Annotated in this window: 71 protein-coding genes; 48 read left to right on the top strand and 23 right to left on the bottom strand. The window is 71.1% G+C overall.

Annotation, left to right across the window (positions count from 1 at the left end; translation table 11 throughout):
- The first annotated feature begins 74 nt into the window (after positions 1 to 74).
- The 25 genes from VEA62_RS04735 to VEA62_RS04615 all read left to right on the top strand — a co-directional run bounded on the left by VEA62_RS04735 (position 75) and on the right by VEA62_RS04615 (position 22,076).
- The gene (locus tag VEA62_RS04735) at positions 75 to 659 is read left to right on the top strand and encodes a hypothetical protein (protein WP_324819081.1); all 585 of its coding nucleotides are present in this window, start codon (positions 75 to 77) and stop codon (positions 657 to 659) included.
- A 6-nt stretch (positions 660 to 665) separates the two neighbouring features.
- Positions 666 to 2,756: a terminase gpA endonuclease subunit gene (locus tag VEA62_RS04730; protein ID WP_324819078.1), complete on the top strand. Its 2,091-nt coding sequence runs from the start codon at positions 666 to 668 to the stop codon at positions 2,754 to 2,756.
- Complete coding sequence (gene gpW, locus VEA62_RS04725; RefSeq protein WP_324819074.1) at positions 2,756 to 2,983, top strand: gpW family head-tail joining protein; 228 nt, start codon at positions 2,756 to 2,758, stop codon at positions 2,981 to 2,983. Before VEA62_RS04730 ends, gpW begins: the two co-directional genes overlap by 1 nt.
- A gap of 19 nt (positions 2,984 to 3,002) precedes the next feature.
- Positions 3,003 to 3,287: a hypothetical protein gene (locus VEA62_RS04720; protein ID WP_324819071.1), complete on the top strand. Its 285-nt coding sequence runs from the start codon at positions 3,003 to 3,005 to the stop codon at positions 3,285 to 3,287.
- 111 nt (positions 3,288 to 3,398) lie between these two features.
- A complete protein-coding gene (locus VEA62_RS04715) occupies positions 3,399 to 5,039 on the top strand; it encodes a phage portal protein (protein ID WP_324819069.1) in 1,641 nt (546 codons plus the stop codon).
- A gap of 11 nt (positions 5,040 to 5,050) precedes the next feature.
- A complete protein-coding gene (locus VEA62_RS04710) occupies positions 5,051 to 6,592 on the top strand; it encodes a S49 family peptidase (RefSeq protein ID WP_324819066.1) in 1,542 nt (513 codons plus the stop codon).
- An 86-nt stretch (positions 6,593 to 6,678) separates the two neighbouring features.
- A complete protein-coding gene (locus tag VEA62_RS04705) occupies positions 6,679 to 7,374 on the top strand; it encodes a head decoration protein (protein WP_324819064.1) in 696 nt (231 codons plus the stop codon).
- Positions 7,375 to 7,472: 98 nt separating this feature from the next.
- On the top strand, positions 7,473 to 8,546 hold the full coding sequence (locus tag VEA62_RS04700; protein ID WP_324819062.1) for a major capsid protein: 1,074 nt from the start codon (positions 7,473 to 7,475) through the stop codon (positions 8,544 to 8,546).
- A gap of 64 nt (positions 8,547 to 8,610) precedes the next feature.
- On the top strand, positions 8,611 to 8,952 hold the full coding sequence (locus VEA62_RS04695) for a head-tail joining protein (protein WP_324819059.1): 342 nt from the start codon (positions 8,611 to 8,613) through the stop codon (positions 8,950 to 8,952).
- A gap of 12 nt (positions 8,953 to 8,964) precedes the next feature.
- Entirely contained in the window at positions 8,965 to 9,693 is a 729-nt protein-coding gene (locus tag VEA62_RS04690) for a DUF6441 family protein (protein WP_324819058.1), read from the top strand.
- 1 nt (position 9,694) lies between these two features.
- On the top strand, positions 9,695 to 10,189 hold the full coding sequence (locus VEA62_RS04685) for a hypothetical protein (protein WP_324819056.1): 495 nt from the start codon (positions 9,695 to 9,697) through the stop codon (positions 10,187 to 10,189).
- A gap of 9 nt (positions 10,190 to 10,198) precedes the next feature.
- A complete protein-coding gene (locus VEA62_RS04680) occupies positions 10,199 to 10,411 on the top strand; it encodes a hypothetical protein (protein ID WP_324819054.1) in 213 nt (70 codons plus the stop codon).
- A 106-nt stretch (positions 10,412 to 10,517) separates the two neighbouring features.
- Positions 10,518 to 11,486, top strand: a complete 969-nt coding sequence (locus VEA62_RS04675) for a phage tail tube protein (protein ID WP_324819052.1) — start codon at positions 10,518 to 10,520, stop codon at positions 11,484 to 11,486.
- A complete protein-coding gene (locus VEA62_RS04670) occupies positions 11,483 to 12,091 on the top strand; it encodes a hypothetical protein (RefSeq protein WP_324819049.1) in 609 nt (202 codons plus the stop codon). Before VEA62_RS04675 ends, VEA62_RS04670 begins: the two co-directional genes overlap by 4 nt.
- A gap of 86 nt (positions 12,092 to 12,177) precedes the next feature.
- Positions 12,178 to 12,363, top strand: coding sequence for a hypothetical protein (locus VEA62_RS04665; RefSeq protein ID WP_324819046.1), 186 nt, complete (start codon positions 12,178 to 12,180; stop codon positions 12,361 to 12,363).
- A 12-nt stretch (positions 12,364 to 12,375) separates the two neighbouring features.
- Entirely contained in the window at positions 12,376 to 14,343 is a 1,968-nt protein-coding gene (locus VEA62_RS04660; RefSeq protein ID WP_324819043.1) for a hypothetical protein, read from the top strand.
- 10 nt (positions 14,344 to 14,353) lie between these two features.
- Positions 14,354 to 14,974, top strand: a complete 621-nt coding sequence (locus VEA62_RS04655; protein WP_324819040.1) for a hypothetical protein — start codon at positions 14,354 to 14,356, stop codon at positions 14,972 to 14,974.
- Between the two features lie 2 nt (positions 14,975 to 14,976).
- Positions 14,977 to 15,567, top strand: a complete 591-nt coding sequence (locus tag VEA62_RS04650; RefSeq protein ID WP_324819038.1) for a hypothetical protein — start codon at positions 14,977 to 14,979, stop codon at positions 15,565 to 15,567.
- Positions 15,546 to 15,977, top strand: coding sequence for a DUF6950 family protein (locus tag VEA62_RS04645; RefSeq protein WP_414641823.1), 432 nt, complete (start codon positions 15,546 to 15,548; stop codon positions 15,975 to 15,977). The genes VEA62_RS04650 and VEA62_RS04645 overlap by 22 nt, the downstream gene beginning before the upstream one ends.
- Positions 15,978 to 15,981: 4 nt before the next feature.
- Complete coding sequence (locus VEA62_RS04640; RefSeq protein ID WP_324819032.1) at positions 15,982 to 17,895, top strand: hypothetical protein; 1,914 nt, start codon at positions 15,982 to 15,984, stop codon at positions 17,893 to 17,895.
- 1 nt (position 17,896) lies between these two features.
- A complete protein-coding gene (locus tag VEA62_RS04635) occupies positions 17,897 to 18,283 on the top strand; it encodes a hypothetical protein (protein WP_324819030.1) in 387 nt (128 codons plus the stop codon).
- Positions 18,283 to 20,184 (top strand): hypothetical protein, encoded by a 1,902-nt coding sequence (locus VEA62_RS04630; protein ID WP_324819028.1) that lies wholly within the window; start codon positions 18,283 to 18,285, stop codon positions 20,182 to 20,184. The genes VEA62_RS04635 and VEA62_RS04630 overlap by 1 nt, the downstream gene beginning before the upstream one ends.
- Before the next feature lie 75 nt (positions 20,185 to 20,259).
- Complete coding sequence (locus tag VEA62_RS04625) at positions 20,260 to 20,463, top strand: hypothetical protein (RefSeq protein ID WP_324819025.1); 204 nt, start codon at positions 20,260 to 20,262, stop codon at positions 20,461 to 20,463.
- A 119-nt stretch (positions 20,464 to 20,582) separates the two neighbouring features.
- Positions 20,583 to 21,137 carry a hypothetical protein gene (locus VEA62_RS04620; RefSeq protein ID WP_324819023.1) on the top strand — a complete coding sequence of 185 codons (555 nt, stop codon included), beginning with the start codon at positions 20,583 to 20,585 and terminating at the stop codon, positions 21,135 to 21,137.
- A gap of 138 nt (positions 21,138 to 21,275) precedes the next feature.
- Complete coding sequence (locus VEA62_RS04615; RefSeq protein WP_324819021.1) at positions 21,276 to 22,076, top strand: hypothetical protein; 801 nt, start codon at positions 21,276 to 21,278, stop codon at positions 22,074 to 22,076.
- Here the strand turns inward: VEA62_RS04615 and VEA62_RS04610 are convergent.
- Entirely contained in the window at positions 22,046 to 23,089 is a 1,044-nt protein-coding gene (locus VEA62_RS04610; protein WP_324819018.1) for a hypothetical protein, read from the bottom strand. The two genes, VEA62_RS04615 and VEA62_RS04610, sit on opposite strands and share 31 nt — an antisense overlap.
- Before the next feature lie 65 nt (positions 23,090 to 23,154).
- Here VEA62_RS04610 and VEA62_RS04605 point away from each other — a divergent pair, with 65 nt between their 5' ends.
- Positions 23,155 to 23,502 carry a hypothetical protein gene (locus VEA62_RS04605; protein ID WP_324819015.1) on the top strand — a complete coding sequence of 116 codons (348 nt, stop codon included), beginning with the start codon at positions 23,155 to 23,157 and terminating at the stop codon, positions 23,500 to 23,502.
- Here VEA62_RS04605 and VEA62_RS04600 read toward each other — a convergent pair.
- Entirely contained in the window at positions 23,499 to 23,681 is a 183-nt protein-coding gene (locus tag VEA62_RS04600) for a hypothetical protein (protein ID WP_324819013.1), read from the bottom strand. The two genes, VEA62_RS04605 and VEA62_RS04600, sit on opposite strands and share 4 nt — an antisense overlap.
- 213 nt (positions 23,682 to 23,894) lie before the next feature.
- Between VEA62_RS04600 and VEA62_RS04595 the strand changes: the two genes are divergently transcribed.
- From VEA62_RS04595 to VEA62_RS04565, 7 genes are all read left to right on the top strand, one after another.
- Positions 23,895 to 24,266 (top strand): hypothetical protein, encoded by a 372-nt coding sequence (locus tag VEA62_RS04595; protein WP_324819010.1) that lies wholly within the window; start codon positions 23,895 to 23,897, stop codon positions 24,264 to 24,266.
- On the top strand, positions 24,266 to 24,826 hold the full coding sequence (locus VEA62_RS04590) for a hypothetical protein (RefSeq protein ID WP_324819007.1): 561 nt from the start codon (positions 24,266 to 24,268) through the stop codon (positions 24,824 to 24,826). Before VEA62_RS04595 ends, VEA62_RS04590 begins: the two co-directional genes overlap by 1 nt.
- Positions 24,827 to 24,862: 36 nt before the next feature.
- On the top strand, positions 24,863 to 25,201 hold the full coding sequence (locus VEA62_RS04585; protein ID WP_324819005.1) for a hypothetical protein: 339 nt from the start codon (positions 24,863 to 24,865) through the stop codon (positions 25,199 to 25,201).
- Entirely contained in the window at positions 25,198 to 25,968 is a 771-nt protein-coding gene (locus VEA62_RS04580; protein WP_324819003.1) for a hypothetical protein, read from the top strand. Before VEA62_RS04585 ends, VEA62_RS04580 begins: the two co-directional genes overlap by 4 nt.
- On the top strand, positions 25,965 to 26,354 hold the full coding sequence (locus VEA62_RS04575) for a hypothetical protein (RefSeq protein WP_324819000.1): 390 nt from the start codon (positions 25,965 to 25,967) through the stop codon (positions 26,352 to 26,354). The genes VEA62_RS04580 and VEA62_RS04575 overlap by 4 nt, the downstream gene beginning before the upstream one ends.
- Before the next feature lie 10 nt (positions 26,355 to 26,364).
- Positions 26,365 to 26,547 (top strand): hypothetical protein, encoded by a 183-nt coding sequence (locus tag VEA62_RS04570; protein WP_324818998.1) that lies wholly within the window; start codon positions 26,365 to 26,367, stop codon positions 26,545 to 26,547.
- 799 nt (positions 26,548 to 27,346) lie between these two features.
- The gene (locus VEA62_RS04565; protein ID WP_324818995.1) at positions 27,347 to 27,751 is read left to right on the top strand and encodes a hypothetical protein; all 405 of its coding nucleotides are present in this window, start codon (positions 27,347 to 27,349) and stop codon (positions 27,749 to 27,751) included.
- A 300-nt stretch (positions 27,752 to 28,051) separates the two neighbouring features.
- Here the strand turns inward: VEA62_RS04565 and VEA62_RS04560 are convergent, their stop codons facing one another.
- From VEA62_RS04560 to VEA62_RS04545, 4 genes are all read right to left on the bottom strand, one after another.
- The gene (locus VEA62_RS04560) at positions 28,052 to 28,183 is read right to left on the bottom strand and encodes a hypothetical protein (protein WP_324818994.1); all 132 of its coding nucleotides are present in this window, start codon (positions 28,181 to 28,183) and stop codon (positions 28,052 to 28,054) included.
- A 135-nt stretch (positions 28,184 to 28,318) separates the two neighbouring features.
- Positions 28,319 to 28,513 (bottom strand): hypothetical protein, encoded by a 195-nt coding sequence (locus VEA62_RS04555; RefSeq protein ID WP_324818991.1) that lies wholly within the window; start codon positions 28,511 to 28,513, stop codon positions 28,319 to 28,321.
- Positions 28,506 to 29,174 (bottom strand): SOS response-associated peptidase, encoded by a 669-nt coding sequence (locus VEA62_RS04550; RefSeq protein ID WP_324818988.1) that lies wholly within the window; start codon positions 29,172 to 29,174, stop codon positions 28,506 to 28,508. The genes VEA62_RS04555 and VEA62_RS04550 overlap by 8 nt, the downstream gene beginning before the upstream one ends.
- 1 nt (position 29,175) lies before the next feature.
- Positions 29,176 to 29,601: a hypothetical protein gene (locus VEA62_RS04545; RefSeq protein ID WP_324818985.1), complete on the bottom strand. Its 426-nt coding sequence runs from the start codon at positions 29,599 to 29,601 to the stop codon at positions 29,176 to 29,178.
- Positions 29,602 to 29,733: 132 nt separating this feature from the next.
- Between VEA62_RS04545 and VEA62_RS04540 the strand changes: the two genes are divergently transcribed.
- On the top strand, positions 29,734 to 30,129 hold the full coding sequence (locus VEA62_RS04540) for a hypothetical protein (RefSeq protein WP_324818983.1): 396 nt from the start codon (positions 29,734 to 29,736) through the stop codon (positions 30,127 to 30,129).
- Positions 30,130 to 30,133: 4 nt separating this feature from the next.
- On the opposite strand, the gene VEA62_RS04535 is transcribed toward VEA62_RS04540, so the two are convergent.
- The 15 genes from VEA62_RS04535 to VEA62_RS04465 form a co-directional block, all read right to left on the bottom strand.
- Entirely contained in the window at positions 30,134 to 30,430 is a 297-nt protein-coding gene (locus tag VEA62_RS04535; protein ID WP_324818981.1) for a hypothetical protein, read from the bottom strand.
- A complete protein-coding gene (locus VEA62_RS04530; RefSeq protein ID WP_324818978.1) occupies positions 30,430 to 30,732 on the bottom strand; it encodes a hypothetical protein in 303 nt (100 codons plus the stop codon). Before VEA62_RS04530 ends, VEA62_RS04535 begins: the two co-directional genes overlap by 1 nt.
- Position 30,733: 1 nt before the next feature.
- A complete protein-coding gene (locus VEA62_RS04525; protein WP_324818976.1) occupies positions 30,734 to 30,943 on the bottom strand; it encodes a hypothetical protein in 210 nt (69 codons plus the stop codon).
- Between the two features lie 68 nt (positions 30,944 to 31,011).
- The gene (locus tag VEA62_RS04520; protein ID WP_324818972.1) at positions 31,012 to 31,371 is read right to left on the bottom strand and encodes a DUF7693 family protein; all 360 of its coding nucleotides are present in this window, start codon (positions 31,369 to 31,371) and stop codon (positions 31,012 to 31,014) included.
- A 29-nt stretch (positions 31,372 to 31,400) separates the two neighbouring features.
- A complete protein-coding gene (locus VEA62_RS04515; RefSeq protein ID WP_324818970.1) occupies positions 31,401 to 33,065 on the bottom strand; it encodes a recombinase family protein in 1,665 nt (554 codons plus the stop codon).
- Positions 33,066 to 33,068: 3 nt separating this feature from the next.
- Positions 33,069 to 34,238 (bottom strand): RelA/SpoT domain-containing protein, encoded by a 1,170-nt coding sequence (locus VEA62_RS04510; RefSeq protein WP_324818967.1) that lies wholly within the window; start codon positions 34,236 to 34,238, stop codon positions 33,069 to 33,071.
- Complete coding sequence (locus VEA62_RS04505) at positions 34,235 to 34,411, bottom strand: hypothetical protein (RefSeq protein ID WP_324818965.1); 177 nt, start codon at positions 34,409 to 34,411, stop codon at positions 34,235 to 34,237. Before VEA62_RS04505 ends, VEA62_RS04510 begins: the two co-directional genes overlap by 4 nt.
- A gap of 4 nt (positions 34,412 to 34,415) precedes the next feature.
- Positions 34,416 to 34,739 (bottom strand): hypothetical protein, encoded by a 324-nt coding sequence (locus VEA62_RS04500; protein ID WP_324818963.1) that lies wholly within the window; start codon positions 34,737 to 34,739, stop codon positions 34,416 to 34,418.
- Positions 34,732 to 34,986: a hypothetical protein gene (locus VEA62_RS04495; RefSeq protein WP_324818961.1), complete on the bottom strand. Its 255-nt coding sequence runs from the start codon at positions 34,984 to 34,986 to the stop codon at positions 34,732 to 34,734. The genes VEA62_RS04500 and VEA62_RS04495 overlap by 8 nt, the downstream gene beginning before the upstream one ends.
- Positions 34,987 to 34,988: 2 nt before the next feature.
- The gene (locus VEA62_RS04490) at positions 34,989 to 35,180 is read right to left on the bottom strand and encodes a hypothetical protein (protein ID WP_324818959.1); all 192 of its coding nucleotides are present in this window, start codon (positions 35,178 to 35,180) and stop codon (positions 34,989 to 34,991) included.
- On the bottom strand, positions 35,177 to 37,375 hold the full coding sequence (locus VEA62_RS04485; protein WP_324818956.1) for a ParB/RepB/Spo0J family partition protein: 2,199 nt from the start codon (positions 37,373 to 37,375) through the stop codon (positions 35,177 to 35,179). The genes VEA62_RS04490 and VEA62_RS04485 overlap by 4 nt, the downstream gene beginning before the upstream one ends.
- Positions 37,375 to 37,677 carry a hypothetical protein gene (locus VEA62_RS04480; RefSeq protein ID WP_324818954.1) on the bottom strand — a complete coding sequence of 101 codons (303 nt, stop codon included), beginning with the start codon at positions 37,675 to 37,677 and terminating at the stop codon, positions 37,375 to 37,377. The genes VEA62_RS04485 and VEA62_RS04480 overlap by 1 nt, the downstream gene beginning before the upstream one ends.
- A gap of 11 nt (positions 37,678 to 37,688) precedes the next feature.
- Positions 37,689 to 38,147, bottom strand: coding sequence for a hypothetical protein (locus VEA62_RS04475; RefSeq protein WP_324818950.1), 459 nt, complete (start codon positions 38,145 to 38,147; stop codon positions 37,689 to 37,691).
- Between the two features lie 79 nt (positions 38,148 to 38,226).
- Positions 38,227 to 38,388: a hypothetical protein gene (locus tag VEA62_RS04470; protein ID WP_324818947.1), complete on the bottom strand. Its 162-nt coding sequence runs from the start codon at positions 38,386 to 38,388 to the stop codon at positions 38,227 to 38,229.
- Positions 38,388 to 38,726, bottom strand: a complete 339-nt coding sequence (locus tag VEA62_RS04465; protein ID WP_324818944.1) for a hypothetical protein — start codon at positions 38,724 to 38,726, stop codon at positions 38,388 to 38,390. Before VEA62_RS04465 ends, VEA62_RS04470 begins: the two co-directional genes overlap by 1 nt.
- A 127-nt stretch (positions 38,727 to 38,853) precedes the next feature.
- On the opposite strand from VEA62_RS04465, the gene VEA62_RS04460 reads away from it, so the two are divergent.
- Complete coding sequence (locus VEA62_RS04460; RefSeq protein WP_324818940.1) at positions 38,854 to 39,624, top strand: TerB family tellurite resistance protein; 771 nt, start codon at positions 38,854 to 38,856, stop codon at positions 39,622 to 39,624.
- Here the strand turns inward: VEA62_RS04460 and VEA62_RS04455 are convergent.
- Together VEA62_RS04455 and VEA62_RS04450 are read right to left on the bottom strand one after the other, a co-directional pair.
- On the bottom strand, positions 39,621 to 39,986 hold the full coding sequence (locus VEA62_RS04455; protein WP_324818937.1) for a nuclease: 366 nt from the start codon (positions 39,984 to 39,986) through the stop codon (positions 39,621 to 39,623). The genes VEA62_RS04460 and VEA62_RS04455 overlap by 4 nt on opposite strands.
- Positions 39,986 to 40,675, bottom strand: coding sequence for a hypothetical protein (locus tag VEA62_RS04450; protein ID WP_324818933.1), 690 nt, complete (start codon positions 40,673 to 40,675; stop codon positions 39,986 to 39,988). Before VEA62_RS04450 ends, VEA62_RS04455 begins: the two co-directional genes overlap by 1 nt.
- Positions 40,676 to 40,763: 88 nt before the next feature.
- Here VEA62_RS04450 and VEA62_RS04445 point away from each other — a divergent pair, with 88 nt between their 5' ends.
- The 13 genes from VEA62_RS04445 to VEA62_RS04385 all read left to right on the top strand — a co-directional run bounded on the left by VEA62_RS04445 (position 40,764) and on the right by VEA62_RS04385 (position 50,261).
- Complete coding sequence (locus VEA62_RS04445) at positions 40,764 to 41,024, top strand: hypothetical protein (RefSeq protein ID WP_324818931.1); 261 nt, start codon at positions 40,764 to 40,766, stop codon at positions 41,022 to 41,024.
- A gap of 21 nt (positions 41,025 to 41,045) precedes the next feature.
- On the top strand, positions 41,046 to 41,477 hold the full coding sequence (locus VEA62_RS04440) for a hypothetical protein (protein ID WP_324818929.1): 432 nt from the start codon (positions 41,046 to 41,048) through the stop codon (positions 41,475 to 41,477).
- On the top strand, positions 41,474 to 41,650 hold the full coding sequence (locus VEA62_RS04435) for a hypothetical protein (protein ID WP_324818927.1): 177 nt from the start codon (positions 41,474 to 41,476) through the stop codon (positions 41,648 to 41,650). The genes VEA62_RS04440 and VEA62_RS04435 overlap by 4 nt, the downstream gene beginning before the upstream one ends.
- Entirely contained in the window at positions 41,650 to 41,919 is a 270-nt protein-coding gene (locus VEA62_RS04430) for a hypothetical protein (protein ID WP_324818925.1), read from the top strand. Before VEA62_RS04435 ends, VEA62_RS04430 begins: the two co-directional genes overlap by 1 nt.
- Positions 41,916 to 42,311, top strand: coding sequence for a hypothetical protein (locus tag VEA62_RS04425; protein WP_324818923.1), 396 nt, complete (start codon positions 41,916 to 41,918; stop codon positions 42,309 to 42,311). The genes VEA62_RS04430 and VEA62_RS04425 overlap by 4 nt, the downstream gene beginning before the upstream one ends.
- Complete coding sequence (locus VEA62_RS04420; protein WP_324818921.1) at positions 42,308 to 42,529, top strand: hypothetical protein; 222 nt, start codon at positions 42,308 to 42,310, stop codon at positions 42,527 to 42,529. Before VEA62_RS04425 ends, VEA62_RS04420 begins: the two co-directional genes overlap by 4 nt.
- Entirely contained in the window at positions 42,522 to 44,288 is a 1,767-nt protein-coding gene (locus tag VEA62_RS04415) for a DNA cytosine methyltransferase (RefSeq protein WP_324818919.1), read from the top strand. Before VEA62_RS04420 ends, VEA62_RS04415 begins: the two co-directional genes overlap by 8 nt.
- Entirely contained in the window at positions 44,285 to 44,740 is a 456-nt protein-coding gene (locus VEA62_RS04410) for a hypothetical protein (protein WP_324818918.1), read from the top strand. Before VEA62_RS04415 ends, VEA62_RS04410 begins: the two co-directional genes overlap by 4 nt.
- Entirely contained in the window at positions 44,737 to 45,642 is a 906-nt protein-coding gene (locus VEA62_RS04405) for a hypothetical protein (protein WP_324818915.1), read from the top strand. Before VEA62_RS04410 ends, VEA62_RS04405 begins: the two co-directional genes overlap by 4 nt.
- Complete coding sequence (locus VEA62_RS04400; protein WP_324818913.1) at positions 45,642 to 45,941, top strand: hypothetical protein; 300 nt, start codon at positions 45,642 to 45,644, stop codon at positions 45,939 to 45,941. Before VEA62_RS04405 ends, VEA62_RS04400 begins: the two co-directional genes overlap by 1 nt.
- Complete coding sequence (locus VEA62_RS04395) at positions 45,934 to 47,127, top strand: DUF7146 domain-containing protein (RefSeq protein WP_324818911.1); 1,194 nt, start codon at positions 45,934 to 45,936, stop codon at positions 47,125 to 47,127. The genes VEA62_RS04400 and VEA62_RS04395 overlap by 8 nt, the downstream gene beginning before the upstream one ends.
- Positions 47,124 to 49,022: a hypothetical protein gene (locus VEA62_RS04390; RefSeq protein WP_324818908.1), complete on the top strand. Its 1,899-nt coding sequence runs from the start codon at positions 47,124 to 47,126 to the stop codon at positions 49,020 to 49,022. The genes VEA62_RS04395 and VEA62_RS04390 overlap by 4 nt, the downstream gene beginning before the upstream one ends.
- 201 nt (positions 49,023 to 49,223) lie before the next feature.
- A complete protein-coding gene (locus VEA62_RS04385) occupies positions 49,224 to 50,261 on the top strand; it encodes a hypothetical protein (RefSeq protein WP_324818906.1) in 1,038 nt (345 codons plus the stop codon).
- Positions 50,262 to 50,431 lie beyond the last annotated feature (170 nt).

The raw sequence follows: 50,431 nt of genomic DNA, 5'->3' as shown, positions 1-50,431 counted from the left end.
GCATTTCGGGGCCCCAGGGTCTTTTAGTGGACCGGTTTACGAAAACGGTTGTCGGTGGACGGGAGGGTTGACGCATGAAGCGGTCCGCCTTCGCGTCGCTCTGCGGCGTTTCGAAACAGATGATCTCGAAGCACGCCGGGGCCGGTCGAATCGTCGAGGGCGAGGGCGGGGTGGACGCGGAGGCGTCTCTGGTCCTGCTCGAAGGCCACATGGACGAGGCTAAGCGGCTGCGGGCGCTGGAAATCGTCGGCGGGCAGGGCGCGAGCGCCGCTCGTGCGCCGCAGGCGCCGGCGCAGCGGTCGGCCAAGGCGGAGAAGGAGGGCGTCGAGCTCTCCATCAAGCGGCTCGAGCTGGGCAAGATGGCCGGCGAGCTGGTTGAGGTGTCCGCCGTCGAGGATGCGGCGGCCCAGGCGGTGGCGAAACTGCGGGAACGGGTCAGCCAGGGCCATCGCGACACCGCGGCGGGCATCTGCACCCAGTTCGGCGTGGCGCCCGACAAGGCCGTGGCCCTGGCGCGCTACCTGGCGAAGGAATTCGAGGCGGTCATGGGCCAGTTCGCGCGCGACATGCAGCAGCTGGCCGACCAGGACGCCTCGGCGGCGTCGAATCCGGCGGATATCGACCCCGACCTGCCCCTGCTCGCCGCCGGAGCGCACTGACCGGCCATGGCCAGCGCCTTCGCCGGCATCGCCGGCCTGGCCAGGGCGGGCACGGTCGTGTTCGGCGCCCTGGCGGAGGCCGCCGAGCCCGCGCCGATGCGCTCCGTGGCGCAGTGGGCCGAGGAAGAGCGGTACGTCGGGGCGGAATCGGGGTCATCGCGCCCGGGGAAGTGGCGCAACGCCACCACGCCCTACGGCGTCGAGCCGATGGAGTGCCTGGACGCGGACCATCCGGCCCGATCGGTGACGATCAAGGCCGGCGCCCAGCTGATCAAGTCCGAGATCGCGCTGAACTGGATCGGCCAGACCGTCGTCGACGACCCGACGGCCATGATGATGGTGCTGCCCAGCCTCGACGAGCTGCGGAACTGGAACGTCACCAAGTGGCAGCCGACCGTGGACGCCACGCCGGAGCTGAGGAAGCGCATCTTCGAAGTGGTCGAGCGCGGCCGGACCGGCTCGACCTCGACCACCAAGCGATTCCGGCGCGGCTTCCTGATCGTGACGACGGCGATCTCGTCGAAGGGCCTGCAGGGCCGTTCGGTGAAGCGCCTGATCTGCGACGAGGTGTCCGAATTCCCGGCCGACGCCGGCGGGCGGGGCGACCCGATCAAGCAGGCGCAGACGCGCGGCGACGGGCACGAGGACTTCAAGGGCCTGTACCTGTCGACGCCGAAGACCCTGCCGGACTGCCGCATCACGGTGATGTACGAGCGGGGCGACCAGCGGCTGTACTACGTCGCCTGCCCGCACTGTGAGGCCAGGCAGCATCTGCTGCTGGACCGCCTCGTCCCGTCCATGGCCCATGCCGGCCGCGTCGCCTATCAGTGCGCCGGCTGCGAGCAGCAGATCGACGAGGTGCACAAGCCGGCGATGCTGGCGGGCGGCCGCTGGATCAAGACCTACGAGGACCGCGACCCGGACGACAAGTACGCGGCGGTGAACGCCCTGAACCCGGCCCCGCCGGACGCCTTCCCGGCCTCCTGGCTGGCGCACTGGCTTTCGCGCGGCTCGGCCGGGCGGGATCCGAGCTTCCACCTGTCGCAGCTCTATTCGCCGTTCAAGTCCTGGACTCTGCTCTGGAACGAGTACGACCAGGCCAAGCGCGACGTGGCCACGGGCAAGGATCCGGAGGCGCTGAAGGTCTTCACCCAGCAGAAGCTGGGCATGGCCTACGACCCCACGGTCGATGCGCCGCCGCACCAGAAGCTGTTCGAGTCGCGCGGCCGGTTCGTGAAGCGTGGCCTGGTCCCCGCCTGGGCCTGCGAGATCATCGGCGCCGCCGACGTCCAGGGCGACCGGGTGGAGTGGGACGCCTACGCCGTCGGCCCGGACCTCTCGATGGCCCGGTTCGACTGGGGCGTGATCGAGATCGACCCGCTGGAGCCGGAGGCCTGGTCGGCCCTGGCCCAGGTCGTGGCCCGCCGCTTCGACGGCGAGGCGACCATACCGCTGGGTTTCGACATCTTCGGCATCGACCTGGGCGGCAAGAAGGGCGTGACCGAGCGGGTCTATCGCTTCGTGCGCGGCCGTCACAACGTGGTGGCGATCAAGGGCGCGTCGGATCCGGACTCCCTGCCCCTGGTGAAGGGGAAGCGGCGCACGATCCACCTGAAGTCGGGCGGCCTGACCGTCGAGCCGCACCTGGTCGGCGGCTACGGACTGAAGTCGGCCGTCTACGCCATGCTGGCCACGACCATCGCGGCGACGGAGGAGACGGGGCGGCTGCCGGGCGGGCTCTACAACCCGGCCGACGCGACCCACGAGGACTTCAAGCAGTACGTGGCCGAGGTCTTCCGCCAGCCGAAGACCATGCGGTCGAACGCGCGGGGCTGGTGGGAGCGCATCGCCGGCCAGGCCAACGAGCGGCTCGACCTCGCGGTCTATGCCCGCGGCCTGGCCTGGTTCCGAGGCGCGTTCCGGCGCACGCCGGAGGAGTGGCAGATGCTGTTCGAGGCGCGCGCCGCCCGGCCCGAGGCCGTGCTGCCGCTGTTCGAACACGCCGACGCCGCGCCGCCGCAGGTCCCGGAAGCGAAGACGGCCGAGAACCCGGGCAACGAGAGCCGGGGCTGGCACGACAGCCGGAGCAAGCTCTGATGGCCCTTTCGACCGAAGACGCCGCACGCCTGGCGTCGCTGAAGGCCGCCCGCGACCGCCTGATCAGCGGCAGCCAGGTGGAGAGCGTCACCGCCCACGGCCGCCGCGTCGACTACGGCGCCGCCGACCTGAACCGGCTCGACGCCGAGATCTGCGCCCTCGAGGCCGAGGGCGCCAGCCGCACCGGACGCCGACGCGGAGCCATCGGCTTCCGCTGGCGGACCTGAACCCCCGAAGGAGGGACCGATGACTGATCTGATAAAGCGCCTCGCCGTGGCCAGCGCAGAGCACGCTGCTGCCGTCACCGCCCTGGTGAAGTTTCCGTCCCGGCCCGTGCCGCAGACGCTGATCGCGCGGGTCGACGCTGCGAACAAGGAGCTGCAGGCGCTCGCCGGCGACGGCGAAGCCGCGCCGGAGGAGAAGAAGCCGGGCAGGAAGGGCCGCGAGAAGCCGGCGCCGGAGGTCGCCGCTCCGGCCTCCGCCTCCGAAAATGTTCAGCCGAGCGCCGAGGTAGCGAGCCCTCTCGTCTAAGCGAGCGCCGCTCGCATCGTTGCGCATGCCGCGCATCGGAGAGGGGCGTGCGTGGCCATGCGCGTCCGGGCCGCGCCGCCCCTCTCCACCCTCTGCCGGAGGCTCCCGCCCATGTCCCAGCCCCGCCGCCTGCTCGACGCGTCCGGTCGCCCGCTGCCCCAGGGCGTGGGCATGGTCGTGCGCGCCATGGCCAGCGGCGTGGGGACCATCGGCGACAGCCTGGTCCCGGCCGCCTATGACGCCGGCTCCCAGACTGACCCGATGATGGCCGACGTGGCGACCATGCGCTCGCCCGACCGGGCCTGGCTGCCGCACCGCAACACCTCGGTCGCCCGGGTCCGGGCCCTGCACCGCAACGACCCGGTCGCCAAGTCGGCGGTGAAGCGCAAGCGCACGGCCGCCGTGGGCAAGGGCTGGCGCCTCTCGTCGCGGCCCGACTATCGCGCGCTGGGGATCTCGATCGAGCAGGCCCGCGAGCTGGGCGCCGCCATCGAGACCGAGTTTCGGCCCTTCGCCTACGGCCACGACTTCCAGATCGACGCCGAACGCCAGAAGAACCTCGGCCAGCTGCTGGGCCTCATCGTCAGCCACGACATGATCGACGGCGAGGCGCTGGGTCTGGTCGAGTATGCCGACGACGAGCCGACCCGCTATCGGACCCGGCTGCGTATCGTCCACCCGGACCGCCTGTCCAACCCGACGGGCAAGCCGAACAGCCCGCAGCTGGCGGGCGGGGTCGAGCGGAACGCCGCCGGCGTGCCGGTGCGCTACTGGATCCGCGAGCGTCACCCCTCCGAGCTGGGCGTGGCCACGGCGCGGCCGAACTGGACCGGCTATGACCGCTTCACGCCCTGGGGCCGCCCCCAGGTGCTGCATACCTTCGACTGCGAGGAGGCGGGCCAGACGCGCGGCGTCTCGCGTTTCGCCGCCTCGCTGAAGAGTTTCCGCGCCCTGTCGCGTTTCACCGACGCGACCCTGCAGGCCGCCACGATCAACGCCCTGATGGTGGCCTTCATCAAGTCCAGCGCCGGTCCGGACGCCGTGTCCGAGAGCCTGTCGATGGAGGACATCCGCGGCTACGAGAGCAGCCGCGAGGGCTTCTACGACAAGCATCCCGTCTCGCTGGACGGCGGCGCCCGCATGCCGGTGCTGCCCTTCGGCGACGAGATCCAGATGCAGACCGGCGCCAAGGACGTCAGCCAGTTCGACGCCTTCATCCGCGCCGTCATCCGCCTGATCGCGGCCTCGCTGGGCGTGACCTACGAAGAGCTGACCATGGACTACTCGCAGACGAACTATTCGTCGGCGCGGGCGGCCATGATCCCGGCCTGGAACGAGACCCAGGAGCTGGTGGCGCGGCTGGAGGCCCAGATCGTCAAGCCCCTGTTCGTGGCCTGGCTCGAAGAGGCCTTCGACAGCGGCTACGTCGAGATGCCCGCAGGCGCGCCGGACTTCTACGACGCGGTCGACGCCTACGCCCAGTCGCGCTGGATCGGTCCCGGTCGCGGCTTCATCGACCCGACCAAGGAGATCGACGCCGCCGCCGCGAGGATTGAGGCCAAGGTCTCCACCCTCGAGGACGAATGCGCCGAGCAGGGCAAGGACTGGGAAGAAGTGCTGGAGCAGCAGGCCCGCGAGAAGGCCCGCCGGGCCGAACTCGAGCTGGACACGCAGTCCGGCGCCCTGGCCCGCGCCGCCGAGACCAGCCGCGATCCCGCCCACAACGCCGCGCTGGCCGAGCGCGCGGCCTGACCGAGGTTCCCATGCGCGATCCCGCCAGCCTCGCGACCCGCTATGCGGGCCGCCCCGTCCTGATGACGTCCACAGCCGCCCGGTCGTACGCCGAGCGGCTGCGGGCGCTGGACCCTCGTGCCTTCGAGCGGCCCAGCCGCATGGACGCGATCCTGCGCAAGCTGAGCTTCGTGGGGCAGGGCCGGCGAGCGCCGCTCGCGATGGAGGACGCCGAGGCCGCGGGCGACCCTATCCCCGAAGTCCCGCTGGAGGAGCGCCTCGCCTATTCCCCGCGCTGGGCCGGCGAGCCTGACGACCTTGGCTTCTGCTGGAGCCTGAACCGCGGCGTCGCCCTGATCTGCTGCGACACGCCCTTGGTGGAGCGCGGCGACATCTGGTGCGGCGACGTCTTCCACGGCTACGACACCCTGACGATCGCGTTCCGGGAGGCTCTGGCCGACGAACGGGTCAAGGGCGTGTTCCTGCGCCTGGACAGCCCCGGCGGCGTGGTCGGCGGCGGGCTGCCCGCCTTGGCGGCCCTGATCCGCGACAACCGCGAGGCCGCCGGCGGCAAGCCGATCTGGGTCTATGCCGACATGGCCTGTTCGGCCGCCTACTGGATCGCCGCCCAGGCGGACCGGATCCTGGCGCCGGGCGTCGGCCTGGTCGGATCCATCGGCGCGGTCATCGTGCACGAGAACTGGTCCGCAGCGCTCGCCAAGGAAGGCGTGGAGATCACGTCGATTGAGTTCCCGGCAGACGGCCTGAAGACCGACGGGGCTTGGTGGAAGTCACTGAGCGAGACCGCCTTGACGGCGCTCACCTCCGATGTCGCCCAGGTAGGGCGCGACTTCATCGCCGACGTTTCCGCCGGCAGGCCTCACCTGACCGGGGAGGCGCTGCTCGCCACCCAGGCCGACGCCTACATGGCCCGCCACGACGACCCTGCCCGCTCCGGCGAGGCGCTGGGCTTCGTCGACGGCATCGCCACGGAAGAGCAGGCCTTCGAGCAGCTGCTGGCCCACATCGCCGCGCCCGCCGAAGGCACGGCCGAGGACTCCCAACCCCCTGCGGCTCCGGTCTCCGGCTCCGCGCCCGCTGCATCCAAGGAGACCCCCATGCGCAGCACCACGACCGCGCCCCGCCAGTCCAAGGCCGAGCGCATCGCCGCCATCGACGCCTCCGCCGAGGACAAGCTGGATCGCATTCAGCAAATCCTCGACGAGCCGGACGAGGAAGAGAAGCCCGAGGAAGAGCCTCCGGCCGATCCGCCGGCGGACGACACCACGGCCCAGTCCGGCGCCCAGGCCGACGCCCAGCGCATCGCCGGCAGCGCCGAGGCCAAGGCCCATCCGCACCTGGCCAACGCCGCCATCGCGACCGGCCAGACCTTCGCCCAGTTCAAGGCGACGATCGCCGCCCATGCCTCCGCGCCCAAGGCCGTCCGCCAGCTGGGCGCCGCCATGGCCGGCTCGAAGCGCCTGGGCCCGGACGCGACGGCCGGCTCCAGCGGCGATGCTCAGCCCTCCGCCCTGGCCCGCCGGGCCGAGGCGCGGCGCACCGCGGCGGCCTGATCCGACACCAGCCCCGGCCCGCGCCCTGACGGGCCGGGGCTCCCGCCTTCAGGGCATTCCCAACCTGAACCGAAGAGGAGGCCGCCATGACCATGCGCGCCTATGCAATCGCCGCTGCGGCCATGGGCCTCAGCGATCTCATCCACTCCGAGTCCGACTCGACCTACACGACCAGCCGCCTGACCCTGAAGGGCGGCGTCGGCACCGCCCGCGAGGTCTCGCTCGGCCAGCTCGCCGCCATCGTCGATCGCGGGACGGCCGCCGTCACGCCGACCGCTGATGCCGGCAACACTGGCAACGGCTCCATCGGCACGGTGACGGCCGACGCCGGCGCCCAGGAAGGCGTCTGGAACGTCGTCATCATCGAACCCGCCTCCAACGCCGGCGAGTTCGAAGTGACCCGCCCGGACGGCACGGTCGACGGCACCGGCACGGTCGCCGTGGCCTACAACGGCGGCATCAACTTCACCCTGGCCGACGGCGCGACCGACTTCGCCGCCGGGGACCGATGGACCATCGGGGTCAACTTCCCCGACGACGACGGCAAGGCCGTGGCCTGGGACCCGGCCGGGACGGACGGCAGCCAGTTCATCGCCGGCGTCTTCCTGGAGAACGCCGTGGCCGACGTCGGTGTCGACGGCAAGGTCAACGTCCTTGCTCGCGGCCGGGCCATCCTGCGCCGCGAGAACATCGTCTGGCCGGACGGCGCCACGGCCGACCAGAAGGCCGCCGCCTATCAGGCGCTCAAGGCGCTCGGCATCGAGCCGCGCGTCTCGGGCTAAGCCCGAACCCAAACGGCCGCGGCGTGCGCCCTGACGCGCCGCGGCCCTGACGACCCGCAGGGCGCTCCCTCACATCATCCCGAGAAAAGGAGGTCCCGATGGACCCCGAAGTCCTTGAGGGCGCATCCGCCCTGCCGTTCCTGGCCGCCGACCACGTCGCGTCCATCAACACCATCCCGTCGACCTTCGGCCAGCTGAACGCCGACGGCATGTTCCCGGCCGAAGGCCTGCCCACGGCCTTCGTCGAGATCATCATCGAAAACGGCGTCATCCGCGCCCTGCCGGCCACGCCGGACGGCCGCCCGTCGAGCATCGCCCGGCACGAGAAGTCGTCCAGCATCATCCTGAAGATCCCGAACGTCAGCCACGAAGACAGCGTCATGGCCGTGGATCTTCGCGACTGGCTGGCCATGGCCCGCCGCTCGCGCGACGGCGAGGATACGCTGGCCGGCTTCGTCGAGAAGCGGCATCGCCGCAACCGCCTGAAGTTCGACATGACCCTCGAGGTCATGAAGATGGGTGCGCTGAAGGGGCTGATCAAAGACGGCGCCGGCGACACCCTCTACGACCTCAACTCCATCTTCGGCGTCACTCGCAAGACGGTCTACTTCGACCTCGCCAACACCTCGACCAATGTGGCCGAGAAGATCGAGGAGGTGGTCGCCTGGATCGAGGATCACCTGATCAACGAGACGGCCAACGGCATCGAGGCGCGGGTCTCGCCGGAGTTCATGACGGCGCTGATCAACCACGCCAGCTTCCAGAAGTACTTCCTGCAGACGCCGGAAGCCCAGGCCCTTCTGGCGGTCGGCCGCAGCCAGTCGGCCAACGGCTTCAGCCGCACGTTCGACACCCGCGCCGGCCTCGTGCTGCGCGAGTACCGCGCCCGCTACACTCCTTGGGGCGCGGACTCGACCGTTCGTCTGATCGACGAGGGCGAGGGGCACGCCTACCCGACCGGCACGATCGACGTGGAGCGCACCTACGTCGCGCCGCCCATCGACATGGCCGAACTGGGCAGCGTCGGCGACACCGCGGACCTGATCCACATGACGGTCGAGCCGATGAAGCACGGCCGCGGCGAGGAGTGGGCGTACCAGATGAACGCCCTGCCGGTCTGGAGCCAGCCGGCCCTGGTGGTCGACCTGGACGACGGCGCCGACCCGGGCTGATCGCCCGCCTGACGCGGGGGCGAGCGCCGCTCGCTCCCGCGCTTTCCTCACGCGGAGGCCCAGCATGTCATTCACCGACCTGGTCCTCGGGATCGACGACGCGGTCGAGACGCATCTCTGCGATCCGGCCGTCTATCGCTCGCTCGACGCGCCGGCGACGGACGTCGAGATCCGCGCCGTGCTGGAGCGGCCGAGCGAGGCCGAGCAGATCCAGCAGACCGCCTGGGTGCGGTCCAAGCCGACCGTCCGCTTCCGCCGCGCTGGCGTGCCGTCGCCCCGTCGCGGCGACCTGATCCAGTTCGGCGCCGCGCCCTGGAGCGGCGCCCGCGAGACCTGGGCGCTCGCCGCCGTCCCCGAAGCGCCCGACGACGGCGGCTGGTGGGTCTGCGACGTCGAGCCCGCCTAGGGAGCGATCCTGATGCAGATCGGCGCGGCCCTGCTGGGCAACCTCGACGACGAGATGCGCAAGGGCCGCAGCCACGTCGCCCGGGCGGCCCGGACGGCCATCGTCGGCACGGCCCAGGGGTTGCAATCGAAACTGCGGCAGGACTTTGCCTCCTCGCGCCTGGCGCGGGGGGCGGAACTGCAGAAGACATGGCGGGTGCGGTTCTATCCCGCCGGGGCGAAGGAGACGCTGAACCCGGCGGCCCTGGTCTATTCGACCATGCCGCAGGTGACGATGGCCTTCGAGAAGGGCGCGACCGTCACCGTCAACGGCAAGAAGGGGGCCCTGGTCCCGAATGCCGCGGTTTGGGGCGAGGGGCGGGTGCGCCGGCCGAGCGGCCGGGCGTCCAAGTCGGTTTCGACCTTCGACGTGGCCCTGCGCCGCTACGGCGGATTGCAGTGGATCCCGACGCCGGGCAACGACGACCTGGTCGGGGTGTTCGTGGCCAAGCTGGACAAGGGGCTGAGCCGGACCGGAAAGCGCCGCAAGGCCGGGGTCCGGGCCCTGCGAAAGGGCGAGTACGACCGCGAGGTCGTGTTCTGGGTCATCCATGAGCCGCGGCTGCCCCGCCTGTTGCGGGGCGACGTGATCCGCCGCCGCACCGAACGCGATGCGCCCGACGAGATCGCCCGGCGCTTCATCGCCGCCTTCGAGCGCGACCAGGGCGGCGTCCAGGCGCGACTGACCGGACCGGAGATGTGACATGGCGGGCATCGGTCCGGTCGGTACGGCCTATCAGGCGCTGCACGGCCGCATCGAGGCGGCCCTTCGTGCTGGCGACATCCTGGGCCCGGACGACCGGCTGCAGCTGGATCCGGAATCCCCGTTCGAGCCGAACGGCGACGAGCGGGAACTGATCAGTTCCGCCGCCATGCTGAAGGTCCAGACCCGGCCGAACCGGGCCGAGATGGGCGGGCCCAACGGCGCCGTCTGGGCCGTCGAGTGCGACGTCCGCGTCGAGCTGGCCTGCGCCGGTCCGCAACGGCTGCGCCAGGCGCGGCTGCAGACCTTCGAACATGGCCTCGCCGCCATGGCCGCTGCCGTCACTGACGACGCCACCCTGGGCGGCGCGGCCGAGCGCTGCTGGCTGGTCGGCCGCGAGGACGGTGACCTGCCGCCCAACGGCTCCCTGGCCGTGTTGGGCGTCACCTTTCGCGTCCGGTCCGGCGACATGCTGGGCCTGACCTATCCCCGCTAGGAGCGCGCCATGTCCGCGAAGGCTGGAACCAAGAAGACCGACGCCCCGCTGGATCGGGATCTCGACGGCGAGGCCGGCGGATCGACCGGCAAGGTCCCGGTCGTCACCCTCGAGGGCGGGATCGACGAGATGCCGATCGGCGAGGCGCGCGCTGCGATCGACGCCGGGAGCGTCCTGCGCCTCGCGACCGAGATCGACCTGAAGATCGCCGGCAGGCTCTGAGCCTCCGCGCTCCCCTGACACCTGACCCTCATCCCACCCCTTCTCCCTGAGGGAGAAGGGCGACGGCAGCGCCTTCGGCGCCGCGCTTCTTGCACCGGAGGCCCTCATGCCCGACGACCTGTTCTACGGCGCCGATTGCGAGATGCGCATCGCGCCGATGGCCGATGCGACGACCGCGCCGGCGGCGGACGACTGGATCAACATCCCCTTCGTCAGCTTCAGCGGCAACGTCAGCCGCGAGCGCCGGCCGTCGCCGGAGCTGGGCCTGCCGCGCCACAACTCGCTGGACCCGGTGAAGCCGACGCCCGGCTTCGAGCGGTTCTCGGGCGACCTGACGGTGCGGCTGGACAGCCGCCGCACCCCGCTGCTGCTGCGTCACGCGCTGGGCGCGCCGACGACCGGGGCGGCCGTGTCGGGCATCTATCCGCACGTCTGGAACTCCGGCTCGAAGACGCCGCACTACTTCGCCCTGGCCATCCGCACGGCGGCGGACCAGGTGCGCGAGTACCAGGGCCTGGCGGTGCCCAGCCTGTCGCTGTCGGTCAACGCCGAACAGACCCAGGACTTCGAACTGACCCTGCCGCTGCGGGGCCTGCGCCGCTCGCGCCTGGCCGATTTCGCCGGCGACGCGCCGCCGGCCATGGTCAGCGCCGGCGCCATCAGCCGCGCCCTGCTGAAGATCGACGACGTCGCCGCCACCCGCACCGGCGAGGCGACCTGGAACTGGGACCGCGGCCTGGCCGAGGAGGCCTTCCTGTCCACCACCCCGACCATTTCGGAGCTGCGTCCCGGCGCTGCGTCCATGGGCGGCACGGCGCGCTTCGGCTCGGTCGCCGAGGCCTTCGACGACATCGAGGAGGGAGACACCGAGTTCAGCGCCAAGGTCGAACTGCTGGGCGTCCTGACCAACCACAAGATCACCTTCGAGCATCCCCAGGCGATGCTGAACGCGCCGCCACTGGCGGTCAGCGGACCGGGCCTGATCGAGCGCACCATCAGCTGGTTCGCCTTCCAGGACGCCGATGCGCCGGGCGCCCGCATCACCGTCAACAATAACGTGGCGACCTACGCATGATCCGGCTCCCCACGGCCGACCAGCTGGCGGAACTGGCGCGGCCGGTCTGGCGCGACTACGGCCACATCCTGCCCGGCGTCCGCTGCCAGGTGCGCGGGCTCACGTCGATGGATCTCGACGCCGCCCGGCGCCGGGCCCAGGGCGTCATCCGCCGCATGGCCACGGCCGCCGACGACCTGGACACGACGCTCGCCGACTACGGCCTCGGCGGCGAGGATGCGAGCGGCGCTCGCTTCAATCCGGCCGACCCGGACCAGGCCGGGCGCATCGGCATGCTGATCGGCAGCGTCGAGGTGGTGCTGGAAGGACTCGTCGCCTGGGAGGGGATCTCGCTGGACGGCGAGACCGTCGCCCCCATCAACCGCCAGACCCTGGCCGTGGCCCTGCTGCACGACGGGCTGGAGCGGAAGCTGATGGCCGACATATCGGCCCTGTCCGACCGGATCCTCGCCGAGGGAAAGCCCTCGGGGGCCTCGCAGCCTGGTTCTTCCGGGCGGACGGCGCAGGCCCCAACCCGAGATACTGCCGCGAAAGCTGCAAGGCGACGGACCAGCCGTGCAGCCAAGGCCGGCGCGGCCGCAACGGACAGTTCTGCCCCGAAGTAGAGCACCGCCCGACGACGGAGGAGGGCGGGCGGCTCTGGGCCCTGCTGCAGCGCCCTTCGGCCTGGCGCGGCGGCGGGATGAGCCCGATGCGCATCGACCGGGCCGAGATCCGGCGGCGTATGTCCGGCGCCCTGCCGGACGCCGTGCTGGATGAACTGATCGACCACTACGAGCCGCAGGCGCTCGCCGCCATGCGCGAGGCGGAGTCGAAGCGGCGTGAACTGAAGGCGCGGCAGGACGCCGGCGGCGACGGCAGACCGTCCGAACCCTGATCGGAGGCCGGCATGGCGGAGATGGTGGGTTCGGGGAGCAAGGGCGTCGGCGTCCGCCTGTTCGTCGAGGGCGGCGAGCTGGTCCGCAAGACGTTCGACCAGATCGGCGACAGCGGCAAGAAGATGTGGGCCGAGCTGGGCGCCGGCACGAAACAGGCGAACCCCGCGCTGAAGGGCGTCAACGCCATCGCCGACGAGGGCAAGCAGGCCATCGCCGGCCTGGCCGACCAGGCCGGCGGCCTGGGCCGGGCGCTCAGCGCCGTCGGCCCGCTGGGCGTGGCGGCGGCGGCGGCCATGGGCGGCCTCGCCATCGCCATCAACCGCGCCCGCGAGGCCATGACCTGGGCGGCCGACCTGACCGACCAGGCCGAGCAGCTGGGGGTGACGACCGAGGCGCTGCAGGCCTATCGCTTCGCCGCCGAGGACGTTGGCGCCTCGGCCGGGGCGATGGAGTCGAGCCTCGGCAGCCTGAACAAGGCCATCGGCGCAATCCGCACCGGGGTCGGCGACGGCAAGGTGGTCGAGGCCCTGCAGGCCATCGGCTTCACGCCGGAGCAGATCGCCAGCCTGGAAAGCGCCGACCAGCTGCTCCTGGCTGTGGCCGACAAGATCGCGGAGACCGGCGACATCGCCGAGGCGACCAAGATCGCCGACGCGCTCGGGATCGACCGGGAACTGATCCCGGCCCTGATGCGCGGCAGCACCGCCCTGACCGATGCGACCGAAAAGGCGCGGAATCTCGGCCTGGTCATGGGCGACGACCTGGTCGCCGGCCTCGACGCCGCCAACCGCGAGGTCGAGATCGCCAACCAGCGGATCGGCATGGAGATGCGCCGGGCCTTCGTGGAACTGGCGCCGGCCATCGCGGGCACGACCTCGGCCCTGGCCGACTTCCTCGGCTGGGCGCGCCAGACCGCGAACGATCCGGGGTTCCAGACCCTGATGAGCTACCTGGTCCCGGGCGGTGCGGACCTGCGCCGGGGCATGCGGCGGATCCGCGACCAGGCGGCCATGGCGGCGCGGGTCGGCACGACGGACGAGAGTTCCGTCGCGTCGAACTACGACCTCTCGGGCCTGTCGGTAAACACGCCGCGGCTGACCACGGTCGCCCCGCCCGTCCGCTCCGGCGGCGGCGGAGTGCGGGCCGGTGGCGGATCCTCCGCCCGCCCGGCCGGCATCAAGGCCGAACGCTACGACCGGATCGAGATCGTCAGCGCCGAGGAAATCTCGCGCATGCAGCTGGCGCTCCAGCTGGAGACGGCGCGCATCGCCAAGAACGAGCAGCTGATTGCGGCCTTGGAGCGCGAGCTGGAGCTGCGCGAGCTGATCGACCGCTACACGAAGATGGGCCTGTCGGAGGACGACGCCCGGACCAGCGCGGAACTGACCCAGTGGCAGCGCGACCAGGCCCGCTTCGCCGACATGAGCGGCTTCACGGCCAACCGGGCCGACGAGCTGCGCGCGTCTTTCGACGCTCTGGAGGAGACCCGCCAGGCCCGCATCGACGACATGCGCCAGGTCTGGCGCGAGGGGGCGCGGGCGGCCGTGGCCGGCGACTTCAAGGAATGGCTGGCCGACCAGATCGGCCAGGCCTGGTTGAAGGGCCTCGACGACGTGTCCGGCCAGCTGTTCGACCTGCTGTTCAACATCATCGGCGGCGGCTCCGGCGCCTTCGGCATGAGCGGGACCGGCTCGGGTTCCGGCGGCTTCGACTGGCTGGGCGCCATCGGCAGCGTGTTCGGCCTGGGCGGCGGCTCCAGCGGCTGGGGTTCGCCGGGGAGCCCGGGCTTCGGCGGGGGCGGCGGCACGGCGAAGATCGAACTGACGTCGAAGATGGCCGTGCCCGAGGGGTATGTCCCCGACGCCAAGCTGCAGCAGATGTTCGCCGCAACCCACGAGTCCGCCATCCAGAAGGCGGTCGAGATGGTGCGGGAGCGCAACCCGGACATGACGATCGAGCATCGGCTGCTCAGGGGCTGAGGGGTGAAGCATGGCTGACGCTTGGCCCCTGTCGTCCTTTCCGATCGGCTTCTATCGCCCGCGGATCGTGGGGACCGTCTTCGACGGTGGCCCGACCATCTTCCGGCCGGGCCAACTAGCCCGGGTGGACGGCGGCGGCTGGTGGGAAATGGAGCTGGACGGCTCGAAGATCACCACCCAGGCGCAGCGTCAGGAGTGGAACGCGCTGATGCTGGACGCGGAACAGGGCGTGGGCCTGTTCGAAGTGCCGTACCTGCAGGAGACGCCTGAAATCCATACCGCCCGGTCGCAAGGCGCCGTGGCGCTCGGCGCGACGACGGTGGCGATCCAGCGGCTGTCGGGCGGCGGCGGGTGGAGCATCGGCCGCGGCATGGTCTTCGAAGTCGATCATCCGACCGTCGGAAAGCGCGCCTACATGGTGAAGCGCCAGATCTCGAACGTCGGCAGCGTCGACACCTGCGAGGTCCGCCCCACGGTGCGCGAAGCCTTCGCCGACGACACGCCACTGAACTTCATCAACCCCCACATCCTGATGCGGATCGACGACCGCGAGGGCGACGCCTGGCCGCGGTTCGACGGGACCTGGGGCGCCGAGACCTCGGTGCGTTTCGTCGAGGCCTTCGGGGTCTGACCATGGCTTTCATCTCAAGCGAGGCCGCAGCCGCCGCCGCGAAGAACCAGGTGCGCGCGCTCTACTTCCTGCGCGTGGCCACTGACCCTGTGCTCCGCTGCTGTTCCTCCGCCGGCGACCGCCAGCTGCCCGAAGACAACGTAGAAACCACGGATGGGGCGACCTATCTGGGGGTCGGCGAAGTGACCGATGTGCCGGTGTTCGAGGCCGTGGTGAACGGCGCGGCGCAACGGACCAGCTTCGTCCTGTCGGGGGTGTCGGACCGGGTGTTGGCCCTGGCCCAGCTCGACGCGCCGTCGATCCGGGGTGCGGAGGCGAATTTCGGCGTCCTGTTCCTGGGCGAGGACCTGCAGCCGGTCGCCGACATGCTCTGGCTGCGCCGGGGCGTAGCAGACCAGTTGGTGACGGCGCGCCGCTTCGGAGCGCGGTCCGTGGCCCTATCTATCGGCTGGGGCCTGGTGAACCGCCGCCGGCCCTGGCTGTCATTCTTCACCCGGCAGTACCAGATCCGGCGTTCACCGACCGACAAGGGCTGCGACCGCACGCCGAGGTATGAGCGCGCCAATCGGAAGTGGCCGCTGTGGGGCGACTGAAACTCGGCGGTTTCCTAGATCAGGCGGCGCGCACACCCTTTGTCTGGGGCGGCCTGGCGGGTCAGGACTGCATGATCTTCGTCGCCGACTGGGCCCTCTTGCGGACCGGGCGGGACCCGGCGGCGCGCTGGCGCGGGTCCTACGACAGCGAGGCGGGCGCGGGCCTTATTCTGGACGCCCTGGGCGGCCTGGTCCCGTTGCTCGACGAAGGGCTCGGCGCGGACGGCTGGGTTAGCACGGCCGATCCCGTCAGCGGCGACATCGGCGCGGTCGAGGTGCGGGCCGTTGATGGGCGAGCGGCGCTCGCCGGCGCGGTCCGCACCGGCGGCCTTTGGGCCGTCAAGGCTCAGTCCGGTCTGGGCCTGATCCGCGCCGCCCCTGCCGCCGCCTGGACCTGGCCCGAGAGGTAACGACATGCCACAGGCGATGGTGGCCGCCGTCGCGGCGGTCGGAAACTGGGTCGCCCACGCGACGGCGACCGTCCTGATCAACGCCGGCGTCGGGATCAACACGGCCTTCGCCATCGCCCACGTCGCGGGGGCCGTCGTCGAAGGTCTGGTCTACACCGGGCTTCAGGCCGGCGCGGCGGCCCTGATGGCGCCGGAAGTGCCCAAGTCCGAGGCCGGCAAGACGGCCCTGCTGCAGCCCATGCCCGCCCGCCAGTACGTGCTGGGCCAGGCGCGGGTTTCCGGGCCCTACATGCTGTGGGAGTCGAAGAAACGCCTCTACGACGTGATCGCCTTCGCCGACCAGGAGCTCGACTCCATCGGCAAGCTTTGGCTGCACGACGACGAGGTCACCGTCGACGCCAACAACAAGGTCAACCGGTTGCCGACAGGGGCGTACGGCGGCCACGGGGTGTGGATCTTCACCCGCCTCGGCCTGCCGACGGAGACAAGCTACACGGTCGAGTCCACGCTCGGCGGGAGCGGCGAGGTGCCGGTGGGCCCCACGCCGTTTTCCGAACTGGGCGCCGACGTCTGGACCGAGGATCACCGGCTGGACGGCATCGCTTCGGGCTGCCTGATCTGCGCGCCGGTCGAGCAGGACCGGTTTCACCGGGTGTTCCCGAACGGCTATCCGGTGCTGCAGGTCGAGGCGAAGGCCAAGCACTACGACTGGCGGCCCGAAGGCGTCGATGAGCAGGATCCGGACGACGATGCGACGCACCTTCCGTCGCTCAACCCGATCGTGCTGTTGGCGAACTATCTCACCACACCGACCGAGACGGAGACCCGTGGAGACCGCTTCGACCGGCTGATCCTGCCGCAGATCCAGTCCTGGACGACCGCGGCAGACGACTGCGACGACGAGATCCCGCTCAAGGCCGGCGGCTCCGAGCCGCGCTACCGGGCGGTCGGCGTGTTCTACTATGCGTCCACCCATCCGGTGGAAGTCATTGCCCGGCTGTTGGAGGCCTGCGACGGCTGGATGGCCGAGTCGGGGGACGGCTCGTGGACCGTCCAGGCGGGCGTGTTCCGCGAGCCCACCTTCACCCTGGTGGGCAAGGCCGAGGGCGGGCACATCCGCGAGATCGTCCACAATACCGGGCGACCCAGCGAACAGGCCGTCAACGAACTGGCCTTCAGCTACAACTCGCTCGACCACGCGTATTCGATGGCGCCGGGCGACCCCTGGCGTGACGAGGCCGACATCGCCGAGCTGGGCGCGGTGATGACCCAGTCGCTGCCTCTGGGCGCCGTGCCCAGCCACGGCCAGGGCCGGCGGCTGTGCAAGCGCCGGATGCACCGGATGACCGCGCCCGGCTGGGGGCGGTGCCGAACCGACCTGGTCGGGTTCAACATCCTCGGCGAACGGCTGATCAAGATCGCCGTCGAAGACGGGGAGTGGGACGCGCTCCAGGACATCACCGTCGAGGTCGTCGGCTCGCCACGGATCGACTTCAAGAACCTGGCGGTCGAGTTCGATTACGTCGTCATCGACATCGCCGCCGCCAACGCCTGGGATCCGGAGACGGAAGAGGGCGAAGCGCCCCTGTCGGACGACGACCTCGGCGACACCGATCCCGACAGCATCGACACGCCCACCATCGGCGGCGTGGCCGAGGACGGCGTGCAGCTGGAGATCACGCTTACCGGCCTCGAAACCGGGGCCAACGTGGCCACGCGCTGGCGGGAACTGGGCATGGAGAACTGGCTGACGGCATCGCCGAACGAGCCGGTGAATCTGGGCGGCGGGATCTGGACCATCAACACATCGACCGTGACCCAGGGCGCCACGCTGGAGGTCGCGATCGCCGCGGTGATCGACGGCTTCTACTCCGACTGGACCGAGCCCTTCGAGTTCACCACCACGGGAGGGGCCTGAGATGTCCGATCTTCTGGACCCCGTCCCCCAGACCGTCTGGAAGGACATCGGCTGGCAGGAGCCAATGCAGATCGTCGAGGTGGACGAGTCCGGGGCGCTGACGCCCTACCTCGACCTCGCCAGCGTCACCGAGATCCGCGCCGCCATGCAGCGCCGCACCGAGCGGGGGGTGGAGCAGGGCGAGGTCATCGCGGCGACCCTGTCGGGCGAGACCGTCGTCGTCACCGACGCGGACGAGGGGACATTCGAGATCCAGCTGCCGGCGTCCGACGCGGCCCTGACCGCGGCGACGCCCGGCACCTGGGACCTGCGCGTCGTCTTCACCCGCGACGACGGGACCGAAGAGCCGGTCTATGTCGGCGTGCGCGAGATCCGCGAGGGCTTCTGATGACCCTGCAAGCTCTTCCCGCCCGCACCCGCATGGGCATGCTCGGCCGCATGGGCCGGCGCGGCCGCGACCTGAAGGAGATCGCCATCGCCGCCGGGGCCCTGCCCCAGGGCGCCAGCGACGCGCAGTTCATCGCCTGGTTCGGCGCCACGGCCGAGGGCGCTGGCAGCCTGGTCTCGACCGAGTACTTCCACGCCGACCCCGCCCAGGCCATCCAGGACGCCTTCGTGGAAGGCCGCCCGGTGTTCTACAACGCCGGCGACGAGGAGGACATCGAGCTGCAGCTCGAGTTCCCGTCGTCCGGCGGGGATCTGACCGCGCGCCAGGCCAACCACGCCTTCCTGCGCGCCGCCCTGCGCTGGCAGCAGAACTGCGTCGGCGGACCGATCCACCTCGCCCTGCCGCTTCGCGCGACCGAGACCTACGGCAACACCCTGCATCTGAAGAACGGGGTCTGGCGCCTGCGCGGGCCCCAGGCGCCGGTCTTCATCAACATCAACTCGGTGCAGCTAACGGCGCCGACGCCGGAAAGGCCCAACCGCTACGGCATCACCGTCAACCTGGCCTCGCCGCTCGCGGCCGACGTGCCGCTGGGCTACACCGTCGCCGCGCCGAACATGTGGGGCGAGCCCGGCACGGCCAACGATGACGTCCGCTGCCTGACCGGCGCCTACAAGATCGAGAGCATCGGCGAGAACCGCACCAGCTTCACCTCCAGCTTCGAGTACCGCCGGGGGACCTACCTGAACGAGCCGCCGGTCGCCCTGTCGACGGCGCTGATGACCACCCCCAGCCACGCCATCGTCAACGGCATCGCCCGCAACCAGCTGATGGTGCCCTGCAGCGACCTGCAGGTCTTCGGCGGCTGGAACGGACTGACGACCGAGGGCTACTTCCGCCTCGACGCGACGGACGGCGCCGCCGCCTTCCGCCGCCGCTACATGGCGATGAGCTATCACGGCACCGACACGGTCGGGACCATGTTCATGCTGGTCGGGCAGGGCGCCACGGTGCGCTGCGACGACCGCGACATCGACCGGCGCTGTCCGGAACGCTTCTACCGCGCGACCTACAAGGCCCAGGTGACGGTCAACCGGGGCGTCCTGGACGCCGACGGGGCGGAGGAAGCCATCGTCGCCCAGTCCGCCGGCGACTTCGGCTTCGTCCGCAGCGCCATCGCCGGCGCCCGCGACCACCTCGTATCCATGACCGACCACGCGACGGGCGTGATCGACCAGAGCTTCATGGCCCGCGGCGCGCGGACGGCCCAGGTGGACGGGACGGCCGAGCTGACCTTCAAGGGCACGCGCAGCGTCGACGCCAACCGGGGCCTCTATTCGACCAACGGAGCCGTCATCAACGGCAACGCCGCGGCCAACATCGACCGGACAGAGACACCGATCGACCGGGCCAACGCCGACGTGCACGGCCCGATCGTGCTGGGCGCCTACAACGGCTCGACCCCGACCGCCGGCGTCTGGCTGGAGGGCGGGGTCTGGTTCCGGGATCTCGGGACCAACCCGCGCGACGAGGGGATCATGACCCGCCCGGTCGCCGCCGGCGGTTTCGACCGCGCCCCGATCAGCGGCAACGGCGTGATCGAGATCATCGGCATCGCCGACCCCGACAGCCGCTCCGGCAAGCTGTACGTGAACCTGTCCGACACCCTGGCGCCCGGCACGGCCGAGAACTTCCACGCCAACCTGGTGCTGGCCCAGGGGCCGATCACGACCGGGGTCAACCCGGGCAAGGTCACGGTGTCGATCGGCTTCGCCGACAGCCAGTGGTGGTTCTACCTGGTCAACGACACCGCCTCCTCGGCGGTCGCCGCCCTCTATCCGCGCGGCACCCTGGCCATCGGCAAGTTCGAATCCGAGATCGAGGACGACGAAGAGGCCTGACGGCCTCCCTCATCCCACCCCTTCTCCCGAGAGGAGAAGGGCGACAGACGGCGCTGCGCGCCGAGGAGACTTCCATTGACCATCCTGGCCCGCTTCCGTGTGCGCGAGATCACCCCCGGCGACACCGTCGAGACGACCCTCTTCCGCCTGACGGCCGACCATGCCGAGGACGCGCCGGACGTGACGGTGACGGTCGAGTCGCCGGTCTCCGACCTCTTCGCCCTCGACGCCCAGGTCTACGTCCACATCACGCCCAGCACGTCGGACGTGCCCGATTAAAACCGCGCCGCGAAGCGGCTCCTTCGCCCCCTCTTCGCTCGCGGAGAGGGGGGTGGGGGAGAGGCCTGCCGCCCGTGCGAGCGGCGCTCGCATCCCGCCCCGTTCCCTGAGAGGCCGTCATGACCATGTTCACGCCCCGCGTCACCGCGGGTTTCACCCGTGCGGCCAGCGCCACGGCCTATGCCGCGCTCGACCTGGTCGCCAACTCGACCACGGCGGCCGACGTCGCGCCGCTGGTGTTCGCAAAGGCGGCCCGGCGGGCGCAGTCCAGCGGCACGATCTCCGGCGCGTCGGTCGTGCTCGAGGCGGCCAGCGGATCGGTGGCCATGCCGTCGGCGCTGGAGCTGCTGCTGTTCCGCGCCGCGCCCTTCGCCGACGGCGCCTACCCGGCCGACAACGCGCCCCTGGTCGGCGCGTCCGGCGCCCTGACCGAGGCGGCGCTGAAGAACCTGGTCGGGCGGTTCCAGTTCACCAGCTTCCTGCAGGGCGGCGCCGCCGTCGCCCAGGCCGCCGGCCAGCCGATCGACCGCGCCATCACGCCGTTCAGCCTCTACGGCGCCGGCGAGACCGCCCGCGATCTCTACGGCCTGCTGTACCTGCCCACGGGCGCCAGCTGGACGCCGGGCAACGTGGCGTACGACTTTAGCCTGGCGCTTGACGTCTATCAGGACTGAGGCAGAGTTCACCTCCCGGCCAGGCTCGGTTGGGCTAGGCAGGGCTCGTCAGGGCCTGGCGCCGTGTGGCATGGCTCGGCTAGGCAAGGGTAGGGGCGGATCTTCGGGTCCGCCCCTCGTCATTTCAGGGAAAATCAGATGGCGATGCACCCCGTCCGCATGGCAGGCCTGCTGCGCCCCTCGCCCTCGCGCGAGGTGCAGGCCTGGGCCGACGCCTGCGACGTGACGCCGACCTGGGCGCAGCTGCTGCCGATCGAGCGGATGGTGCGGCGGCTGAAGCGGGCCGAGGTGTGGGCCGACAACGACGCCCTGCTGTTGATGGCCGTACACGATGCGCAGGCGGCCTGCATCGACCTGCGCTTCCCGGAGCGGGAAGGGACGCCGCACGGCGATCCCGCATTCACGCCGGGGCGGGGTTTCGATTTCGACGGGAGCAACGACTACCTGGCGACCGGCTTCGTCCCCTCGACCCACTGCGCCAGCGCCACGGGGACGCAGGGCTGCCATGGGGTTTACGAGCGGACGAATGTGCAGGACGCCGGCTTCGCCTACGCCGCCACGAAGACCGGCGCCAGCTTGTCCCTGCGCACCCGGAACGCCTCCGACCTCATGGCCGGCCAGTACAACAGCTCGGCCTCGGGCGTGAACGCCCCTTCGACGGACAGCCGGGGCCTCACGGTGTTCCAGCGGGACGGAGACGGGGGCGAATTCTTCAAGAACGGGGTGAGCCAGGGTCCGGAAACCCTCACGATCCTTACGTCCGCGCTGATCGACCTGGAGATCTACGTCGGCGCGCGGAACAATAACGGGGTGACGGCCGACTACCGTGGCTCGGATGTCGCCCTGTGGTTCATGGCGGGAAAGCGTGCTGCCGCGAAGCATGCGGCCTTCACCTCCATCGTCCAGGCCTACATGGCCGAAGTCGGCGCAGCCGCCTGAACCGCCACCGCTGGCAGCGGAATGTTGAGGTTGCGGGCGACGGCTTCGGCAATGCGCAGCTCCCGCTCGGTTCGGCTGAGCGCCAGGTAGCGAGGAAGCAGTTCGCCCGCGAGGCGTGCGTGTGGATCGCGGGTCGCGAACGCCGCCTGCACGACACCGCGGATGGCCGGGATGAAGTCGGGGTCATCCTTCAAGGCTGCGGCCGCGTAGCGCCCGGCATCGGCCGGCGCGCCCTTCTGGGCGTGGGTGATGAGGGCGAGCCAAAGCCGCTCGCGCCAGGCCGCCGGAAGGGCGGAGACCTCTGCGAAGTCCGGCGGTGCATCCCCGACGAAGGCCTGGAGCAGGCGGGCAGCGTGGGCCGCCGTGGGGAGATCGTCGGGGGTCGCCAACATCTCGGGAGGGCACGGGAGCGGCTGGCCCTCGGCCAGGGCCAGGATGGTCGCCGTCAGGGCGCCCGCCTTCTCAAGCCGCGGCGCGACGTAGTGCGGCGTCCGCAGGAGTTCGACACGCATCTCCGGGCGCGCCTCTCGCAAAAGCAGCGCCTCCCCCGCGTCGAAGGGCTCGTACACGCCGTTGACCACGGCGGTGCGGCCTCCGAGTTCACGGCTGATGTCGGGCAGGAGGTCGCGCCGAACGCCTTTGATGTAGAGGCCGCTGTATGAAAGCGGCTCGCCGACACGGGTGTTGAGCGACAGGCAGATGAGACGGTCCGGGTCAAACCTCGGCGCCAGCATCATCGCGCCGGCCGCCCCCATCGAATTGCCGAAGAAAACCACCCGGTCGTATGCGCGGCGGGCGAGGGTCTGCCGGATCAGGTCGGCTGCATCAGTCTCGACGTCGAGATACCAGCTGTTGCCGGGGGCGTTCAGGTACAGCTTGTCGCCGGGCAGGGGTAGGGTGGCGGCATGCTGGGAGAACGTGCCGGGCTTGGTGTTACGCGCCGAGAAGCACACCCAAAGGGTGGCTGGGTCGGCAGGGCTGCCGGGAGTGAACTGATAGAGTTCGGGGTTCATCGGTTGCGCAGCTTGCCTGGTCCGCCGACTATTGCACGTCGTTGCCTTGCCGAGGGAGCCCCCGCTTGAGACTCGTCCCCGTCGCCCTCGCCGTCGTCCTCCTCGCCGCCTGCGGCCAGGCCGACCCGGACGTCCAGCTTCTCGCCGAGGCCCAGGCCGATCTGAAGCTCTCGGCGCGGGATCCGGAGTCGGTGCGCTTCGGTCAGGTCTGGGTGTCGCGGGTATCGGGCGTCCCCGCCGTCTGCGGGACCATGAACGCCCGCAACGGCTTTGGCGGCTACGCCGGCGAGCGCCGCTTCATCTGGGCCTCTCAGCGCGAGATCTGGGTCGACGAAGGCGCCACGGCCACCGAGCTGGAACGCCGCTGGCCGAGCATGTGCCGGTCGGAACCGACGCCGCTACCGGCATCCTAGGGTTTGGGCTTCACTTCCCGTCTCCCCTTCGCGGCCTCCAGGCACTCGGCGTAGAGATCAAGGAACTCGTCCTTACTGCGGACGGCGCTAATGTACCGCTTGAGATAAGTCGCCAGCTTGTAAGCCACGTTCTCAGGGGTGCCGCTGCCGGCGAGCGAATCTTCGGAATCGTCAGACATCGATGGTTAGCCTCTTGCGCTTGGAGGTGTCGCGCCCGTGGGCTGATGCCATCCGCCGGCGGACCGGCAGCCATCTGCCCGCACTTGCGAGGTGGTGGGCGCGACGGCGCATCTGACACCGGGCGAGCGCTGCGCGCAACGGCGCCCTGAACCTAAGCGTCTGTAACGGCCCGGCGGGATGGCTCAGCCTTGGGCGATCGCGTGGAGGTCGCCATGGACGCCGTTGTCGCCGCCTGCTGGGGTTTCGCCGGGGCCGTGCCCTATGCCGGCACGCGGCTGGCGACGGCGCTGTGGGGCAGTTCGGACGTGGACGCCCGCCAGCGCAAGCTGGCCGCCGCGCACTTCGCCATCGCCATGTTCACAGGTCCGGTCACCGCGGCCGCCCTGGCGCCCTGGGTGGCGGCCTGGCTGCATATGGCTCGCCTCGAGGCCGTGGCCGTCGCGCTGGGCCTGTTCTCCAACGCCGCCTGGCCCGTCGTCACCGACCGCGCCGTCGTCGGCCGCCTGCTGACCTGGTTCGGCGGCCAGCTGCTGAAGCTGGGCGCCGACGCCTCTGGCGACGCAAACCCCAAGGGGAACTCGTGATGCTGAACGCCTGGCTGACCCTGCTCTGCGGCGCGCTGTGCCTGTTCGCCTCGGCCTGCGTCGGGACGCACGAGATCCTGATGAGCCCCGACCGGCCGAACTATCCGACCGCCCAGCGGCGGCTGCGGATGCTGATGTTCCTTTGGTCGGGGACCCTGCTGTACCGGGGCGTCGAGCTGACGACCGCGGCCTGGGCCGGGCTGGCCTGGGGCGCGCCGGTGCTGCCCGTTACGCCCGGGCAGGTCAGCACGTGCATCATGCTGGCCGCCGTGCATGCCGCCCTGTTGGAGCAGCACCTGCGGATGTGGCTGCCGTCCCGGCTGCAGGAGAGGGTTCGCCATTGGCTGCACATCGCCAGCTGCGGCCGCACCCGCATGCTGGCCGAAGCCCGCGCCCAGTCCAATCGGGGACTCCGGCCGGGCGTCGAGCCGCTGACGGCGCCGCCTGCGGTCGTCAGCGGCGCCCTGGCCGAACTGGCCATGAGCGGCGCCGTCGTCGCCGGCCCGGGTGACGGCCCCGAAGTCCTGCTGCACGCCGCGCCGCCCGTCGCGCGCCCCTGAAAGCGAGCGGCGCTCGCACTCCCGAAAGGCCCACCCATGCGCAAAGTCGACCTCAGCGTGATGCAGTTCGCGCTCGGCCTGGTCTGCATTCTGTCGATCCTGTCGATCGCGGTGCTGTCCTTCTTCGTCATCATCCCGGAGGGCAACCAGAGGATCCTGGACGTCATCACCGGCGCCCTGCTGACCGTGGGCTTCGCCAACATCATCGGCTTCCTGTTCGGTCAGAAGGAAACCCAGGCCGCGATCGAGCGCGCCGCGGTCAACGCCACGGCCGGGCAGACCGTCATCGAGCCGCCGGCGGAGGTGACGGTGCGGGAGGCGGCGCCGGTGGCCGGCGACGGCGAACTCCCGCCCGGCGAGCGGGTGCTGCCATGAGCCCGCAAGAACGCGCCGCCATCGGCGCCGCCCGCGACCGGGCGCAGAAAATCGCCGACGAACTGACCAGCCTGCTGCATCGTGAGGAGGCCGGTCTTCCGCCGCTGCCAGCCTCGCCTCCGACTCGGCCGCCAGCCGGAGGATTGCAGAAGCCCGACGCCTTCTTCGACCACCTCAGCGCCACGAGCGTGCTGGGTCCGGACCTGACCGACGACGAGCGGACGGGGTGCAACGCCATCCTGCGCGCCTGCGCCGGCGTTATGCCGCTGAGCTGGGCCGCCTACACCCTGGCGACGGCCTATCACGAGACGGCGCACACCATGCAGCCGATCAAGGAGTACGGCGGCGAGGCCTACTTCCGGCGCATGTACGACATCCAGGGCCAGCGCCCTGCCAAGGCGCGGGAGCTGGGCAACGACCAGCCCGGCGACGGCGCCCGCTACGCCGGGCGCGGCTATCCGCAGCTCACCGGCAAGGCCAACTACCGGAAGGCGACGGTCGAGCTGCGCAAAATCGGGATCGACGTCGACCTGGTCGCCGAGCCGGATCTCGCCATGCGCCGCGATGTCGCCGCCGCCATCATGGTCCGCGGCATGGTCGACGGCTGGTTCACCGGCAAGAGGCTGAACGACTTCATCCCCGCGGCGGCCCAGCGGAAGCACTACGTCGCCGCCCGCCGCATCATCAACGGCACGGACAAGGCCGACCTGATCGCCGGCTACGCCCTCGTGTTCGAGGCCGCCCTGAAGGCTGGAGACTGGCGATGATCTTGATCAAGAACCCCCTCACGCCCCTGGCGTGGAAGCTGATCGCCGGCGCGCTCGTCGTCCTGGTCGTCTGGCTCCTCTGGAACAGCGGCCAGCGCGCCCGCCAGCGCGAGGCGGCCGCCCGCGCCGACTCCGCCTTCGCCTCGGCCCGCACCGGGGCCGCGACCGACGCCAACCGCATCCAGGACGAGGCCCTGAGCGGTCGGGCGTCCGACGAGGCCCTTTCGAGGAAACACGCCGATGAACTGCTGCAAGCCCCAGGCGCTGGCCAGCGCCTCGATCCTGGCCTCAATCGCGCTGCTCGCGAGCGGCTGTGCCAGCGTGCGGCCTACCGTGATCGCCCCGACTGCGTGCAGCTCGCTGGTGGGCGCCAGCCTCCGCGCTGACGTCGAGCCGGTGGATCTGCCGGCAGAGGATGCGACGGCCGGGGAGCTCTGGGTCTCCTTCGACGGCCAGACCGGGCGGCTGGACACCGCCAACCGGTTCAAGCGCGCGGCGATCGAGACGATCGAGGCCTGCGAGGCCCGCGACGCGGCGGCGGCCGAGCGGCTGGCGCGGCCCTGGTGGAGGGTGTGGTGATGCGGAGGCCGCCTCCGGCCCCGCCTCCTCCCGCTCCAATGCGCCGGGTTGGTCCCGTGTTGCCGTACTTCCCGGCCTGGTTGCCCGCGCTTCCCCTGGTGGGCCTGCTCCTGTTCGGGCTGGCGCGCCTTCTCATGGGCTACCCCGACCCCGGCTGCCCCTGATCCTTCCTCCGTCCGTCGAGCGGCCCTCAACGCCGGCGGCGAGGGCGCCCGGCCGGTTCGCCTCCTTTTCCGGCCGGGCGCTTCCCATTTCACCCTTCGCTCATGGAGTCCGCCGATGCGGAAGCTGACGTCATGGATCCTCGTCTGGGCGGCGCTCGCGTGCTGCTGCTTTCTGGCTGCTGACCTTGCTGGGCGCCACGCGCTCACGCGGCAGAGTCCGGCGCAGCGGGCGATGAACGCCGACGACGGAGGCGTGACGTACTTTTACCCGGCCCGAACCGCTGGGCCGCCTGGCCCGGCCCTGGCCCGCGCTGCGCGCGACCGCTGGCGAAGCGCCCGCGCCTGATCAAACTCCGCCCCTCGATGGGCCAGCAACGCCCCCGGCTTCGGCCGGGGGCGTTTTCGTTTGCTGTCCATTAGACGTGCGGTGCATTTCGTCTGCGTGTTTGACGGCAGTCACAAAAAGTGCGCCTAGTTGTCACGGTAGTGCCGGGAAATGGACTCTGGGGCCGCGCCACTACCCTGATGCCAGTTGCCTAACTGTGCGCTTTTCACTTGATCCACGAACAGTCGGCGGGACGTCAAATCTCGCCGTCGACTTGCGACGCCTTGAAGGTGTCGCAGAGGGAGGAGTCATGACGAAAACATCTGACAGACGTGGCGCGCTTAAGAGTGTCTTCCAGGCCAGCCTGGGAGTCGCCACCCTCGGCCTGCTCGGCACCGCTGCTGCAGCCCAGGAGGCCAGGCGGCCTTTCAAACCGCCGACGGGGACGGGCCCCTACGATCCGTTCGGCCCCGGCGGCGAGGGACCACCGTGGCTGCAGGGCTGGCTGCGCAAGGCCAAGGGCAACCCGCAGATGCAGGGCGATTTCCTGGTCAGGGTCGGCCAAGGCATGCAGCGCGGGAACACGGAGGCGGTGATTCAGAAGTTCGCTGCCGAGAACGGCGGCGCTGGCGGTGAAAACCGCGGGATGAAGTGGCCGTGGAAGAAGGTCGTCGCGATCATCCTGCGCGCCGTGGCCGAATGGCTCGACCCCTGATCGTTTCGGTCGGCCGGATAAGACGATGCCTTGGGACGCCCCCGGCTTCGGCCGGGGGCGTTTTCGTGTGTCTGGGCTCCATATCTGCCGTGTGACATGGCCTGTCGCTCGCGGGGCGAGAGCCTTGCGGGGCAACGGCCAGAACTGTCCCCAGCGCGTGTGACTTTGTTCACCGCTAGGCGGCCATCATGAATGGAAACGGCCCGCCGACGTTGCTAGCGTCGGCGGGCCGTAAGGTGATGAGGGGAGGGGGACGGTTTCCTTAGGTGTCGAGCCCGGAGCCGACCTCTTCCCTCGGTCCTACTTCTTGCGGTTCGGCGCCTGGGTGAGGGCCGAGGCCGCTGCGGACTTCGCCGCTGCCGATGACTTCGGGTCGCGAAGGACCTTCGACGCCGCGCTTGCGGCGGCCTTGCCAGTTTTTTCGTTAGCCATGGTTAGTTTCCTTGACGGCCCGGGATTGGACCGCGTCGGCAGCCTACGACTGATTCGATGCTCCACCAGTGAGAGAGGCCGGGGAAAAGTCGCGTCGTGCTGTGGATATGGTGGGTATGTCCGGGGCAAGGCCCGTCAGCCCGCCTTCCCCGCCGCGATCGCCAGGCACTCGCTCATCTGTCCGGCCGTCGCCGGATCCAGCGCGAAGCGATGCTCGGCCCCGTCCCGGTCGCGGATGATCAGCGCCACCATGCCGTCGGCCGAGAAGCCGGTGCGCCACTGGTCGACCAAGAGGAAGGGCAGGGCGTCGTCGTCGCCGGCGTCAGACATCCGCCGCCGCCCGTTTCGTTTCCGGCGGCGCCAGCTCGACGCGGATGCTGCCCTCGGCCGAGCCCGTCAGCAGGGGCGCGACGTCGGCCTCAAGGTCCAGCCAGGTCGCCCAGTGTTCGCGCTCCAGCACGACGGGCTGGCGGTCGTGGTAGTTGGCCGCGTCCGGACCCGGCGCGCAGGTCAGCATGGTGAAGCTCTCCAGCGGCCCGTCCGGGCTGTTCCAGGTGTCCCACAGGCCGGGAAAGGCCATCCATTGGCCGTCGGCGCGGGTGAACAGCCATTTGGTCTTGGCGCCCTTCTCCCCGGTCCATTCGTAATAGCCGTCGGCCGGGACCAGGCAGCGCCGCCGCTTGAACGGCTCGCGGTAGGAGGCCGTCGTGGCGACCGTTTCCGACCGGGCGTTGGTGCACAGGAACTTGCGGCTGATCTCCTTCGAGAAGAACGGCACCAGGCCCCAGCGCATCTGGGCCAGCTCGACGCCGGCGGCGGGGTTGGCCGGATCGACCGGCCGGAACACGACCGCCTTGTTGGTGGGGCGAATGTCGTCGCGCGGTTCCAGGTTGGGGATGCGCGCGGTGTCGAACTTCAGTGGAATCTTCAGCTGGCTGAAATCCTCGCTGTAGTCGGTCCAGCCCAGGCGGTTGCGGTAGCGGTTGCACATGTCAGCGGAGGCTCAGCGGGCAGAGCTGGACGCTGGGGATCGTCACCTCGCGGGCCGAGCCGGCGCAGTCGTAGCTGCAGGTCTTGTTCATGCCGCTGGTCCGCTCGCCGGTCTTGAGGCACATCGGCCCGCGCGGTCGGGTCTCGGCCGGTTGCTGGCGTGATCGGTTGGCCGTGGTCGCCCCGCCGCTGGTGCGCATGCTGATGGGGCAAAGGTCGGCCGAGCCCACGGTCTGGGAGGCTTCCGAGCCGCCGCAGTCGTAGTAGCAGATCTTGTTCATGCCGCTGATCCGCTCGCCCCTGTGGCTGCAGACCATCTGCACCCGCACCAGGGCGGGGTCGCCGGCGCGAGCGCCGCTCGCCGGGGACCGGGCCGTCTGGTCCAGGGCTGGTCCCGCCAGCATCCCCGCGGCCAGGGCTGCCGCCATCAACGCCTTCATCACCCGTCCTCCATCCCGGCCGAACACTGGGCGAGGCGGGTGTGCGGGGTCAAGCGCGCGGCGACACCCCGGCCTTGCGCTTCACAACGCCAGGCTGCACGGTGCGCCGAGGGGAGTCTCATGGAACTACTGATCGCCTGCATGCTGATCGGCCTCATTCCGGGCGTCATCGCGGCGTCCAGGGGGCACAATTTCCTGCTCTGGTGGCTGTTCGGCGCGGCGCTCTTCATCGTCGCCCTGCCGTGCTCCCTTTTCCTGAAGAGCCCGGAGCGCAAGGCCGAGGAAGACGCCCGCCGTGTGGCCCGGGACGCCGCGCTGGCGCAGCTGGTGGCGAACACGACGGCGGCCCAGGGCGCCGCGACCGCGGCCGCCGCCGCGCCGTCGGGCGACACCCGCGACTGTCCCTGGTGCGCCGAGACGATCAAGGCGGCGGCGAGGATCTGCCGCTTCTGCAATCGCGACGTCGACCCCGTCGAGCGGCTGGACCCTGCAGCCGCCTCTCCGGGGCCGGCGTGAGGCTCTAGACCGGCGGATCCCGCCCCTCGAGCCTGAAGTACTGAACCGCGCCCGGCGGCCGGGCCGAGAAGTGTTCGAAGCCGGGGCAGGGCGGGTAGGCGTAGCAGCGCGAGCGGCGGTTCCAGAGGCTCACCTCCGGCCCCATGAAGCGGACGATCATGCCCAGGCGGACGATGCGCTTGCGGCGGCAGTGGTCGCACTCGGCCAGCACCTCCCAGTTCGAGCGCAGCATGGCGCCGACGCTCTCGTGGCCCGGCCGCCAGTCGGCCAGGGTCCAGCGATCCTTGTTGCGATGGCCCATCAGTCCGGCTGGCGATCGAGCGGGAAGACGTCGTCGATGTTCGGGTCGACCGGCCGGGCGTTGGCGAAGCCGGGCTCCGGCGCGACCAGGCGTTCGATCAGGGTGGCGATCGCCCGGCCGGCGCACCGCTCGCCGCCGATGTAGCGCAGGCAGCGGGCCCGCCGCTCGGCCTCGGCCAGGGTGGTGACGCCGTAGGTCCGCACCAGGTGGCCGGTCGGCCGGTCCGACACCGCGCCGCAGCGCAGACAACGGAACTGCACGGCCATGCCGGGAAGGCCGGTGATGTCGCGCGGCTCAGCCATGTCAGCGCCCGAAGTCGGGATCGCCGCACTCCGGGCAGCTGGGCGCATGCACCAGCCAGACCCGGCTGGCCGGGCCCGTCGGCGCCGGCGTCGGCACGGCCAGCTGCACGAAGTCGCAGACCCCGCAGCGCAGGGCGACCGGGGCAGGGGCAGGAAGCGGATTGTCCATGTTCAGACCAGGCAGGCGCCGACCGACCGGGCTGGCCGCCATCTAGAGCGAGCGCCGCTCGCGAGTCCAGAGGGTGTTCACGGGATGTTCCGGCCGTTCCTAGGCTTTCCCTAGCCTCGCAGGGCCTGCAGCAGCTGGCGGTACTCGCCTTCTGAGAGGCAAGTGCTGGCCTCCCAGAAACGGTCCCGCCCCCCATCGTCGGGCCCCAGCCAATCCTCAAACGTTGACCGGCGTCCATCGGGCGCCACGACCACGTCGACGTAATCCAGATCGTCGCAGTCGTTGAATATTTCGACGGTCCAGCCGTTGGCGAGCCGCGCTACGACGTTGCCGCAGAAGACGTCTGCCCACGACCGCTCCAGCGTGAAGGTGACATCTCCCGTCGCCATAGCCCGCACTTGGGCCACGGCCTCCTCACGCGAGACGGCGGGGGTGACGGGCGGCGGGCGATAGCCCCATGTGTCGGTCATAGGCGCTTGGTCGCTCATCGCCTGCCCCCTTAAAAATCAAGCCGCAGCGCGACGGTCGGCGAAGTATGCCAGCGGCTGCAGTGGCCCCCAACCACCAACGCTCCTGTACAAAGCGAGCGGTCCAGGTGTTCGCCGGCGTCCATGAGGCCGGCCAGTCTTCCATGCAGGATGAGGTCGACGGGGGCGCCGCGGGCGTCGGACGTGGGCTGGATCTCGATGCGGTCGATCAGGCCGCGGGCGACGTCGACGAGGCGGCGGTCGGCGTCGGTAGACGACCGCGCGGCGTCGGACAGGTAGGCGTGCAGCTGCTCGACCTGGCGCCGCCATGCGGCGGCGGCTTCGGGGTGGAGCTGGATGGGGGCGTTGGCGGCGGCCTCGTCGGGGATGGCGGCGAGTTCGGCGCGGGCCTCGGCGGCCTCGGCGTTGGCCGCGGCGATGCGGGCGCGCACCTGGGCGGCCATGGGGTCGGCCTTGTCGAGGTCCAGCAGTTCGTCGAGCAGGCGCTCGGCCTTGCGCTCCAGCACTGCGATGCGCTTTTCCAGGGGCTGGCGACGGTTCACGGCGACGGCGCGCTGGGCGGCGGCGGCCCGGCGGTATTCCTCGACGTAGATCCGGACGGCCTCGGGATGCAGCAGGCGCTGCGACAGGCCCTCCAGCACGCGCCGCTCGACGTCTCGGCCGAGGACGATGCGGCGGTTCGTGCAGGCCGCCGGACCCTTCTCGCGCGCGGCGGCGCACTGCAGCCGGCCTCCGCTGGTCGCGGTGTAGGAGGCCCCGCAGCGGCATTTGAGCAGGCCCGACAGCAGCCCCGGACGGCGCACCAGGCGCTCGGGCCGGACGCCCGCCTCGCGGGCCTTGCGGGCGCGGACGCGGCGCCAGATCTCGTCGGGCACGATGCGCAGGTGCGGGGCCGGGGTGCGCTTCCACTGTTCCGGCGGCAGGGCGATGGAGCGTCGGGCGCCGGTGGCGCGGTCCTTGGTCTCGCGGATCCGGCCGTACACCTTCACCCCGGCATAGGCCTCGCTGTTCAGGATGCCGTTGCCGCGCTGGACCGAGCCGTTGATGCTGGAGCTGTTCCACATGCCGCCGCGCGGACCCGGAACGCCCTCGCGGTTCAGCTGGGCGGCGATGGCCCGGGGCGTCGCGCCGTCGGCGTAGGCCTCGCAGATCCGGCGCACGACGGCTGCCTCCTCCTCGACGATCACGACCTCGCCGCCCGGGCTGGAGCGGTATCCGTAGAGACGCGAGCCGGTGGCCAGGCCTTTCTCGGCGTTGCTGGCCATGCCGCGTTTCGTCTTGGCCGACAGGGCGTCGAGGTAGAGTTCGTTCATCACCCCCTTGAGCCCGACCTCGAGGATGCCGATGGCGTCGGTCGAGAGGGTGGCGATGGCGATGCCGGCCGCGCGCAGCCGGTTGAAGACGTGGGCCTGGTGCTCGAGGTTGCGCGCGATGCGGTCCTCGTCCTCGGCCAGCAGGATGTCGAAGCCGCCGCGCTCGCCCAGGTCCAGGGCCGCGTTCAGGCCCGGTCGGTTGAACATGTGGGCGCCGGAGATCGCCGCATCGGAGAAGACGTCGACCACGGCCCAGCCCCGCGCGGCGGCGTGGCGTGTCAGGACCGCGACCTGGTCCTCGATCGAGCGGGCGTTCTGGCGGTCGGAGCTGTAGCGGGCGTAGAGGGCGACGCGGGCGGTCATGGGCTAGTCCTTCGACTTGCCGTAGTTGTCGCGCAGCCAAGAAAGGCTGCCCCACTTCCGGCCAGGCTCACTCGCAACTGAGTGGCGGCCAGGGCGGCTCCGCCTGGCTTCGGTCACAGCCGCGGCCATCCGGTCGGTGAACAACTGAACGTCGAGGAAGTAGTTCGGATATGCGGCCCGCAAGTCGCCGACCCGGTCCACTTCGATGAGAACAGCCTGGGGGTATTCTTGGCTGGTCTCGGCGACGAACGATGCCTCGGCCGTTAGTCGAAACTGAGTGTTGCTGCGCACCCGCACCGACCTGTTGATGTTGTCGTATTCAACGACGAACGACTGACCGGGCATCCGGGCGTACTCGTTCGTAAGTCGGATCGCCTCGTTGTAGCTGTGCAGGTTGGCGATCGCCCCCAAGTGAGCCTCAACCTCCGCCAGTTCGTTGAGCAGCTCTGCACGATCGGCCGGAGTTCCGGGGACTGTGGGGCAGCCCTCCTCGGCGGCGATGACCGATGACATGAGAGTGAAAAGCCGAAGCCAGCGCGGGCAGCCACGGCCGGCCTTCAAGTCTTGATCGTTGACCAAGCCGACGGCTTCCACGGCCGTCGCCCATGCGTGCTGCAGGCGCGTTCGGAGTTGGACTTCGATCCGCCGTCGGGTGGTAATGCTGACGCCATCCTCGTCGCGAACATGCAGCGTAATATGGTGGCTGCGGTAGCCGCTCGGCTTAGGCTCGTCGATGTAGCGCCAGTGGCGCGCGGCCTGATATCGAGACGATCCGCCGTCATAGAAGCCCACGAGGGCACGCACGCTGTCCATGTCCGGCATGATGGCCCTGCACCCGCCGATGTCCTGGATGTCGTAGAGGGTCAAAGGCGTCCGACGCAGCTTGTTCCGTATGGAGCTGATCCTCTTCAACCGCCCAGCGGTCAGTCCGCTCTCGCTCAGTTTGCGTGCAGCGGTAGAGAGCTCCCGGCGCGCCCGCCGCATTGGCTCGACGTGAGCCAGACGAAGCTCGTGAACGGTCCGGAAGATTTGGACGGTTTCGTCGCTGTAGGGATATGGCAGGAAACCGCGGAGCTTCTCGCCGACGGCGTTTATCTCTCGTTTCGAGTGCTTGGGCACGTGGAACCCGTCGAGATCGCTCCACTCTGAGTTGGCGGAAGCGGTCGGAGTCATACGCTGGCTGTTGCGAGAGGCACAACCGCCTCGCTGCAGTGAGCCTCACGGGCGGCGTCGGCGCGGGCCATGGCGCGGATCAGGTCGACGAGTTCCGGCTCAAGCGGCCGCGAGGGCTCGGAGGCGGGAGCCTCCGGCCGGTCGGCGGCGAGCATGAGCCGGAGCGCGGGCATGGGGTCAGGCGGCCTCGCCGGCCTGGGCGAGCGCCGCTCGCCGGTTGCAGGCGTCGAGCTCGCGCCGGCCGGCGGGGAGGATGCGGACCTCGCCGCGGCTGGCGGCGATCCAGCCGGCGTCGAGCATGGGGCTGATGGCGACCCACATCCGCTTGTGCCGCGCGCGGTTGGACAGGTCTTCGCCCTGTCCGGTCATGTTGCGCAGGTCGCGGTAGGACATGCGGGCGCGGTCGTCGCCCACCAGGGCGGTCAGGATCTCGTGCCAGACCTTGCCGGGGACCAGCTCGGGCGCCTCCGGCGCGGCAGAGAAGCGGAGGGTCTCAGGCATGGCCGGGCTCCTTCCGGCCCCAGCCGGTCCGGCGCCGGTCGAGTTCCTCGGTCGTCGCCGCCAGCAGGTCCTGGTGCACAGAGCCCACGGATGCGCCGGGCCAGTGGCCGCGCGCGTTGGCGACGAGGCGCGCCAGTTCGGTCAGGGGGATATCCTGGAGGCGGACGTAGCGGCCGATGTTGTCGCTCCACCAGGTGCGGCCCGCGTTGGCGTCGTCCTGGCTGAAGGTGCGGGTGAGGCGGGTCATGCTCACGGCTCCAGTTGCAGGTAGGGGGTGAAGGTGCGCCGGCGGGCCAGGGCGCTGGCGGTTAGGAAGGGGATGGCCAGCGGCCAGAGCAGGGCCAGCCAGAGCCAGCGCAGGCCGACCCAGCGGATCGCCCAGGCACCGACCAGCGTACCCGCGAGGTAGACCAGGCCGAGGATGGCGAGCGGGATCATCACGCACCCGCCATTTCGAAGTCGCGGGTGGACTCCACCGGCTTGGGCTTGAAGGGGTTGGGGAGGCCGGCCAGGCCGTTGACGGCGTAGACGGTCAGCATGGCCAGCACGGCCTCGAGGCCGTAGGGCTGGTCGCCTTCGGGGTCGATGACGGCCAGCACTTCCTCGCGGGCGTTCAGCAGGTAGCCGTTGTCGCCGTACTGGACCGGGCCTTCGCCGATGCAGTCCAGCAGCAGCTCGCGGAACTCGGCGATGTCTTCGTCGCTGCCGACGCCCTGGGCGACCAGGCGGGCGGCGCGGGCGGCCAGTTCCTGGCCGCGGGAGACTTCGGCGTCCATGGCGCCGGGCTCGCCGGGGCGGTCGGGCGGCAGGATGTCGGGGGCCGGGGTGAGCGGCGGCAGGTCGCCCGCCTGGCGCGGCGGCAGGGCGGCGCTGAGGTCGAGGAAGGCGCTGGCGTTGTCGTGCCAGGTGTCGTCGGTCAGGGCCGGTAGGCCCGCGGCCTGGCGGGCGGCGTCGAGGCCCTTGGGGTTGTAGTGGATGCCGGCGCCGTCGGCGGTCGGATAGGCCCAGCCGCGGCGGACCAGCTCGGCGCGGCCGGCGTCGGTCAGCATGGCGGCGCGGGGCTTGCCGGGCAGAACGACGGTCTTCGCCAGCTTGTGGTGCAGCAGTTCGCAGAACTCGGCCGAGGTCCATTCCTGGTGGACCTGGGTCGCCGAGCCGTTGATGCCCGCGTGGACGAGGTCGCGGGTCTGGCAGGCGCGGGCCAGTTCGATCAGGGCCAGCGCGGTGCGGGGCTTGAGGGTCGGGGCGTCGGCTGAGCCCCCTCCGTCCGCTTCGCGGCCACCTCCCCCAGGCGGGGGAGGAGAGGCGCTGTCGCGCACCGGGTTCTCGCGTTCGACGCGGGCCTGCAGGGCGTCGGCGGCGTCGGCCGGGTCGGCGCGCAGGGCGCCGGGGGTGGTGAAATCCTCCAGGGCGGTCTGCGCCGGATCCACGGTGCGGAGGAAGTCGGTGACGTAGAATCCTTCGTCGGCCGCGAGCTTCGCCGCCGTGTCGCCGACGACGGCGGTGCGGATCTCGGCAAGCAGTTCGGCGCGGCGGTCGTGAAAGCCGTGTTCCGCCAGCCAGCGCTCGACGCGCGGGTCTTCGGTGCGGACCCGGGCGAGGCCGTGCGGGCCGCGTTCGATCAGTTCGATCAGGCCGCGTTCGTAGAGGGTGGCGGCGCCGCCCCCGCGGGGGACGAAGACCAGTTCCGCCCAGCGGTAGGCGTCCGCTTTCGGAGCCCAGGAGGCGGGGACGTGGACCCCGTCCGTCTCCACCTTGTCCGCCAGTTCCACCAGCACCAGGGCCAGCTTGTCGGTCAGGTCGAGGTCGCGGCAGCTTTCGCGCAGGGCCTCCCACGTCATCTCCCCGCGCTTGTGCGCCGCGATGGCCTCTGGCGTGGCCTTGCGGATGATCTGGACGGCTTCCTGCACCAGGCGGACGTGCTTGCCGGTGCGGCGAGCGGCCTCGGCGGCGGACCAGCCGGTGCGCTCGATCAGGGCGGCGTAGGCCTGGGCTTCATCCAGGGCCGGCAGGTTCGCCCGCTGGCCGTTCTCGACCAGGGCGTCGAGCAGGGTCTCGGCCTCTTCCTGGCCGGGCTCGGAGGGGGCCTCGACGAAGGGCATGGGGTGGCCGGCGGGCAGGCGGCCCTGTTCGATCAGCAGGCCGACGGCCCGCCAGCGGCGCTCGCCGGCGCGCAGGGTGCGGACGCCATGCTCGTCGGCGGGGAAGGTCACCACGGGCTGGATCTGGCGGCCGGACACGATGGTCTCGGCCAGCCCCTCCAGCTCGACGGGGTCGATGGCCTTGCGGGGATTGAGCGGGTTGGGGCGCAGGCGATCGTGGGGCCAGGCGGTCGGGGCGGCATTGCCCCCTCCGTCCGCTTCGCGTCCACCTCCCCCAGGAGGGGCAGGAGAGCGGCCTTCGAGGGCGTCGAGACCGGGCAGCAGGGCGCGACCGGCGGCGGTCAGGGTCAGGCTGTCGGCGGCGACGAAGCCGGCGGCGCGCAGGGCGGCGACGGAGCGGGCCACGTTGGACGTGTCGCGCCCGACCGCTCGGCCGAGCGCGGTCCAGCCGGGTTCGGCGCCGGGGTTCTCGGCGATCCAGCGGATCAGGGGCGCGTTGGAGACCGCCAGCACGGTCGGGGTGATGCTGCTCATCAGTGGCACTCGGTGCTGGAGGGGCTGGGCGGGGTGGTGCCGATCAGGCCCGCCTCGGCGAGGCCGCGCAGGGTGCTGCACCCGCTGCATTCGCTGTCCGCCGGGATGTGTTCGCAGACGGATTCCAGCAGGCGGCGCGCGGCGAGGATCATCTCGGCCGGCTGTCCGTGGGCGTAGAGCTCGGCCCCCTCGCCGCGGAGGATGACGAAGGCGTAGCCGTCGCTTCCGGCGAGTTCGCGCAGCTTGCGATAGATGCGCCGGTCCCGGGCGCTCATCGTCGATGTGTCGTCGTGGGTGGGCATGATCGGGCCTTTCAGTGGGCGGGTTGGTCGTCGGCCGGGGTCCAGCCTTCGGCGGCCAGCTGCTCGAGGCAGGCGCGGGCCTCCGGGGCGGTGACGCCGGTGTGGAAGACGGCGAAGGGGACGAGGCCGTCCGGCTCGCCGCTGAGGTGTGGGTGCAGGTGCGTCGGGGGCGACGCCAGCAGGGCGGGCTCCCCGCCGTAGTCGCCCAGGCTGACCTGATCGGGGCGCTTGCCGATCTTCACGAGCGCCGTCTGCACGGCCTTCAGGGGCCGGGCCTGGGGCGAGCTGATCCAGCGGCGTTTGTCGTCGATGGCGGCGTGGGCGAGCCGCGGCGCGAAGGGGGTGAGATGAATGCCGACCGCGCGCCGGGCCGCCAACAGGTTGGCGAAGTCGGCGGGCGACATGCGAGCGCCGCTCGCGGTCGCCTGGGCGGCGGCCTCGGCCCGGGTCTGGAAGGCGGGGGCGCTCATCGCGCCACGCTCCAGCGGCCCCAGCGGCGCACCAGCCGGATGCGGCGGGAGCGGCGGGCGAGGAAGGTCAGGAGGGCGCTCACAGCCCGGCCTTGCAGAGCAGGAAGGCGAGCGTGCCGCTGGCCAGCGCGACCAGGACGTGGATGGCCCAGGCGGGGAGGCGTCGCGCGCCGGGAAACTGGCGGACGATGACGTGCGGCCCGCTGGCCTCGTGGCCGGTGATGTTGTGCTGAAGGGCCATCAGGCGGCCGCCTGTTCGTGCGCCAGCGCGTCGAGCACGCCGGACTTGCGGCTCTCGGCGACCTGACGGGTGAAGGCGATGCAGCCGGCCAGGGCGACCTGGCGGGCGAGGTTGAGGCGCGGGCCGCGCTCGCCGGCGCCGAGGCGGGCGGACAGTTCGATCGCGTCGACCGGCGCGAAGCGCCAGACCTGACGGTCGATGCGCAGGAAGACGCAGGGCGCGAGGTCATCGCGGTCGCCCGCGACGGCGAAGGCGTCGGCGTCGCCGGGCATGGCGTGGAGGGCGTGGCGGACATCTTCCACGGTTGGCGCGGTGTAGAGGGTGGGCAGGTCGGACATGGCGAACGCTCCGATGAAGACGTCGCACCATGATGCGGGCAACTGCCCGCGTCAATACAAAAGCGGGCAAGAACCCGCATGACGATCCCGCGGGCCGCGCCTAGGTTGAGTGGGGAGGCGGGGGAACATGCTGAACTTCGAACATTTCGTGCGCGTGCGATCGGCTCTGACGGGGCGCGCGGCGGAGGCCAGGGCGGAGCGTTTCGGGCGGCCGGTCGGCGGCGCAGCGTTCGACGACGACGCCATGATGGTGATGGTCGACGCGCCTCCGGCGGACCCCATCGCCTTCCACATGGTCTACACCGACGCGAAGAAGGACCTGACCGGGCGCTGCATCACCGTCCGATCCCTGCGCGAGGAGTTGGACGAGGTCCGGGTCGGGGCGATCTGCCATTTTCGCAATGCTCTGCGCAGCTTCCTGGGATCGCGCATCGTCGAGCTGACGGACCTGGCGACGGGCGAGGTGCACGACGACGGCCTCGCCTATTTCCGCAGCCATCCGTTCCTGCGCCCCGCGACGGCCGACGTGCTGTCCGGGCTGTCGAACGAGATCCTGGCCATGCAGGCCTGCCGCGACGAGATCATTCTGCTGACCTTCGTCGGCGCCGCCGACGGCATGCTCGATCCCGACGAGATGGATGAGATCGTGAAGCACGTCTTCGACAGCGCCGACGACGCGCTGGACGAGGGGGAAATCCGGCGCCGCGCCGCATCGTTCGTGCCGGACGAGCGCGCCTTCTATCGGGCCCTGGACCGGATCTGCGAACGGGACGGCGACGCCCGGCTGCTGATGCGGTCCCTGCGTCGGGTGGTGGACGCCGACGGGGAGGTCGACGTCGAGGAGATCGCGTTCGTCGACGAGATCGCGCGACGCCTCGAAGCCGCCGGCAAGCTCTAGCGGCCGAGGCTGACCCCGCCGACGCGGCAGACGGCGATCACCCGGTCGTAGCTGGTCGTGCGGCCGTTGCGACCGCGGCGGACGGTGCAGACCGCGTGCCGGGCCTTGTTGCGCATCATCCGCCGCTTGGCCGCCTCGCCTTCGGGCGTGCCGAGTTCGGCCGCGTCGGCGTCCTCCAGTCGCACCTCGACCAGGCCGTCGGCCGTGCGCACACAGATGCTGTCGCCGTCGATCACCCAGCCGATCGGGCCGGAGAAGGTCTGGCCCTCACGGGTGGGCAGGGGCGCTTCGCAGGGGTCCGCGAGCGCAGGGCTGGCGGCCAGCCCCAGGACGAAGACGCCAGCGACGAGCGGCGCTCGCATCAGAAGGACACGTAGGCGCGGAGAACCTTGGCCACGATCTCGACCGTGTCGCCGTTCTCCAGGTTCATGTCCTCGCCGACGTCGAGCGGCTGGGACCACTTGTCGTTGTAGGATCGCGGCCAGAGCTGAATGCCCTCGGGCGCCAGAACGACCTGTTTCACCGTGCGCTCGCGGAAGGCTCCCTGGGCGCGGGTGCGGACGACGACAACGACGTCTTCGTGGGCGGGCTCGTAACCCATGGCTATGGCGTCGACGACGTGGATCAGGGCGCCGTCGGGGATGAAGCGATTGTAGGAGTCGCCGCGCACGCGCTCCAGCCACTGCGGCCAGCGCTCGTAGCCTTCGACCAGCTGGGCCCGGTGCACGCCGAGCGGCTCGTCCACGGCCTCGTCCGTCGCCAGCCAGGCGCCGGCGGCCACCTCATAGCGGATGGGCAACATGGTCTCGGGCTGTAGGGGCAGGGGAGGGCCTTCGCCCGGCTCGTCGGTGACGCCCAGCAGGTAGTCGACGCTGCAGGCCAGCACGCTCGCCAGCTTGGCCAGGTTCTCGGCGCGGGGCGAGGTCTCCGGGCGACGGCGCAGGGTCCGGATGAAGTCCCGGCCCAGGCCAGCCTCGCGCGACGCGCCCTCGGGCGACTTACCGAGGGCCTCGAGCCGCTCGTCTATCCGGTTCAGCAGGGTCGTGGACATGGCCGCGACACTGCCGCGCAACTGCCCGCACATGAACGCGGGTTCTTGCCCTTGACCATGCGGGCAACTGCCCGCATACAATCCGACCATGTCCATCTCGCAATTCCTCGCACGCTGCGACGCCTATCGGGCCCGCCGCAACGTCAGTGACGCGCGGCTGAGCACCCTCCTGTTCAACGACGGCAAGAAGATCGGCCTGCTGCGGGCAGGCGGAGACATCGGCGTCCTGACCCTCGCACGGGTCGAGCAGGTGTTGGCCGGGCTCGAATCGGAACTGCCGGACGGACCATCGGAAACCCCCTGTGATGACGCCGTCGAACCTGCCCTCGCGCAGGCGCCGGCGCAGTAGGAAAGCGAGGCGTTCGTTCCTATGAACCGGCTCCAGCACAAGTTTCACGCCCGGCGCCTGATCGGAGAATGCGGCGGGCTGGCCGCGGCGGCGGCGGCCCTGGTCAACCGCAAGGGCTGCGCCCAGCGGCTCGGCGAATACCAGAACCCCAACCACGACGCGGTCATGCCGGCGGACGTGATCTGGGACCTGGAGCAGTTCTGCGGCAAGCGGATCTACAGCCGGGCCCTGTTCCAGTCCGGCCCCGACGAAGGCACGGCCGAGGAGTGCGCCCTGAACGGGGCGCTGGAGGCGACCGAGGCGGTCGTCGACCTGCAGCAACGCCTGCGCCTGGCGACGAAGGACGGCCAGCTCTCGATGGCCGAGGGCGACGCGGCCCTGCACCAGATCGAACAGGCGCGCGAGCAGCTGGACGAGGTCGCCCGCACGATCCGCCTGGGTCGCGGCCAATGACCGCCCGCGACCTTCCTGACCTGCGCGACGCCTGGTCGATCCTCGGTCAGGTCACCGGCTGGCCCGAGCGGCCGGGGCGGCTGACGCCGGGCGCCTCGCGACAGCCGCAGCGGTTTCCGCAGGGCGCACCGGCCTGGCTGGCGCCGGGCGTCGTGCGCGGGAGGGCGGAGTGATGGCGGCTCCCCTGACCCTCGAGGCCATGCGCTACCTCGCCCAGGTCCGCGTCACGCCCAACAGCCTGGGCGTCTTCCCCGACCTTCACGCGCTGGCGGAACGGTTCGCCGTGACCGGCGGGGAGATGAACCTGGTGCTGGACGCCCTGCAGAGGCGCACGCCGGAAGAGGCATATGCCTCGCTGTGCGAGCGGTTGGGGCTGCCGGCCGAGCCCAGGCCCGCAGGCCTGGGCGGGTTCCTGCGCTCGAAGTTCGGGGGCGCCTCGTGAAGCGGGCCCCGAAGTTCCGCCGGTCGCTGCTGGTCGGCGAGGCCCTGGCCGACGACCTGGTCCGATTCGATCGGCTGGGCCGGGCGGCGGCCGCTGTGCTGGCCGATCCCGAGGCCGGGATGGCCGAGCTGGAGGCCGCGGCGACGTCCGCCGCGCGCTCGACCCTGCCCCGGGCACAGCGCTGGCGGGGCAGCCCGCTGTACCTGCTGGTGCGCACCGCCCAGGCCGTTCCGAACCTGCCCGACCAACTGCGGGCCGAAGGGCTGGCGCGGCTGAAGCGTCATCTCGATGCCGTCGAGGGCGTCTCCGTCACCGGGGCCGACGCCTCGGAGCGGGCGGCGCCGGCCGAGATCCTGCCGGAGCGCGAGCCGCGCCGGGACGTGTTCGGATGAGCCCGCGCTTCAACCGCAACGCCTCCTGCCTCGGCATGGGGTACGGGGTGGGCGTCCGCCGCGGGCCGATGAGCGCCTGGGAGATCGACTTCGCCCTGCAGAAGCGCCGTCTGCGCGCCGGCTGGGCCGACATCGCCGGCATGTTGGGCCGCTCCGAGCCGGACGTGCGGCTCGCCTGCGAAGAGGCGCTCGCCGCCGTGGAGGCCGCCCGTGGCTGATGGCTCCTTCGCACGAGCGCCGCTCGCATCTGATTCCATCGCCCTGCAGGGCCGCCGCAAGCGGCGCGTGGTCGGCTTCGCCGGCGGGGGCGGATCGTCCATCGCCATTCACCATGTGCTGGGGGCCGTGGATGCGGCGCTTAACCACTGGCCCACGGCGCTGGCGGTGCACGAGCGCAACTTTCCGGAGGCCGCGCACTACTGCGCCGACATCTTCGACACCGACTGCCGCGACGTGTGCCCGGGTGAGGAGATCGAGCTGCTGTGGCTGTCGCCGGACTGCCGCCACTTCTCCAAGGCCAAGGGCGGGGCACCGGTGAGCGAGCGGGTGCGCGGCCTGGCCTGGGTGGCCATCCCCTGGGCCAAGCTGCGCAAGCCCGACGTGATCATGCTGGAGAACGTCGAGGAGTTCCTGACCTGGGGGCCGGTGAAGCCGGACGGCAAGGGCGGGCTGGTCCCCGACCCGGCGCGCAAGGGGCAGACGTTCGCCAAGTGGGTGCGGCGGCTGGAGGCCTGCGGTTACGCCGTGGAATGGCGCATCCTGAACGCCGCCGACTACGGCGCGCCGACCAGCCGCAAGCGCCTGTTCCTGATCGCCCGGCGCGACGGCCGGCCCATCGTGTGGCCGGCGCCGACCCACGCGCCGCGCCAGACCGCCGCGGCCCGGGGCCTGAAGCCGTATCGGGCGGCGGCGGACATCATCGACTGGTCGCGGCCCTGCCCGTCGATCTTCCTGTCGCCGGAGGAGGCCCGGGTCCTGCGGGTGAAGCGCCCGCTGGAGGAAGCGACCCTGGCGCGCATCGCCAAGGGGCTGCTGCGCTACACCATCGGCAACGCCGACCCGTTCATCGTGCCGGTGACGCACAAGGGCGACAGCCGGACCTACGACGTCCGCGACCCGCTGAAGACGGTGACCTGCGCCAAGCGTGGGGAGTTCGCCATGGTGGCGCCGGTGCTGACGTCGTTCTACGGCGAGCGCGACCCGGCCAACGTGCGGGCGTCGTCCCTCGAAGACCCGCTGCACACGGTGACGGCCTCGCCGCGGTTCCCCCCGGCCTCGGCCTTCCTGACCAAGTTTTCGGAGAACGGCCGGGGCTACCTGCCGACCGAACCGCTGCACACGGTCATGGCCGGCGCGCCACGCCACAGCCTGGTCGCCGCCTTCATGGAACAGGCGAACACCGGGATGGTCGGCCACGACGCCCGGTCGCCGGTGTCAACGATCGCCAGCAAGGCCGCCAACCAGCGGCTGGTGACGGCGGCCCTGACGCAGTTCCGGGGGTCCAACGAAGGCAATGGCGGCGACGTCGGCGAGCCCCTGGGCGCGGTGTGCGCCCAGGGCGGGCACCACGGCCTGCTGGAAACCATCCTCGAGGCCGACCAGGACATGGCCGTGCCCTTCGGCCGCGAGCGCGAGCTGCGCGCCTTCCTGGTGAAGTACTACGGCACGGCGACGGCGCAGGATCTGGCCGATCCGCTGCACAGCGTGACCAGCCGCGCCCGCTTTGGCCTGGTGGTGGTGGCGGGCGTGGCCTGGCGCATCGTCGACATCGGCATGCGGATGCTGGACCCGGAGACGGAGCTGGCGGCGGCCATGGGCGTGCCCAAGGGCTACGTCCTGGGCTTCGACGTCGCCGGCAACCGCGTGACCAAGACCGACATCAACAAGATGGTCGGCAACATGGTCTGCCCCGACCCCGCGGCCGCCCTGATCGCCGCGAACTTCGACGCGGCCCAGCCCGAGCGGGTGGCGGCATGAGCGCGCTCGCTGACCGGGTCGCGGCCAATCGCGCAAGGCTTGCCAGCCTGGAGGCGCGTCACGGGCTGACGTTCGAAAACGGCATGTCGAACGTGCGCTGGGACTGCCTGATGCGCGAGATGTACGTCGAGGAGGACGCGGCCGACCGAGCCGCCATCCGGCGTGCCCTGGGCCATCTGTGGACCGCCCCCCTTTACGACGGCACCGGTCAGGACTGCGCGATCGACGGCGACGTAGCAGAGATGCCGCTGTGGCGGCGCGGGCTGATGCGCCTCGGTTGCAGCCTTGCCATCCTCTTGGGCCGACGGCTCGGGGATAACGGCCTCGACGCCTTGGGGGTCCTCTACTTCGACCACGCCACGCTCTACGCCGGATGGTCTGCCCAGTTTCTCCGGTTTGATCCGCGCCGTCTCCGCTTCGAAGTCTATCGCGATGGGGACTGGCACCTGTGACCGCCGCCGTCTTCAACCACATCCCCATGTCGCCGACGCGGCTGGCCGTGCTGGGAAAGCTGATCGAGGTCGGGCCTGGCGGGACCTGTTCGGTGCGCGGCGTCATGGACGGGGCCGTGCTGGCGGTGCTGGTGCAGATGGGCCTGGCCGAGCGGATGGGGTCGGACCGCCTAGGCGGCCAGCGCTACCGCGCGGCCCTGCCGGCGGCGGCGGATGCGTGGGAGCGGTGTTCGCCGCTGGTCGCGGCCCGGGCCAAGCGCTGGTCGACGCGGACCGAACACACCCAGCCGATGCGCGCCCGCTCCGGCCCCCAGGGCAGCGTGGCGTCCACGCCGGAGAAGGACGGCGTCAGCTTCTATCCGACCGCGCCCTGGGGCGGGCGAGTGGTGGGCGAGATCTTGCGGCGCAAGTTCCCGCGCGCCCGGTCGCTGTGGGAGGCGGCCGCCGGGGCGCACCACATGGCGCACGGCCTGCGCGACTACTTCCCGACCGTGCACACCTCCGACGCCTTCGACTACGGCCTAGGCGACGTGCTGTACGACTACACGTCGGATGCGCCGCCGCCTTTCGGGCGGGTGGACCTGATCGCGACCAACCCGCCGTTCCACGACGACTGCATCGAGCAGTTCATCCGCCGGTCGTGGGACCGGTGCGGCATGGGCTTCGCCCTGCTGCACGGCGAGCGGCCGATGGCCTGGTTGGCGCCCTTCAGCGAGCGGCTGCCGATCCATCGCGGCCGGTACGAGGAAGACGGGTCCACGGCCACGGACTACGCCGTGTTCATCTTTGCCCAGGTCCGCCCGTTCCGCGGCGAGGCCCGGATCATCGACATCCCGCCGGGGGCGGAAGCCCGCCTGACGCGGCCGAGCGACGCGGCGTTCGCCGTGCGGGAGGCGGCGTGATGGCCGCAGCCCCCCGCCCGCCGCGTGAGGTCGTGGCCTTCACCGGCGCGGTCGCCGCATCGCGCCCCGCGACCCTGATGGGGCGCGCCGCCGGCGAGTGCTGCTGGCCGGTCGGCGGGGAGGGCGCCGCGACCCTGTTCTGCTGCGCCCCGGCCCGGCGCCGTCGCTACTGCCCCGAACATCAGCGGCGCGCGGTGAAGGCCGGCGCGCCGCTGAACATCGAGATCCTGGTGAAGTGGATCCGGTCGATCGAAAGCGCCTCTGCGAGCGCCGCTCGCACGGAGGCCGCCCATGGCTGAGCGGTCCATGTTCGACGACGTGCACGAGCGGGTGTCGCTGGAGGATTTCGCCGGCCAGTACACGAAGCTGTCGGCGGGGAAGAACGAGCGGCGGGGCGTGTGCCCGATCTGCCAGTCGGGCAAGGGGTCGAAGTCGGCGCCGTTCGCGGTCTATCCGGCCGCGGGGCGCTGGCGGTGTTGGGCGGACTGCGACCGGGGCGGGGACGTCGTCGACCTGTACCGCGAGCTGCACAAGGCGGCCGGGGTGGTGGAGGCGGTCAGGGCCCTGATGGGCGGCGACTACCGCCCGCCGGCCGAGCCGGTCGTGGCGACGGGCAGGCCTGCGCCGACGGCCGACGACGACCGCAAGGCGAAGCGCGCGGCGGAGATGTGGGACGGGGCCCGGGCCTTCGAGGGCTCACTGGCCGAACGCTACCTCGTGAAGGCGCGGGGGATCGCGCCTGAGGTCGTGGCGATGGCCGCGCCGCAGCTGCACTTCCACCCCTCGGCGAAGGCGGAGTGGGTGGATGGGGCGTGGAAGCGGGCGCCGGCCATGCTGCTGCGGGTGCAGACGCCGGCGGGCTTCACCGGCGGGGTGCACGCGACGTTCCTGCTGAAGGACGGGTCGGGCCGCGACAAGGCGCTGGGGAAGAAGATGCTGGGCCCGCAGATGCTGGACGGCGTCTACGGCGGGGGCTGGCTGATCGGGCCGGACGGCGAGGGGGACCTGGCCGTGGCCGAGGGGATCGAGACGACGCTGTCGCTGGCGACGATCGAGCGGATGCGGACGGGGCGGCCCATGCGGGCCGTGGCGGCGCTGAGCCTCGGGCGGCTGCAGGGCGGGGTGCTGCGGGACGCCGACGGCTGCATCGACGTCGACGATCCGCAGCCGGATCCGGCGCGGCCGCCCTTCACCTGGCCCGCGCCAGAGGCCTCGCCCTGGGCGCGGGTCGTCATCGGGGTCGATCGCGACATGAGCCCGTGGCGGGTGAAGGGCCGGGCCCATCGCGCCGGTCGCGCCGGGGTGCGCAGGCCCCTGAACTACCTGCTGGACAGCGAGGCGCGGGCGTCGATGTGCGCGCGCCTGGCCGTCGCGGCCTGGACGGCGACGGGGGCGCGGGCCAGCGCCGTAGCGCCTTCGCCGGGGGCGGATTTCAACACCGAACTGCAGCGGGTGCTGCGGGCAGAGAGTGAGCGTGCGGCGTGAGTGAGGACCCCACCATCGAAGTCCTGGCCGGGGCCGTCATGGATGAGGCCGCGGTGCGCGACGCGCCGGACGACGACGCGCCGGCTTCGGCCGGGGAGAAGGCCGAGGCACCCCCCAAGGCCCTGTTCCCCATGCCGGACCCGGACCTGGCGGTCTGTCCCGTCACGCCGCTGGGGTTCGAAGGCAAGAACGTGGTCTTCGCCATGCCCGAGGGCGAGATCCGCAGCGAGCCGGCGTCGAAGATCGGACCGATGCTGCGCACCGACATCTTCGTTTGCCGGGCGGGCGCGCACTTCCTGACCCTGTTCCGGAACAAGAGGGACGAATTCGAGCAGCTGGCCGCGGTGATGTGGTTCGTCCGCGCCTGCCGCGACAAGGGCAAGTTCGACCGCCGGCGCACGGTGCGGGGCCTGGGCGTCTGGCCGGGCACGGCGGGCGAGGTGGTGCTGCACAAGGGCGACGAGATCTGGACCTACGGGGACGGGCCGGCGCCGGTGAAACAGACCATCGGCGAGGCGCTGAAGGTGGCCAAGGGGCCGCTCTACCTGCTGCAGCCCGCGGCCGAAGCGCCGTCGGCGAAGCCGGCCGGTCGCGCGGACGGGACGTGGATCTCGGAGCGGCTGGATTGGTGGCGGTTCGAGCCGATCGGCGACGAGGGGCTGACGGGCCGCGACCTGGTGCTGGGATGGGTGATGGCGGCGATGCTGGGCGCGGTCCCGGCGTTCCGCGTGCACCTGCTGCTCTACGCCCTGGCCGGGTCGGGCAAGACCACCTTCCTGGAGTTCGTCCACGCCCTGCTGTCGGCGGTGTCCGGCGATGTGGTGACCAGCTTCACCGAGGCGGGCTTGCGCAGCGACATCGCCGGCATGGCCAGGCCCGTGCTGCTGGACGAGCTGGAGGCCAGCGACGGGGCCAACGGGCCGGGCGCGGTCGAGCGGGTGCTCGACATGCTGCGCCTGATGGCGACCGGGTCGGGGGCGTCGCGGAAGCAGGGCGCGGTCGACGGCGGGTCGATGACCCAGACGGCGGTCGGCTCGGTGCTGATGGCGGCGATCAGTCCGCCGCGGCTGGACCCGGCCCTGGCCACGCGGGTGGCGGAAGTGCGGCTGCTGCCGCTCACCACCCCCCGGACCCCCGGCGAGGAGAGGGCGCTTCCGTCGCGGGCGGTGCTCAAGGCGGCCATCTCGGAGGCGGCGGACAAGTCCCCCGCGCTGCTGACGCGGGCGCTGACCCAGGCGGACCGGTTCCGCGACGACGTGGCGGCGATGATGCAGGCCCTGACGGAGGCCGGGGAGGCGCCGCGGACGGCGGACCTGATCTCGACCCTGGCGGCGGGGCGGCGGCTGCTGCTGCACGACAGCCCGCTGACGCGGGAGGAGGCGTTGGAAGAGGCGCGGTTCTGGCAGCCGCTGCTGGACCAGCGGGCGGCGAGCGAGACCGTGTCCAATCCGGGCGCCGACGCCCTGCTGTTCCTGTTCGACGCCGACAGCGGCAAGAGCAAACACGAGCGGCGGCTGAAGGTCGGCGAGTGGATCCAGCGCTGGATCGACCACGAGACCCGCTCCGACTCCGAGGATGTGCTGAAGCACCTGGGCCTGCGTGTGCTGGAGGAACAGGGCGATCCCTTCCTCCTGGTGGCCAACCGGCACCCGTTCCTGGAGAAGCTGTTCGCCCGCAGCCGGTGGCCCGACTGGAAGCGGACGTTCGCCTACCTCGACGCCCTGGGGGACGCCTATCGCATCGGGCACCGGGACAGCATCCGCTTCGGCCTGGCCGGGAAGCAGCGCGCAACCGTCATCCCCCTCACCCCCTGGTTGGAAAGAGCCGCCTCCACGACGGCGCGTTCCGGCGGCGTTCCGCTTCCCGTTCCGGAGGATGACATTGATTTCCGGTGACAAATGGCCGCCCGGAACGGGTGGAACGCGCGGAACGGTCGGCCCGCACCTGCGAGGGTGCGCCCGTGCGCGCGTGAGAACTGCCGTTCCAGGCGTTCCAACCGTTCCACCCTCTCTTTTCCTAAGACCTTTCAATAAAATAGACAGGAACACCGGCCGGAACGCCGCTGGAACGCCTGTCGCCAGTGCAGCGAGGGCGTCATGAACGTGGCTTTCCGGGTGTCTCCGAAGTCGCCGGCCGTGATCATGGTGGGCAGGATCCCATTCGTGGCGCCGCTGGGGCGGGATGCCCTGTCGCCGGCCCAGTTGGTGGCGCTGACGCGGGCGGCCGACGCGGTCCATGCCGGGCGGGTTCGCCAGGCGCAGCGGATCGTGTGGGGGCTGCAGCGCGAGCTAGGCGTCAGCGGGTCGGAATACATCTCGGTGCTCGGCGCGGCTGCCGAGGCGGTGCAGGCCGAGAACGCGCGCTTGGCCGGTCGCGCTCGGCGGACCGAGCGTCAGCGCGTCATGGCCCTGCCACGGGTTGAGGAAGACCTCCCGTTCACGGACGAGCAGCGGAAGGTGCTGCGACAGGCTGATGCCCTGGATGCCGATGCGGACCGGCTGTGCCCGGCGGACCGGAAAGCGCGGGCCAAGCGCACGGCGGCGGAGCGGCGGCAGGGGCGGATCAATCGCAAGATGGCGCAGGACATGCGCGCCCAGGTGCAGGCCCAGCATGAGGCGAGGCTGGAGGTTCGGGCCGTCGAGGCCGGGCTCGCCGAGCGGCGCGCGCTGGAGACCGCGAGATCCGGTGAGGATGTGAAGCTCGCGCGGGTCGCTGGCGGCGAGGGGGTCAAGCGGCTGTCGAACGCCGACGGCCTGATGTCCGTGGCCATGTCCCTGGCGCAGCGTCAGGCGGGTTTTGCCTATCGCGACATTTTCCGCAGCGCGACCATCGGCTGGTCTTCTCCGCTTGATGCCATCGGGTGCGGGGGGCGAGGGTCGGCCACGGCCATGGACCTGTCTCGCCTGCGGACTGCGCAGCGCATGCGACAGTTGCAGCAGTTCGACGCCGAGGTCGCGGCGCAGCTCGGCGCGGACCATGTCGCAGTGCTGAAGGCCGTGGCCGGCGAAGGCAAGTCCATGCGTGAGTTCGCGCCCGCGAGCCGGGCGAGGGAGCGGGCGACCCGCGCCCTGCTGGCTTCCCTCGATGTGCTGCACCCGCTGTTCGGCACGCGGCTTGACAGGCGGGGCCACTAAGAGCATTCAGGGTCCATCGCTCTCAGAGCGTCCAGAGCCCGCCCGGTCCGCCGCGGCGGGCTTTCTCGTGGACCGAAAAGCGACAACTGCGAGCCGATCGCACTTGACCTCGAGGCCCGACGGCCCCGCGGGTCCTTCCCCGAACCCCTGACGTATACGGCATTTCGGGG

The organism is Brevundimonas sp. (genome assembly GCF_035627475.1).
GTDB lineage: Bacteria > Pseudomonadota > Alphaproteobacteria > Caulobacterales > Caulobacteraceae > Brevundimonas.
The sequence above is the reverse complement of the archived record's forward strand: the minus strand, read 5'-3'. Positions and strand labels throughout refer to the sequence as shown.

Coding starts and splice junctions, on each gene's coding strand:
- VEA62_RS04735 (WP_324819081.1), top strand. CDS start 75: ATGAAGCGGTCCGCCTTCGCGTCGCTCTGCGGCGTTTCGAAACAGATG.
- VEA62_RS04730 (WP_324819078.1), top strand. CDS start 666: ATGGCCAGCGCCTTCGCCGGCATCGCCGGCCTGGCCAGGGCGGGCACG.
- gpW (WP_324819074.1), top strand. CDS start 2,756: ATGGCCCTTTCGACCGAAGACGCCGCACGCCTGGCGTCGCTGAAGGCC.
- VEA62_RS04720 (WP_324819071.1), top strand. CDS start 3,003: ATGACTGATCTGATAAAGCGCCTCGCCGTGGCCAGCGCAGAGCACGCT.
- VEA62_RS04715 (WP_324819069.1), top strand. CDS start 3,399: ATGTCCCAGCCCCGCCGCCTGCTCGACGCGTCCGGTCGCCCGCTGCCC.
- VEA62_RS04710 (WP_324819066.1), top strand. CDS start 5,051: ATGCGCGATCCCGCCAGCCTCGCGACCCGCTATGCGGGCCGCCCCGTC.
- VEA62_RS04705 (WP_324819064.1), top strand. CDS start 6,679: ATGACCATGCGCGCCTATGCAATCGCCGCTGCGGCCATGGGCCTCAGC.
- VEA62_RS04700 (WP_324819062.1), top strand. CDS start 7,473: ATGGACCCCGAAGTCCTTGAGGGCGCATCCGCCCTGCCGTTCCTGGCC.
- VEA62_RS04695 (WP_324819059.1), top strand. CDS start 8,611: ATGTCATTCACCGACCTGGTCCTCGGGATCGACGACGCGGTCGAGACG.
- VEA62_RS04690 (WP_324819058.1), top strand. CDS start 8,965: ATGCAGATCGGCGCGGCCCTGCTGGGCAACCTCGACGACGAGATGCGC.
- VEA62_RS04685 (WP_324819056.1), top strand. CDS start 9,695: ATGGCGGGCATCGGTCCGGTCGGTACGGCCTATCAGGCGCTGCACGGC.
- VEA62_RS04680 (WP_324819054.1), top strand. CDS start 10,199: ATGTCCGCGAAGGCTGGAACCAAGAAGACCGACGCCCCGCTGGATCGG.
- VEA62_RS04675 (WP_324819052.1), top strand. CDS start 10,518: ATGCCCGACGACCTGTTCTACGGCGCCGATTGCGAGATGCGCATCGCG.
- VEA62_RS04670 (WP_324819049.1), top strand. CDS start 11,483: ATGATCCGGCTCCCCACGGCCGACCAGCTGGCGGAACTGGCGCGGCCG.
- VEA62_RS04665 (WP_324819046.1), top strand. CDS start 12,178: ATGCGCATCGACCGGGCCGAGATCCGGCGGCGTATGTCCGGCGCCCTG.
- VEA62_RS04660 (WP_324819043.1), top strand. CDS start 12,376: ATGGCGGAGATGGTGGGTTCGGGGAGCAAGGGCGTCGGCGTCCGCCTG.
- VEA62_RS04655 (WP_324819040.1), top strand. CDS start 14,354: ATGGCTGACGCTTGGCCCCTGTCGTCCTTTCCGATCGGCTTCTATCGC.
- VEA62_RS04650 (WP_324819038.1), top strand. CDS start 14,977: ATGGCTTTCATCTCAAGCGAGGCCGCAGCCGCCGCCGCGAAGAACCAG.
- VEA62_RS04640 (WP_324819032.1), top strand. CDS start 15,982: ATGCCACAGGCGATGGTGGCCGCCGTCGCGGCGGTCGGAAACTGGGTC.
- VEA62_RS04635 (WP_324819030.1), top strand. CDS start 17,897: ATGTCCGATCTTCTGGACCCCGTCCCCCAGACCGTCTGGAAGGACATC.
- VEA62_RS04630 (WP_324819028.1), top strand. CDS start 18,283: ATGACCCTGCAAGCTCTTCCCGCCCGCACCCGCATGGGCATGCTCGGC.
- VEA62_RS04620 (WP_324819023.1), top strand. CDS start 20,583: ATGACCATGTTCACGCCCCGCGTCACCGCGGGTTTCACCCGTGCGGCC.
- VEA62_RS04615 (WP_324819021.1), top strand. CDS start 21,276: ATGGCGATGCACCCCGTCCGCATGGCAGGCCTGCTGCGCCCCTCGCCC.
- VEA62_RS04610 (WP_324819018.1), bottom strand. CDS start 23,089: ATGAACCCCGAACTCTATCAGTTCACTCCCGGCAGCCCTGCCGACCCA.
- VEA62_RS04600 (WP_324819013.1), bottom strand. CDS start 23,681: ATGTCTGACGATTCCGAAGATTCGCTCGCCGGCAGCGGCACCCCTGAG.
- VEA62_RS04595 (WP_324819010.1), top strand. CDS start 23,895: ATGGACGCCGTTGTCGCCGCCTGCTGGGGTTTCGCCGGGGCCGTGCCC.
- VEA62_RS04590 (WP_324819007.1), top strand. CDS start 24,266: ATGCTGAACGCCTGGCTGACCCTGCTCTGCGGCGCGCTGTGCCTGTTC.
- VEA62_RS04585 (WP_324819005.1), top strand. CDS start 24,863: ATGCGCAAAGTCGACCTCAGCGTGATGCAGTTCGCGCTCGGCCTGGTC.
- VEA62_RS04580 (WP_324819003.1), top strand. CDS start 25,198: ATGAGCCCGCAAGAACGCGCCGCCATCGGCGCCGCCCGCGACCGGGCG.
- VEA62_RS04575 (WP_324819000.1), top strand. CDS start 25,965: ATGATCTTGATCAAGAACCCCCTCACGCCCCTGGCGTGGAAGCTGATC.
- VEA62_RS04565 (WP_324818995.1), top strand. CDS start 27,347: ATGACGAAAACATCTGACAGACGTGGCGCGCTTAAGAGTGTCTTCCAG.
- VEA62_RS04560 (WP_324818994.1), bottom strand. CDS start 28,183: ATGGCTAACGAAAAAACTGGCAAGGCCGCCGCAAGCGCGGCGTCGAAG.
- VEA62_RS04555 (WP_324818991.1), bottom strand. CDS start 28,513: ATGTCTGACGCCGGCGACGACGACGCCCTGCCCTTCCTCTTGGTCGAC.
- VEA62_RS04550 (WP_324818988.1), bottom strand. CDS start 29,174: ATGTGCAACCGCTACCGCAACCGCCTGGGCTGGACCGACTACAGCGAG.
- VEA62_RS04545 (WP_324818985.1), bottom strand. CDS start 29,601: ATGGCGGCAGCCCTGGCCGCGGGGATGCTGGCGGGACCAGCCCTGGAC.
- VEA62_RS04540 (WP_324818983.1), top strand. CDS start 29,734: ATGGAACTACTGATCGCCTGCATGCTGATCGGCCTCATTCCGGGCGTC.
- VEA62_RS04535 (WP_324818981.1), bottom strand. CDS start 30,430: ATGGGCCATCGCAACAAGGATCGCTGGACCCTGGCCGACTGGCGGCCG.
- VEA62_RS04530 (WP_324818978.1), bottom strand. CDS start 30,732: ATGGCTGAGCCGCGCGACATCACCGGCCTTCCCGGCATGGCCGTGCAG.
- VEA62_RS04525 (WP_324818976.1), bottom strand. CDS start 30,943: ATGGCGGCCAGCCCGGTCGGTCGGCGCCTGCCTGGTCTGAACATGGAC.
- VEA62_RS04520 (WP_324818972.1), bottom strand. CDS start 31,371: ATGACCGACACATGGGGCTATCGCCCGCCGCCCGTCACCCCCGCCGTC.
- VEA62_RS04515 (WP_324818970.1), bottom strand. CDS start 33,065: ATGACCGCCCGCGTCGCCCTCTACGCCCGCTACAGCTCCGACCGCCAG.
- VEA62_RS04510 (WP_324818967.1), bottom strand. CDS start 34,238: ATGACTCCGACCGCTTCCGCCAACTCAGAGTGGAGCGATCTCGACGGG.
- VEA62_RS04505 (WP_324818965.1), bottom strand. CDS start 34,411: ATGCCCGCGCTCCGGCTCATGCTCGCCGCCGACCGGCCGGAGGCTCCC.
- VEA62_RS04500 (WP_324818963.1), bottom strand. CDS start 34,739: ATGCCTGAGACCCTCCGCTTCTCTGCCGCGCCGGAGGCGCCCGAGCTG.
- VEA62_RS04495 (WP_324818961.1), bottom strand. CDS start 34,986: ATGACCCGCCTCACCCGCACCTTCAGCCAGGACGACGCCAACGCGGGC.
- VEA62_RS04485 (WP_324818956.1), bottom strand. CDS start 37,375: ATGAGCAGCATCACCCCGACCGTGCTGGCGGTCTCCAACGCGCCCCTG.
- VEA62_RS04480 (WP_324818954.1), bottom strand. CDS start 37,677: ATGCCCACCCACGACGACACATCGACGATGAGCGCCCGGGACCGGCGC.
- VEA62_RS04475 (WP_324818950.1), bottom strand. CDS start 38,147: ATGAGCGCCCCCGCCTTCCAGACCCGGGCCGAGGCCGCCGCCCAGGCG.
- VEA62_RS04470 (WP_324818947.1), bottom strand. CDS start 38,388: ATGGCCCTTCAGCACAACATCACCGGCCACGAGGCCAGCGGGCCGCAC.
- VEA62_RS04465 (WP_324818944.1), bottom strand. CDS start 38,726: ATGTCCGACCTGCCCACCCTCTACACCGCGCCAACCGTGGAAGATGTC.
- VEA62_RS04460 (WP_324818940.1), top strand. CDS start 38,854: ATGCTGAACTTCGAACATTTCGTGCGCGTGCGATCGGCTCTGACGGGG.
- VEA62_RS04455 (WP_324818937.1), bottom strand. CDS start 39,986: ATGCGAGCGCCGCTCGTCGCTGGCGTCTTCGTCCTGGGGCTGGCCGCC.
- VEA62_RS04450 (WP_324818933.1), bottom strand. CDS start 40,675: ATGTCCACGACCCTGCTGAACCGGATAGACGAGCGGCTCGAGGCCCTC.
- VEA62_RS04445 (WP_324818931.1), top strand. CDS start 40,764: ATGTCCATCTCGCAATTCCTCGCACGCTGCGACGCCTATCGGGCCCGC.
- VEA62_RS04440 (WP_324818929.1), top strand. CDS start 41,046: ATGAACCGGCTCCAGCACAAGTTTCACGCCCGGCGCCTGATCGGAGAA.
- VEA62_RS04435 (WP_324818927.1), top strand. CDS start 41,474: ATGACCGCCCGCGACCTTCCTGACCTGCGCGACGCCTGGTCGATCCTC.
- VEA62_RS04430 (WP_324818925.1), top strand. CDS start 41,650: ATGGCGGCTCCCCTGACCCTCGAGGCCATGCGCTACCTCGCCCAGGTC.
- VEA62_RS04420 (WP_324818921.1), top strand. CDS start 42,308: ATGAGCCCGCGCTTCAACCGCAACGCCTCCTGCCTCGGCATGGGGTAC.
- VEA62_RS04410 (WP_324818918.1), top strand. CDS start 44,285: ATGAGCGCGCTCGCTGACCGGGTCGCGGCCAATCGCGCAAGGCTTGCC.
- VEA62_RS04400 (WP_324818913.1), top strand. CDS start 45,642: ATGGCCGCAGCCCCCCGCCCGCCGCGTGAGGTCGTGGCCTTCACCGGC.
- VEA62_RS04395 (WP_324818911.1), top strand. CDS start 45,934: ATGGCTGAGCGGTCCATGTTCGACGACGTGCACGAGCGGGTGTCGCTG.
- VEA62_RS04385 (WP_324818906.1), top strand. CDS start 49,224: ATGAACGTGGCTTTCCGGGTGTCTCCGAAGTCGCCGGCCGTGATCATG.